Consider the following 57,219-nt stretch of genomic DNA (forward strand, 5'->3'; position numbering starts at 1 on the left):
TCGACACCTCCACCACCCGCTCCTACGGCGGCACCGGCCTGGGGCTGGCGATCAGTCAGCGCATCGCCCGCGCGATGGACGGGGACATCGACGTCACCAGCGAGCCCCGGCGCGGCTCCACGTTCACCGTGCGCGTCCGGCTGGGCGCCCTCGCGGACCAGCAACCGCCGTGCGCGGCGAACCTGGCCGGCCGCCGCGTGCTGGTCGTCGACGACAACCCCACCAACCTGCGGATCCTGGACCACCAGCTGGCCCAGTACGGGGCGCACTGCGTGCTGGCCGCAGGCGGTGCCGAGGCGCTCCGTGAGCTGGCCGACGGTGACCCGTTCGACCTCGCCGTGCTCGACCTGCACATGCCGGGGATGGACGGCATCGCGCTCGCCGCAGCCGTGCACGGGCGGGCGGAGACGGCGACGCTCCCGCTCGTCCTGCTCAGCAGCTCTGCCGGCGTCCACGCCGACGAGCTCGCCGAGTTCGCTGCCCGGCTGCACAAGCCGGTCCGCCCCGACCGCCTGCTGAACACCCTCTGCACGGCCCTGACGGCAGCGCCGACCGGCGCGGCCGACCCCGCGCGTGCGGCGTCCGTCCGGTCGGCCTCCTCCGGGACGACCGGCAGGCTGCGGGTGCTGGTGGCCGAGGACCACGCGGTCAACGCCCGGCTGATGAGCCTCTACCTGGACCAGCTCGGCCACGACTGCGACCACGTCGAGAACGGTGAGCAGGCGGTGGCGGCCGTGCTGGAGGGTGCCTACGACGTCGTGCTGATGGACGCTCAGATGCCGGTCATGGGCGGGGTGGACGCCACCGCGGCCATCCGCGCCCTGCCGGGGCCGCAGCCGGTGATCATGGCGGTCACCGCGAGCGTGCTGGCCAGCGACCGGGCGGCCTTCCTCGCGGCCGGCGCCGACCTGTTCCTCACCAAGCCGGTGCGGCTCGCCGTCCTCGAGCAGGCACTGACCCCCTACGCCACCGGCGGCAGCACGTCGGTGCGCGCCGTGCCGGTCGCGCAGCCGGCCGCTCCCGGCGAGCCGTCGCCGCTGGACGCGGAGACGGTCGAGGAGCTCCGCGACCTCGGCGACGACGGGTTCCGGCACCTCTACGGGCAGTACGTGGCGAGCCTGGAGTCCACGGTCGCCGCGCTCCTGGCCGCGGCCGGGGGTCCGGCGCAGATGGCGGACGACGAGGGGTCCATGGACCGGCTGGCCCACCGCCTGAAGGGCAGCAGCGCGGCGCTCGGCGCGCTCCGGCTCGCCGAGCTGTGCCAGCGCCTGGAGGACCTGGGCAGCGACCTGTCCCCGGCGCACGGGGACCTGCTGTCGACCCTGGAGGAGGAGAGCACCCGGGTGCGGTCGGCGGTGCGGACCCTCCTGGACGCCCCGCAGTGACCCCGAGCGCGCAAGGCACAGGAGGCTTTGCACCCGGTTTCACAGCCGAAACCGGGCGGAGAGCCTCCTGTGCCTGGAGGGGCGGGGTCGCGGCGGCCACGGCACCTACGATCAGGCGGTGATCGACCTGCGCCTCGTCCGCGAGAACCCCGACCTCGTCCGCGCCAGTCAGCGTGCCCGGGGTGCCGACGAGTCGCTGGTCGACGCGCTCCTGGCCGCCGACGCCGAGCGCCGGGCCGCGGTCAAGGCCGCCGACGACCTGCGCGGGGAGCAGAAGGCGGCCTCCCAGGCGGTCAGGAAGGCGAGCCCGGAGGAGCGTCCCGCCGTCCTGGAGCGGGCGAAGGCGCTGGCCGCGCAGGTGAAGCAGGCCGAGGAGGCCGAGCGCACCGCCGACGCGGCGCTGCACGCGCTGCACCTGCGGATCCCCAACGTCGTCCACCCCGACGTGCCCCCGGGCGGCGAGGACGACGCCGTGGAGATCCGGACCGTCGGCGAGCTGCCCGCCTACGACTTCGAGGTGCGCGACCACCTGCAGATCGGCGAGGCCCTCGGCGCCATCGACATGGAGCGGGGCGCGAAGGTCTCCGGCGCCCGCTTCTACTTCCTGACCGGCCCCGGCGCGCTGCTGGAGTTCGCCCTCGCCCAGCTGGCGATCACCCGGGCGGTGGCCGCCGGGTTCATCCCGGTGATCGCCCCGGCCCTGGTCAAGCCCGAGGCCATGGAGGGCACCGGCTTCACCGGCGAGCACGACGAGGAGATCTACCGGGTCGAGCGCGACGACCTGTACCTGGTCGGCACCTCGGAGGTCGCACTGGCCGGCATGCACGCGCGTGAGGTGCTCGACCTCTCCGCTGGGCCGCGCCGCTACGCCGGCTGGTCCTCCTGCTTCCGCCGCGAGGCTGGCTCCTACGGCAAGGACACCCGCGGCATCATCCGGGTGCACTGGTTCGACAAGGTCGAGATGTTCAGCTTCTGCGCCCCCGAGGAGGCCGAGGCCGAGCACCGCCGGCTGCTGCAGTGGGAGGAGGAGTTCCTCCAGCTCCTCGAGCTGCCCTACCGGGTGGTCGACATCGCCGCCGGCGACCTGGGCACCAGCGCCGCCCGCAAGTTCGACATCGAGGCGTGGTTCCCCAGCCAGGGCGCCTACCGCGAGCTGACCAGCACCTCGGACTGCACCACCTTCCAGTCCCGGCGGCTGGCCATCCGCAGCCGGGACGCCGACGGGAAGCCGCAGCCGGTGGCCACGCTGAACGGCACGCTCTGCGCGATCGCCCGCACCATCGCCTGCCTGCTCGAGGTGCACCAGCGGGCCGACGGCTCGGTGCACGTGCCCGCGGCGCTGCGCCCCTGGCTGGGCGGCCACGAGGTGCTCACCCCGGGCATGTCCCTGACCGCCGTCGCGGCGCCCGGCCTCCCCGCATGACCGTCCACCAGCCGGCCGGGGGCGGCCTGACCGCCCCGGCCGCGGCCGTCCACGCGGCCGAGGTCGTCGACCTGGGCGACCTGGGCGCCCGGCTCGGCGCCTGGCGGCCGAAACTGGTGGTCAGCGACCTGGACGGCACGCTGCTCGGCTCGGCCGGGGAGGTCAGCCCCCGCACCGCCGCGGCCATCGCCGCCTGCCGGGGCGCGGGCCTCCCGGTCGTCGGTGCCACCGGCCGCGGCCCGCGCCTGCTGGAGAGCGTCCGCGCCGCGCTGGGCGGCCAGGGCATCGCCGTCCTGGCGCAGGGTGGGTACGTCGTCCGGTTCGGCCGGGACGGCGCCGCGGACGAGGTGCTCCGCACCGTCGGCATGCCCCGCGACGTCGCCACCGAGGTCATCGCCGCGATCGAGGAGGTGGCCGGCGAGCTGATCGTGGCGGTGGAGGACGCGGCCGAGCAGGCCGAGGCGCTGCGCCCGCTGCGCGTCCAGCACGGCTTCGACTGGCCCTACCCCGAACCGGCGCACCTGCTGCCCCGGCACCAGGTGCTGCCGGTCGGTGCGGTGCTCAAGGTCTTCCTGCGCTCCTCCCGGCTGGGCGAGGACGAGCTGGTCGCGCTGGCCCGCTCGGTCGTCGACCCGGCGGTCGCCGAGCTCACCCACGCCGGCCTGGGGTTCATCGAGGTGCTGCCGCCGGGGGTCACCAAGGCCACCGGGCTGGCCGTCGTCCTGGACCAGGTGGGCGTCGGATTCGGCGACGTGCTGGTCTTCGGCGACATGCCCAACGACCTGCCGATGATCGAGGCGGTCAGCGCGGCCGGGGGCCGGGCGGTCGCCGTCGCGAACGCCCACCCCGCCGTCCGGGCCGCCGCCGGGGACCGCACCAGCGGACACGACGCCGACGGCGTCGCCCGCTACCTCGAGGCCGTGCTCGCACTGGGGGAGACAGATGTCTGACTGGCGCCCGAAGCTCATCGTGAGCGATCTCGACGGCACGCTGCTGCGCAGCGACGAGACGATCAGCGACGCGACCCTGGCCGAGCTGCGGCGCTGGGCCGACGAGGGCGTGCCGCTGGTGCTGGCCACCGGCCGCCCACCCCGCTGGATGCTCGGGGTGCGGGACCGCCTCGGCGGCGGCACCGCGATCTGCTGCAACGGTGCGGTGCTGCTGGACCTCGGGGAGTTCCGGGTGCTCGAGGAGCACCCGGTGCCGCCGGAGGTGCTCCGGCAGATCACCGGACGGCTCCGCGAACACCAGCCCGACACCTGGTTCGCGGTCGAGTACGGCGACCAGTTCCGGCACGAGCCCGTCTACCAGCCGCGCTGGGACCGGGACGCCCCCGGGGTCGCCGTGGCCACCCTGGCCGAGATGGTCGCCCAGCCGGTGGCCAAGCTGCTCGCCCGGCACGAGCGGATGGGCCGCGACGAGTTCGTCGCCCTGGTCGCCGAGATCGTGGGGGACACCGCCACGGTCACCAACTCCTCGTCGGATGCGATGGCCGAGATCTCCGCCGTCGGGATCACCAAGGCCACCGGCCTGGCCCGGCTCACCGCCGAACGCGGGCTGACGGCGGCCGACGTCGTCTACTTCGGCGACATGCCCAACGACCTGGCCGCCTTCGACTGGGTCCGGGAGGGCGGCGGCCGGGCCGTGGCGATGGCGCACGCCCACCCGGACGTGCTGGCGGCGGCCACCGACGTGACCGACTCGAACGACGCCGAGGGCGTGGCGATGCTGCTGGCCTCCCTGCGCGCCTGACCGGTCCATCAACGGACTGAGCCGTTCCGTTACCGGATCTCAGGTGGAGTCGTCCGTCCGTGGTGCCGATCCCATGGGCGAGGGGCGCGTCGGTGCGCCCGAGCGACGAGAGGCACTCCATGGACGCGATGAACGACCACGCCCCCGCCACACATGCTCCTGACCCGGCAGATGAGCCCGGGCGCAACCCGCTGGCCCGGCTCGGACTGCGCGGCAGGCTGCTCGCGGCCTTCCTCACCGTCACCCTGATGACCCTCGTCGTCGGCGGCCTCGGCATCTCGCGGATGGCAGCGCTCAGCCACCAGGCGGAGGTGGTCTACGAGGAGGGCGCCGTCCCGCTCCGGGACATCCTGCTGCTCCGGTCCACCTACTGGCAGTACCAGGCGACCATCTCCCGGTCCACGGGTGCGGGCCTCTCGCCGGAGATCGTGCAGGCGCTGCAGGAGCAGACGGTGACCATCCGGGAGACGCTGGACGGGCTGCGCGCCGACCTGGAGGAGGTGGCCCTCCGCCCGGCCACCGAGGCCGCGTTCCAGGACTTCCAGGCCGCGATCACGCTGTTCGACGACACCAGCGCGCAGATGGCCGAGATCGGGGCTGCCGGCGGCGACCCGATGTCCGTGCTGCCCACGCTGATCGAGGCCGAGACCAACGCCATCGATGCGCTCACGGCAGCCAGCGACGCGCAGATCACCGCCACCGAGGCCACCGTGCAGGAGGCCCGCGACGCCTACGCCGGCGCGCGCACCCTGACCGTCCTGGGGATCGCGGTCGGCCTGGCCGTCTCGCTCGCGCTCGCCGTCCTGATGGCCCGCAGCGTCACCCGCCCGGTCCAGCGGATCCGGGAGACCCTGGAGCAGGTCGCCGGCGGCGACCTGCGGGTGCGCGCCGGCCGGACCGGTGGTGCCGAGCTGGGTCAGGTCGCGGAGTCCCTCGACGAGACGCTCGACGCGCTCGGCGGCGTGCTCAGCCTGGTCAACGACTCGGCCGGGCGGCTGGCCGCGGCGTCGCTGCAGCTGAACGCCGGCGCGGAGGCGATGGCCAGCAACGCGCGCAACGCTGCGGGTCAGGCCGACGTGGTGGTGGCATCGGCCGGTGAGGTGGCCTCCAGCGTGGACACGGTGTCGACCGGGTCGCAGCAGATGGAGGCGGCGATCCGGGAGATCTCGCAGAACGCCAGCGAGGCCAGCCGGGTGGCCGGTCAGGCGGTGAACGTCGCGGAGAACACGACGCGGACGGTCGGGAAGCTGGGTGACTCCTCGCAGGAGATCGCCACGGTGGTGAAGCTCATCAACGGGATCGCCGAGCAGACCAACCTGCTGGCGCTCAACGCCACGATCGAGGCGGCGCGGGCCGGTGAGGCGGGCAAGGGCTTCGCGGTGGTCGCCAGTGAGGTCAAGGAGCTGGCGCAGGAGACCGCCCGGGCGACCGAGGACATCTCCCGTCGGGTGGAGGCGATCCAGGGTGACACCGCCGGTGCGGTGGAGGCGATCGGCGAGATCAGCAACGTGATCGGTCAGATCAACGACTTCCAGGCCACCATCGCCGCGGCGGTGGAGGAGCAGACCGCGACCACCAACGAGATGAACCGCAACGTCGCCGAGGCGGCGAGCAGCTCGCGGAGCATCGCCACCGCGATCTCCGGGCTGGCGGCCGGCACGGCGGAGACCAACCAGCGGGTCGCGGAGGCCCAGCAGTCGGCGGCCGAGCTGTCCCGGATGAGCGACGAGCTGCAGGACGCCGTCAGCCGGTTCACCGTCTGAGGCAGTCCCGACCCGGCGGCGCCGGTCACCGCAGTCGCGGTGGCCGGCGCCGTCGTCGTCCCACCCCGTGACGGCAGTCGCGCGGCACGCGGGTCAAGAACTCCCTACGGCTGCCGATCTCATCGCTGGTGGGCCGCACGGGCGCGCCCGTGGGCAGAAGAGGGACAGATGGACGTCAGCGCGCAGGGACCGGCAACCGCCACCGGATCGAGGACGGGCGTCTCCGGACTCGTCGGCCGGGTGGGGCTGCGCGGGCGCCTCCTGCTGGCGATCCTGCTGGTGGCACTGACCACCCTGACCGTCGGTCTGGTGGGGATCCAGCGGATGTCGGTGCTCAGCGACAAGGCCGAGCAGGTGTACTCCGAGGGCGCCGTGCCGCTGGACGCCCTGCGTCAGCTGCAAGCCGGGTGGTGGCAGTTCTCCGCGAGCAACGCCCGGGCCAGCATCGCGTCGCTCCCGGCGGAGACCCGGGCGGCCTTCGCCCAGGCCTCGACCGAGAACCTCGCGACGCTGACCGAGGACACCGCCGCCGCCGGTGAGCTGCCGCTGTCGGCCGCCGCCCGGGTCGGCTACGACCAGTTCGCCGCGGCGTCCCAGCAGTACCTCGAGCTGCTGCAGCAGCTGTCGGCCGGCCAGGGGGCCCGCACCCCGCAGGAGACCATGGCCCTGATCGCCCAGATGAACGACACCGAGGCGGCCATCTCCGCGGCGCTCGTGGAGGCCACGGACGCGGCCGCAGCCGACGCGGTGGACACCGCAGCGGAGGCGCGGGACGCCTACACCGGCGCGCGCACCCTCACGGTGGCGATCATCGTGATCGGGCTGTTCGTCTCCGTGGTGCTGGCCCTGCTCGTCGTCCGCTCGGTGATGGGCCCCGTGCAGCGTGTGCGGGAGGTCCTCGACCAGGTCGCCGACGGCGACCTGAGCGTCCGGGCCGGCGCCACCGGTGGCGCCGAGATCGGCGAGGTCGCCCGCTCGCTGGACTCGACCCTGGAGTCGCTCAGCGGCGTGCTCCGGCTGGTCGACGACTCCGCCGGCCGGCTGGCGGTGGCGTCGCAGGCGCTGAACACCGGCGCCGCCGGCATGGCCCGCAGCGCACAGGCGGCGACCGGCCAGGCCGACGTCGTCGTCAGCTCCGCCGGGGAGGTCGCCGCCAGCGTCGACACCGTGGCCACCGGCTCCCAGCAGATGGAGGCCGCGATCCGGGAGATCAGCCGGAACGCCAGCGAGGCGTCCCGGGTGGCCGGGCAGGCCGTCGCGGTCGCGGAGAACACCACCCGCACGGTCGGCAAGCTGGGTGACTCCTCGCAGGAGATCGCCACGGTGGTGAAGCTGATCAACGGGATCGCCGAGCAGACCAACCTGCTGGCGCTCAACGCCACGATCGAGGCCGCCCGCGCGGGTGAGGCGGGCAAGGGCTTCGCGGTGGTCGCCAGTGAGGTCAAGGAGCTGGCGCAGGAGACCGCGCGGGCGACCGAGGACATCTCGCAGCGCGTGGAGGCGATCCAGGCCGACACCGCCGGGGCGGTCTCGGCGATCGGCGAGATCAGCTCGGTGATCGGCGAGATCAACGACTACCAGGCCACCATCGCCGCGGCGGTGGAGGAGCAGACGGCCACCACCAACGAGATGAACCGCAACGTCGCCGAGGCGGCGGGCAGCTCGCGGAGCATCGCGACCGCGATCTCCGGTCTCGCCGCGGGCACCCAGCAGACCAACGAGGGCGTCGCGGAGGCGCAGCGCTCGGCGGCGGACCTGGCCCGGATGAGCGACGAGCTCCAGGACGCCGTCCGGCGGTTCACCGTCTGACCTGCGGTCCTCCGGACCACCCCGCGGTCAGTCGGCGAGCAGCCGGGCGCGGCGGACGGCCACCACGGCCGTTCGCGGGTCGTCCGGGCGGAGGAGCTCGGCCAGCCGGTCGTGGACGGCACCGTCGTGCTCGCCCAGGGGGTGGGTGCTGAAGGTGTACAGCAGCTCGGGGTCGTCGGTGGCCAGCACGGCGCGGCGCAGACCAGCCGTGAGCTCGTCGCTCAGCTGCCGGATCTCCGGCGCCTCCGACCGGGGCAGCACCGGTCCTCGGCAGGCGCTGAGCGCGGCGCGCACGTGCCGGGCCGCCAGCGCCCGGCCCGCGGTGTCGACGTCCGTACCGACCTCGGCCACCAGCCGGTAGGGCCGGGTCTGCAGCAGGTCCGCGCCGACCAGCGTGCGGAGCCGGCGGATCTCCCCGCGCACCGTCGTCTGGTTGCCGCGGTCGCCGTAGAGGAGCTGGGCCAGCTGCTCCCCGGTGAGCCCGTCGGGGTGCCGGGTGAGGGTGAGCAGCACCTCCGCCAGGCGCAGCGGCAGGGGGATCGCGCGGTCGTCCACCGTCACCGTGGGCGTCCCGGTCCCGGTGCACCGCAGCGACAGCACGTGCTCGACGGGGTGGGGTGCCGACCGGGTGCGGTGGACGGCGGTCCGGAGCAGGCAGCCGTCCTCGAACCGATCGACGTGTGCCTCCCGGCCGTCGGGCAGGGCGACCCGGTCGCCGTCGCCCAGCTCGACGTGCGCCGGCCACCGGTCGGCGGGCTCGGCGGCCAGCACCCGGCCGCTGGGGGTCACGAAGGCCGTCTCCTGCCCGGACCGGCTCAGCGGCAGCAGGTGCCGGAGCCGCCGGCGTTCGTCGGCGATCGCCAGCCGCACCCGCAGCTGGTCCTCCGCCAGTCGCGCGGTGGCCGCGACCAGCTGGGCCAGGGCGGGGTTCACCGCGTGCAGCGGACCGCTCACGTCGAGGACGCCGATGATCGCTCCGGTGTCCGGGTCGTGGACCGGAGCCGCGACGCAGGTCCAGGAGTGGTACGTGCGGACCAGGTGCTCCGCCGAGTGGATCTGCACCGGCGCCCCGACGGCGAGGGCGGTGCCCATCGCGTTGGTCCCGATCGCGGCCTCGCTCCAGTCGGTGCCGGGGAAGAGGCCGACCCGGTCGGCCTGGCCCAGGAGCTGCCGGTCGCCGTCGCGCCACAGGACGTGGCCGGCCGCGTCGGTCACCAGCACCAGGTGCATCGCGTCGTCGGCGATGCCCACCAGTGCGCTGCGCAGCAGCGGCATGACGGCGTTCATCGGGTGGGCGGCCCGCAGGTCGTCCAGCTCGTCGGCCGCGTGGACGACCGGCGGCGTCCGGCGCTCGGGGTCGACGTGCGCGGCGAGGCTCCGCGCCCAGGACGCCGAGACGACCGGCCGGGGGGCCCGGCGGGCGGTGCCCTGGGCGAGCACCGCGTCGAAGGTCTCAGCCAGCGCCCGCGCTCGGGCGCGCGGGTCCTCGCCGGCCAGGTGCTCTGCATCGCACGACATCGCACCCCCGGGCGGGCTCACTGCGCCGACGCCGGCACTGGCGCCGGTGCGGATCATCGCTCACCCCCGGACCCCCGGCAACCACCGGCGCAGGGTCGTCGGCGCGTCCGGGCCGCTGCCGCAGCTCAGCCCAGGGCTGCCGCGGCAGCTCAGCCCAGGGCCTCCGCCGCAGCGGTGGCCACGTCGACGTCCTGGGCCACCGAACCCGCGCTCACCCCGACCGCGCCCACCACCACGCCGTCGCGGCGCAGCGGGATCCCGCCGCCGAAGGTGACCAGCCCGCCGGAGGTCTGCTCCAGGCCGTAGAGCTCGGCCCCGGGCTGCACCAGGTCGGTCAGGGCCGCCGTGGGCGCGGCCATCAGCACCGAGGTCACGGCCTTGCGGGTGGAGATGTCGATGCTCGCCTTGATGGCGCCGTCCATCCGCCCGAACGCGAGCAGGTGGCCGCCGTCGTCGACGACGGCGACGTTCATCGGCTGGCCGATCTCCTCGGCCCGGGCGAGGCCCGCGTCCAGGACCCGGCGGGCATCGGCGTGCGAGAGCGATGTGGTCATCGTCACAGCCAAGCAGCCCAGCGGCCTCCCGGTACAGCCCCGCCGTGGAGGCAACGAACAGGCAACGTGTGCTGTGTCACAGTCCCGGTGCACGGACCGACTGGGAGGGAAGCCCCGATGAGCGCCTCGTTGGACACCGGACTGACCCGCGGGGACTACCCGCTGTCGGTCAACCGGCCTGAGCTGCTGCGGACCCCGACGGGGAAACCGATCACCGCGCTGACGATGGACGCGGTGGTGTCGGGTGAGCTGTCGGCCGAGGACCTGCGGATCGCCCCGGAGACCCTGGAGCTGCAGGCCCAGCTGGCCGACGCCAGCAACCGCCCGCAGCTGGCGATGAACTTCCGGCGGGCGGCGGAGATGTGCGCGATCCCGGACGCCGAGGTGCTCGGCATGTACAACGCGCTGCGGCCGCGGGCCTCCACCGCCGCCGGGCTCGCCGCGCTGGCCGACCGGCTGGAGACGACGTGGTCCGCGCCGGTGTGCGCGGGCCTGGTCCGCGAGGCGGCCGAGGTGTACGCGCGCCGGGACCTGCTGGCCCGGGCCGGCGCCGAAGACGGAGAGGACACCCCATGACCGCGACCCAGCCCCGGCCCTCGGACCAGCCCCGGCACTCACTGCGCACCGACGTCCTGGAAGCCCGCCCGGTCAACCTCGACGGGTTCGTCGAGGAGTGGCCCGAGAAGGGTCTCGTCGCGATGGAGAGCGCGTTCGACCCGGCTCCCAGCGTGCGGGTCGAGGACGGCCGCATCGTCGAGCTGGACGGCCGGCAGCGCGCCGACTTCGACTTCATGGACACCTTCATCGCCGACCACGCCATCGACGTGGCGTCGGCCGAGGAGTCCAACGCCCTCCCCTCGGCCGAGATCGCCCGGATGCTGATCGACCCCCGCGCCTCCCGGGACGACGTGCTCGCGGTCACCCGCGGGCTGACCCCGGCCAAGGTCCTCGACGTCCTCAAGCTGATGAACGTCGTCGAGATCATGCAGGGGATGCAGAAGATGCGGGCCCGGCGCACGCCGGCCAACCAGGCGCACTCCACCAGCGCCCGGGACAACCCGGTGCAGGTCGCCGCCGACGCCGCCGAGGGGGCGCTGCGCGGCTTCGCCGAGCTGGAGACGACCCTCGGCGTGCTGCGCTACGCGCCCCTGGTGGCCATCGCCCTGCAGGTGGGGGCCCAGGTCGGCCGCGGCGGCGTGCTCACCCAGTGCGCCCTGGAGGAGGCCACCGAGCTCGAGCTCGGGATGCGCGGCATCACCGCCTACGCCGAGACGATCTCCATCTACGGCACGGAGTCGGTGTTCATCGACGGGGACGACACCCCGTGGTCCAAGGCGTTCCTCGCCTCGGCCTACGCCTCCCGCGGGATCAAGATGCGCTTCACCTCCGGCACCGGCTCCGAGGTGCAGATGGGCAACGCCGAGGGCAAGTCGATGCTCTACCTGGAGATCCGCTGCATCCTGATGGCGAAGGGAGCCGGGGTGCAGGGGCTGCAGAACGGCTCGATCAGCTGCATCGGGGTGCCCGGCGCCGTCCCCGGCGGGCTGCGCGCGGTGGCCGCGGAGAACCTGGTGGCCAGCATGATGGACCTGGAGTGCGCCTCGGGGAACGACCAGTCCTTCTCCCACTCGGCGATGCGCCGGACCGCCCGGATGATGCCGCAGCTGCTGCCCGGCACCGACTTCGTCTGCTCGGGCTACTCGGCGGTGCCGAACGCGGACAACATGTTCGCCGGGTCGAACTTCGACACCGAGGACTACGACGACTGGAACACCATCCAGCGCGACTTCCAGGTCGACGGCGGGCTGCGGCACGTGCGGGAGGACGAGATCCTGCTGGCCCGGAGCAAGGCCGCGCGCGCCCTCCAGGCGCTGTTCGCCTACCTCGACCTGCCGGCGGTCACCGACGACGAGGTCGAGGCGGCCACCTACGCCAACTCCTCCGCCGACTACCCCTTCCGGGACGTGCTGGCCGACCTCAAGGGCGCCCAGGCGGTCATGGACCGGGGCATCACCGGGCTGGACATCGTCAAGGGCCTGGAGTCCGCCGGCTTCCACGACGTCGCCGAGAACCTGCTCACCGTGCTGCGCCAGCGCGTGTCTGGTGACCTGCTGCAGACCTCTGCGGTGCTCACCGCCGACTTCACCCCGCTGTCGGCCATCAACGACCCGAACGACTACGCCGGCCCCGGCACCGGCTACCGCCTGGAGGGCGAACGCTGGGCCGAGCTGAAGAAGCTCCGGCACGTCACGTCGGCGACCGACCCCGAGAGCGAGGTGCGCTGACCATGACCACCGCCACGCCCGACCGCACGGTCAGCCTCCGCGAGCTGTCCCCGGCGGTCCGCGGCACCCGGCCCGACGAGGTGGTGATCGCCGTGTCACCCGCCTTCGCCGGTCACTTCACCAAGACGATCGTGGAGGTCCCGCACGCCGAGGTGCTGCGCCAGCTGTTGGCCGGCATCGAGGAGCAGGGCGTGGGCGCCCGGCTGGTCCGGGTCCGGGACACCGCCGACCTGGCGGCCATCGCGCACATCGGGGCCAAGCTGTCCGGCTCCGGCATCTCCGTCGGGATCCTGTCCCGCGGGACGACGATGATCCACCAGAAGGACCTGGCCCGGCTGAGCAACCTCGAGCTGTTCCCGCAGTCCCCGCTGCTGGACCCGGCGGTCTTCCGCATGATCGGCTCGAACGCCGCGCAGTACGCGAAGGGCGAGTCGCCCCAGCCGGTGCCCACCCGCAACGACCAGATGGCGCGACCGCGCTGGCAGGCGAAGGCGGCCCTCCTGCACCTCAAGGAGTTCGAGTGCATCGAGGCCGGCCGTGGCCCGGTGGAGGTCGAGGCCGTCTTCGAGCTGACCGACGCGGGCTGAGGTGGGGGCGCCCGACCGCGACCCGTCGTCGGCCCGGCTGGTCGTCGGCGTCGACATCGGCAACTCGACGACCGAGGCGTGCCTGGCCGCCGTCGCCCCGGACGGGTCGGTGACGTACCTGGGCGCCGGCCTGACCCGGACCACCGGGGTCAAGGGCACCCCGGACAACACCGCCGGCGCGCTCCGGGTGGTCCGCGACGTCCTCGCCCGGGCCGGACGGCGGCCCGACGAGGTGCACACCGTGCTGCTCAACGAGGCGACGCCGGTGATCAGCGGCCTGGCGATGGAGACCATCACCGAGACGATCATCACCGAGTCCACGATGATCGGGCACAACCCGACGACGCCCGGCGGGCAGGGGCTCGCGGTGGGCACCACCGTGTCGATCGCCGACCTGGCAGGGCAGCCCCCGGGCGATCCGGTGGTCTGCGTGGTGCCGGCCGAGTGGGACTTCGACGACGTCGCGCGGGTGGTGAACGCCGCCGTCGCCCGCGGGGTGGCGGTGGTGGCCGCCGTCCTGGCCGGGGACGACGCCGTGCTGGTCACCAACCGGCTGGACCGCCCGGTGCCCGTCGTCGACGAGGTGCGCGCGGTCGAGAAGGTGCCGCTGGGCATGCTGGCCGCGGTCGAGGTGGCCGCACCGGGGCGGACGATCCGCACCCTGTCGGACTCCTACGGGCTGGCCTCGGTGTTCGGCCTGGACCCCGAGCAGACCCGGGCGGTCTCCCCGGTCGCCCGCGCGCTCACCGGGAACCGCTCGGCGGTGGTGGTGCGGACCCCGTCCGGGGACGTCACCGACCGGCGGATCCCGGTCGGTGAGCTGGTGCTGCGCGGAGCGGGGAAGGAACTCCGGATCGACGTCGACGCCGGGGCCGAGGCGATCATGGCCACCATCGCCCGGCTGCAGCCGCTCGACGACGTGCACGGGGAACCCGGCACCCACGTCGGCGGGATGCTCGCCCAGGTCCGCGACACCATGGCCGACGTGCTGCACGACGCCGACGGGTCGGCGCAACCGCCGGCGGAGATCGCCATCCGCGACGTCCTGGCGGTCGACACGTTCGTCCCGGCCGAGGTGCGCGGGGGACTGGCCGGTGAGATCGCGCTGGAGAACGCCGTCGCGCTCGCGGCGATGGTGCGGACCAGCCGCAGCCGCATGCAGCTGGTCGCCGACCAGGTGTCCGAGCAGCTCGGGGCCTGGGCGGAGATCGGTGGTGTCGAGGGGGAGATGGCCGTGGGCGGGGCGCTGACCACCCCGGGAGTCGACCGGCCGGTCGCCGTCCTGGACCTGGGCGGCGGCTCGACCGACGCGGCGCTGTTGACCCGGGACGGGGTGTGCACCGCCGTCCACGTGGCCGGCGCCGGGGAGCTGGTGACCAAGCTGATCGACTCCGAGCTGGCCCTGGGTGACCGGGAGGTCGCCGAGGGCGTGAAGTGGCACCCGCTGGCCAAGGTGGAGAGCTTCTTCCACCTGCGGCACGAGGACGGCACCGTGCAGTTCTTCGACCAGCCGTTCCCGCCGCAGGTGTTCGCCCGCGTCGTGGTGCTCACCCCCGACGGCCCGGTGCCCGTCGAGACCCGGCACGGCCTGGACCACGTCCGGCGGGTGCGGCGGGCGGCGAAGAGCCGGGTGTTCGTGGTGAACGCCGTCCGGGCGCTGCGGCAGGTCGCGCCGGGGGCGGACCTGCGGGCGCTGGACTTCGTCGTGCTGCTGGGCGGCTCGGCGCTGGACTTCGAGATCCCCGAGCTGATCGCCGACGAGCTCGCGCCCTACGGCATCGTCTGCGGGACGGGCAATGTGCTCGGCACCCAGGGCCCGCGCACCGCGGTCGCGACGGGGCTGGTCCGGGCGCACGCGGCCGCATCGTCGTGCCCGGCCGGGTGACCGACGCCGCGCAGCGGCCGGCCGTGCTCGTGCACCGTGCCCCCGCGGCGCCGGCGGCGGTGCTGCGCGAGGTCTGCGCCGGCGCGGAGGAGGAGGGCGTGCCGACCGACGTCGTCGACGTCCCGGCCCGGTCTGCGGACGCCGTCGGGCTGGCGCACGCGGCCGCCCGGGACTCCCCGCTGGAGGTCGGTGTCGGTGTCGACGCCGCAGGGGCGGTCGCGGTGCACCACGGCAAGCTGCCCGCCGACCGCCCGGCGACGACGGCGGGCCCGGACGCCGGCCCTCAGGACTGGCGCCGGACCGGCCGGACGGCGGCCCGGATCGTCAAGGGCCTGCCGCTGGGCTAGAGGTACTGGCCGCCGCCGGGCCGGTGCTCCTGGGCCGGTGCGCCGGGTGGGAGCGCCTTGCGGCGCATCTCCTCCAGCTGGGCCCGGGCGGCCATCTGCTGGGCGAACAGCGCGGTCTGGATGCCGTGGAAGACGCCCTCCAGCCAGCCGACCAGCTGCGCCTGGGCGATCCGCAGCTCGGCGTCCGAGGGGGTCTCGCCCTCGGTGAACGGCAGCGTGATCCGGTCCAGCTCCTCGCGCAGCTCCGGGGCCAGCCCCTGCTCCAGCTCGCGGATCGAGGAGGCGTGGATGTCGCGCAGCCGGTTGCGGCTGGCGTCGTCCAGGGGCGCCGCCCGGACCTCCTCGAGCAGCTGCTTGATCATCGTGCCGATCCGCATGACCTTCGCGGGCTGCTCGACCAGGTCGCCGACCCCGGTCATGCCCCCGTCCTCGCCCTCGGGCAGGTGCATGCCCCCGACCGGCTGCCCGTCCGGCCCCACGACGAGGACCTGCTGGGGGTGTGGTCCACCGGTGCCTGGTGCTGTCATGCCCCCATCTTCCCCCGGCGCCGCGAGGCACCGCCGGGGTGCCGGTCGCGGGCGGCACCGACCGGGCGACTGACTACGCTCCCCGCATGTCGTCGGGGGAGGGCCAGCTGGACGTGGCCCGCATCCGGGGACTGTTCCCCGGGTTGTCCGACGGCCTGGTGCACGCCGACGGGCCCGGGGGCGCGCTGGTGCCGGAGAGCGTGGTGCGCGCCGTCTCGCAGGCGATGCGGGTGCCGATCGCCGGCCGGGGCGCCGTCTTCGCCTCCTCCGCCCGGGCCGAGCAGCTGGTCGCCGGTGCCCGGTCCGCGGTGGCCGACCTGGTGGGCGGCGTGCCCACCGGGGTGGTCCTCGGGCCGAACATGACCACGCTGACCTACGCGGTGGCCCGGGCGCTGGCCAAGCACTGGCACCGCGGTGACGAGATCGTGGTCAGCCGGCTGGACCACGACGCCAACATCCGCCCGTGGCTGCAGGTCGCCGCCGAGATCGGCCTGGGCGTGCGGTGGGCGGAGGTGGACATCGAGACCGGGGAGCTGCCGGACTGGCAGTACGACGAGCTGCTCACCGACCGCACCCGGCTGGTCGCCGTCACCGCGGCCAGCAGCGCGATCGGCACCCGGCCGCACGTCGCCTCGATCGCCGAGCGGGCGCACCGGGTCGGGGCGCTGGTCTTCGTCGACGCCGCGCACGCCGCACCGCACGCCCCGCTGGACGTCGACGAGCTGGGTGCGGACTTCCTCGCGCTCTCGGCCTACAAGTGGTGCGGTCCGCACGTCGGCGCGGTGGTCGCCCACCCGGGGCTGCTCGAGGAGCTGTGGCCGGACAAGCTGCTGCCCGCGTCGGAGCGGGTGCCCGACCGGTTCGAGACGGGCGCCCCGCCGTTCGAGCTCTACGCCGGGGTGGCGGCCTCGGTGGACCACCTGGCGGCGCTCTGCCCCGAGGCCGCCGGCACCCGGCGGGAGCGGCTGCGCACCTCGATGGCCGCGGTCAGCCGCTACGAGGAGGAGCTCTTCACCCGGCTGGACGCGGCGCTGCGGGCGATGCCCCACCTGCAGGTGCTGGGCGACCCGGGGTGGACCACGCCGACCCTGTCGTTCAGCGTCGACCGGATGCGGCCCCGCCAGGCGGCCACCGAGCTCGCCCGGCGTGGCGTCTGCGCCTGGGACGGCGACTTCTACTCCCGGGAGCTGTTCGACGCGATCGGGGTCAACGAGACCGGCGGTGCGGTGCGGCTGGGGCTGATGCACTACAACACCGTCGAGGAGGTCGACCGCCTCATCGAGGCCGTCGCCGACCTGCGCTGACGGCCCCGGTGCAGGGGCCCGTCGCGAGCTTGCGAGTGTTGGGGGCAGCGGGCTCCTTCGTCAGCCGGGGAGCAGCAGGACCTTGCCGATGTGGGCGCTGGACTCCAGCAGGGCGTGCGCCTCGCCGGCCCGGGACATCGGCAGGCGCCGGTCCACGATCGGCCGGACGACGCCCCGTTCGACGTCGGGCCACACGTCGTGCCGCACCGCTGCCACGATCTCGGCCTTGCCGCCGGGCCCGGTCGCCGGCCGCGAGCGCAGTGTCGTGGCGTGCACCGAGCCGCGCTTGCGCATCAGCTTGCCGAGGTCGATCTCGGCCTTCGTGCCGCCCTGCATGCCGATGCCCACCAGCCGGCCGCCGGTGGCGAGCAGGTCGAGGTTCCGGGCCAGGTACTTGGCCCCGATGATGTCCAGGACGACGTCGGCCCCGTGTCCGTCGGTGGCCTCCCGCACCACCTCGACGAAGTCCTGCTCGCGGTGGTTCACCAGGATCTCGGCGCCCAGCTCGCGGCAGAAGGCCAGCTTCTCCGCGCTGCCGGCCGTCGCCGCCACCCGGGCACCGGCGCGCGCGGCCAGCTGGATCGCCATCGTGCCGATGCCGCTGGAGCCGCCGTGCACCAGGAAGACGTCGCCGGCCCGCAGCCCGGCGAGCATGAAGACGTTGGACCAGACGGTGCAGACCACCTCGGGCAGCGCCGCGGCGGTCGCCAGCTCGACGCCGGCCGGCCGGGGGAGCAGCTGCCCGGCGGGGACGGCGACCCGCTCGGCGTACCCGCCGCCGGAGAGCAGCGCGCACACCTCGTCGCCCACCGACCAGCCGGTCACCTCGGCGCCGACCTCGCTGATCACCCCGCTGCACTCCAGGCCCAGCACCTCGCTGGCGCCCGGCGGGGCCGGGTAGTGCCCCTGGCGTTGCAGCGTGTCGGCGCGGTTCACCGCGGTGGCGGCCACGTCGACCAGCACCTCACTGGGCCCGCAGACCGGGTCGGGCACCTCACCCCAGCCGAGCACCTCAGGGCCACCGGGCTGGCTCAACGTCACTGCGCGCATGCGACCGACCCTAGGCGCGCGGCAGGCCTGGGACCACGCGCGGCGTCAGGCGGCGGGGGTCTGCACCCCCGAGTCGGTGACCGTGCCGCGGGCGATCCGCAGTTGCCGTTGCGCGCGGCGCGCGACCCACGAGTCATGGGTGACCACGATCAGCGTCAGCCCCTGCTCCCGCCACAGCTGCTCCAGCAGCGCCACGATCTCGTCCCGGGTGGCTTCGTCCAGGTTGCCGGTGGGCTCGTCGGCCAGCAGCACCTTCGGCTGGCGGACCAGTGCCCGGGCGATCGCCACGCGCTGCTGCTGACCACCGGAGAGCTCCGCCGGCAGGTGGCCACTGCGCTCGGCCAGACCCACGGAGTCCAGCGCCGCGGCCGCCCGCTCGGCCCGCTCCCGCGCCTTCACGCCGAGCGGGACGAGCGCGGTCTCCACGTTCTGCTGAGCGGTCAGCGTCGGGATGAGGTTGAACCCCTGGAACACGATGCTGATCTCGCGGGCCCGGAGCTCGGTCAGCCGCCGGCTGGAGACCTCCGCCAGGTCCTCGGCGCCGAGCAGCACCGAGCCCGAGGTGGGCCGGTCGAGCGCCCCCAGCATCTGCAGCAGCGTCGACTTGCCGCCACCGGTCGGGCCCTGGATGGCGACCATCTGCCCGTCGGGGATGGTCAGCGAGACGTGCGAGAGCGCGGTGACCTCCTTCTTGCCGTTCCGGTAGGTCTTGCTGACGTCGGTGAGCGTGTACACGGCGGTGTCGTCCTGTCTGTCGGGGGAGGGGGCGTCAGTCGAGGCTGCGCAGGGCAGCGGCGGGGCGCAGCCGGGCAGCGCGCCAGCCGCCGATCACCCCGGCGAGCAGGCCGCCGATCAGGGCGATGCCGACCCCGGTGGCGATGAAGGCCACGTCGATCGGTGCGTGCAGGACCGTCTCGACGGTGCTGCTCGCCGCCTGGCCGACCCTGCCGGGCATGGTGCCGCCGAACGCGCCGGCTCCGGGGCCCTCGGCCCCTCCTCCGGCGGCTGCCGTCGCCGCCGCGGCGCCACCGGTCGTGCCGGACAGGCTGATCCCGGCCGCGTTGAGGGCGAGGATCCCGCCGAGGCCGATGACCAGGCCGGCGACGCCGCCGATGAGGCCCTGGACGAGGGACTCGGTGCCCACCTGCCGGACGATCCGGCCGTTGCTCCAGCCCAGGGCCTTGAGGGTGCCGAAGTCGCGGGTGCGGCGGGTGACGCCGGAGATGGTGAACAGCACCGCGAGGCCGAAGGCGGCGGCAAGCACCGCGATCGACAGCCACCTGCCCAGGTTCTGCACCAGCGAGGACGCAGAGGACAGCGAGCCGGTGACGCCGGAGGCCAGGTCGGACTGGGTGGTCACGGTGGCGTCGGGCAGCGCGGCGGTGATCGCGGCGGCGGCGGTGTCGACGGTGTCCGCGCTGGTCCCCTGCACGTACACGGTGGTGACCTGGTCGGTCAGCCCGGACAGCGCCTGCGCCACGTCGATCGGCAGGTACACGTCCGACAGCGTGGTGGCCGAGTCGTCGCTGGCCAGGATGCCCACCACGGTGACGGCGGTCCCGGTCAGGGTGATCGTGCTGCCGACGGACAGGTCCGCGCTGTCGGCGTGGCTCTGGGAGATGAGGGCGACGTCCGCGCCGGCGTCGGCGGTGGTGAAGCCGCGACCGTCGGCGACGGTGGCGCCCGCCAGCGGGCCGAGCGCCGTGGCGCCGGGGGTGATGCCCTCGACGCTGAAGCTGTTGACGTCGAAGTTGCCGCCGCCGAAGCCCCCGCCACCGCCACCGCCACCGCCGGCCGGCGGGCCCGTTGGGGCGGAGCCCGGGTCGGGGAGCTCACCGCTGAAGGTCTGGTCGGTCAGCATCAGGGTGGCGGTCACGTCGGAGACGCCGTCCGCGGCCGAGATGGTGCTCGCGACGTCGCTGCTCATGGCCATGGTGCCCCGGGCGATGCTCAGCTGATCGGTGGCGACGGTGGTCGACCCGTCGTCGCTGGTGGTGCCGTCCTCGGCACCGAAGGAGAACTGCCCGCGGCCGCCGCCGGCGCCGGGCTCGGCGGCCTGGGTGACCGTGATGTCGGTGCCGACGCCGTAGACGGACTCCAGGACGTCGTCCTGGGCGTTCCGGACACCCGCGGAGGCGGCGTTGACGACGAGCACGAGGGCGATGGCCAGGGCCAGGCCCACCGCCACGATGACGGTCTGCCGCAACCGCCCTCTCAGTTCGCGGCGCACGTAGGTCAGCAGCATGCAAGTCCTCCAGCTCCCGCCGGCTCGTGGGAGCTGGGGCGGGCAGGGTGATGCCCGCCGACCGGTGTGGTCGACGGGTGCGGGATGTGTTCCGCACGTCATCGTCCGGTCGGAGCTGAGGAAGGCCTGTGGACTGGCTCCGGGCTGCGCTGTGAGTGGCCGGGAGCAGGGATGAGCTCTGTCACCTCTGCCCCCACCCCGGCTGCTCGCCGGGGTGGGGGAGGCGCGTCAGCGCGCCTTGAGGTCCTTGCGGAGGATCTTTCCGGCCATCGACTTCGGGACCTGGTCGATGAACTCGACCAGCCGGATCTTCTTGTGCGGGGCGACGTGCTCGGCCATGTAGGCCTTGACGTCGTCCTCGCTGATCTCCGAGCCGGGGGCGCGGACGACGAAGGCCTTGGGCAGCTCCTCGCCGCTCTCCTTGTCCAGCACCCCGATGACCGCGGCGTCGGCGATCTGCGGGTTGTTGAGCAGCACGGCCTCCAGCTCGGCCGGCGCCACCTGGTAGCCCTTGTACTTGATCAGCTCCTTGACCCGGTCGACCACCGTGTAGCGGCCCTCGTCGTCGACGATCGCGACGTCACCGGTGTGCAGCCAGCCGTCGGAGTCGAGCGTCTCGGCGGTGGCCTGCGGGTTGTTCAGGTAGCCCTTCATCACCTGCGGCCCGCGGACCCACAGCTCGCCGCGCTCGCCGGGGCCGGCGTCCTCACCGGTGGCCGGGTCGATGAGCCGGCACTCGGTGTTGGGCAGCGCGTAGCCGACCGTGCCCTTCGGGGTCTCCCCGGCGCCGGCCGGCTCGAGCCCGGCCTCGGGCGTGGTGTGCGAGACGGGGGAGAGCTCGGTCATGCCGTAGCCCTGGCCCACCGCGGTGCCCTCGGCGGCGCCCTTGCGGAGCCGGTCCTGGGCGGCCTGGGCCAGCGACTCGTCCAGCGGGGCCGCGCCGGAGGTGACGCTGCGCAGCGAGGAGAGGTCGAACTGGTCGACCATCGGGTGCTTGGCCAGCGCCAGCACGATCGGCGGGGCGACAAAGGCCCGGGTGATCTTCTGGTCCTGGATGGTGCGGAGGAACTGCTCCAGGTCGAACCGCGGCAGGGTGACGACGGCGCCGCCCCACTGCAGGCCCTGGTTCATCAGCACCGTCAGGCCGTAGATGTGGAAGAACGGCAGGACGGCGATGATCCGCTCGTTGCCCTCCTCGACGCCGGCCAGCGGGCGGGACTGGCTGACGTTGGCCACCAGGTTGCGGTGGGTGAGCATGACGCCCTTGGGCAGCCCGGTGGTGCCGCTGGAGTACGGCAGCGTCACCAGGTCCTCGGCCGGGTCGATGCCCACCTGCACGGCCGGGGCGCCGCTGGTGAGCAGGTCGCGCAGCGAGGCGTGGCCCTCGGCGCCGTCCATCACGATGACCTCGTCGACCGGCGAGCGCTCGGCGGCGGCCAGTGCCCGGTCCAGGAACGGCGAGACGGTGACCAGCACCTTCGCCCCCGAGTCCTTCAGCTGGAAGGCGATCTCCTCGGGCGTGTAGAGCGCGTTGACCGGGCTGATGACGCAGCCGGCGGCGGCGATCCCGTGGAAGACCACCGGGTACCAGATGGTGTTCGGGCTGAAGACGGCGACGACGTCGCCCTTGCGCAGCCCGCGGGCGTGCAGCGCCGCGGCGAGCCGCTCGACGTAGAAGGCGAGCTCACCGTGGGTGATCGTCTCGCCGGAGAGGCCGTCGATCAGCGCCGGTCGGTCGGCGCGCTCGGCGGCTCCGGCCAGCACGAACTGCGGTACCGACAGCTCGGGGATCTCGACATCGGGATAGCGACTGGCGAACGCCACGGGGTCCTCCTCGACTCAGGTGCACGTGACGCCAGTCTCACACTCGGCGTGTCGCGCGCCACACCCGGGCTACCCGCCGGTAGCTCCGGGGGGTCATCAGCGCCGGAGGTGAGAGGTCATCGAGGCCAGAGCACCGATTGCGTGCAGCGGAACAGCGCCAGCGTCTTCCCGGTGGCCTCGGCGGTCACGACGGCGTCCCAGACCTGCGTCGTCCGGCCGGCGTGCACGTTGGTGGCGACGGCGGAGATGCGGCCCTCCCGGGCCGTGCTCAGGTGGTTGCTCTTCAGCTCGATGGTGGTGAAGCCGCTGGACCCCTCGGGCAGCAGCGCCCGGGTGGGCAGGCCGCAGCTGGTGTCGGCGAGGGTGACCACGGTGCCGGCGTGCAGGTAGCCGTTGGGCGCCAGCAGCTCGGGCCGGACGTCCAGGTGCGAGGTGAGCCGGCCGGGCTCGTGGGTGTCGACGACGATGCCGAGCAGTCCGGGGAAGGTGCCCGGCAGCAGGTCGTTGAGCTCGTCGGCGGTGTGGAACCCGGTGGCGGCCATGCCCGGCAACCTATCCGTGCAGTTCTCCGCGGTGTCGGCCTCCCTGCAGGGGCCCGCGCCGAGCCTGCGAGGAGCGGGGGGCAGGGAGGTCCTTCTTCAGGCCAGGCCGCGGGTGGTGCGGGCCGGCGGCCGGTCGCCGCGGATCGAGGCGACCATGTCCAGCGTCTGCCGGGTCGCCGCCACGTCGTGCACCCGGAACACCCGGGCGCCCAGCCAGGCGCTGACCGCGGTCGCCGCCAGGGTGCCGGTCAGCCGCTGGTCCACCGGCAGGTCGAGGGTCTCCCCGACGAAGTCCTTGTTCGACAGGGCCACCAGCACCGGCCAGCCGGTCGCGACCAGCTCGTCGAGCCGCCGGGTCGCCTCCAGCGAGTGCCGGGTGTTCTTGCCGAAGTCGTGCCCGGGGTCGATCAGCACCCGTTCGGCGTCCACGCCCGCGGCCACGGCGGCCTCGGCGAGCGCCGTCGTCCGCCGGACGACGTCGGCCACCACGTCGTCGTAGGTGACCCGGTGCGGCCGGGTGCGCGGCGGCAGCCCGCCGGCGTGGGTGCAGACGATCCCCGCACCGGCTCCGGCGGCGACCACCGCCAGCTCCGGGTCGACCCCGCCCCAGGCGTCGTTCACCACGTCGGCGCCGGCGGCGAGCGCCTCCCGGGCCACCTCGGCCCGCCAGGTGTCGATCGAGATCGGCAGCCGCGGGTGCGCGGCGCGGATCGCCGCGACCAGGTCCACGGTCCGGCGGATCTCCTCGGCCGGGTCCACCTCCGCGCCCGGCGCGGCCTTCACCCCGCCGACGTCGACCATGTCCGCGCCCTCGGCGACCACCTGGTCGACCCGGGCCAGTGCGGCGTCCAGCGCGAAGGTGGCACCGCCGTCGTAGAACGAGTCCGGGGTGCGGTTGACGATCGCCATGACGACCAGCCCGCCGTCGGGGACGTCGAGGGCACCGATGCGCAGCACCGAGACAGCCAACCACGCCATGATCTGCGGTCATGACCGACTTCGTGCACGCCCCCGAGCGCGTCGACCCGCCGTACCGGGACGCCGAGCGCCCCGCGGTGCGGGCCTGGCTGGAGTACCAGCGGGGCACGCTGCTGACCAAGTGCGCCGGCCTCACCCCCGAGCAGCTGGGGGTGCGGTCGGTCCCGCCGTCCTCGCTCAGCCTGCGCGGGCTGGTGCGGCACATGACCGAGGTGGAGCGGGGCTGGTTCCGCCGGGTGCTGGACGGCCAGGACGCCCCGGACCTGTACTGCTCGGCCGACGACCCGGACGGCGACTTCGACGGCGTGGGCCGGGACGCCGACGAACCGGACACGGTGGCTCGGGAGTTCGCCCGGTTCGCCGAGGAGTGCCAGGTCAGCCGGGAGATCGCCGACGGGTTCGGCTCGCTGGGCGACGTGGGCCGGGGCCGCACCAGCCGCAGCGGGGAGCAGGTGTCGGTGCGCTGGGTCTACCTGCACATGATCGAGGAGTACGCCCGGCACAACGGCCACGCCGACCTGCTCCGCGAGCGCATCGACGGCGCCACCGGCGACTGAGGACGACGGCAGACTGGCCGGGTGACCGTGTTCCCGCCTGCCCCCACCCGCGTCGTCCCGCCGTTCTCCGACGGTGAACGCGCCACGGTGGAGGCCTGGCTGGACTTCCACCGGGCGACCTTGCTGGCCAAGTGCGCCGGCCTCACGCCCGGACAGCTGGGCGAGCGCGCGCTGCCGGAGTCGGCCTTGAGCCTGCGCGGGCTGCTCCGGCACCTGACCGACGTCGAGCGGTACTGGTTCACCCGGGTCGTCGCCGGCCGCCAAGCGCCGACGGTCTACTGGACCGACGAGGAGGACGCGGAGTTCGCCGGGGTGGGGGCCGAGGGCGACGACCCGGCGAGCGCCGTCCCGGCGGAGCTGGCCGCCTTCACCGCCGAGGTCGAGGCCAGCCGGGCGGTCGCCGCCGGGCAGGGCTCGCTCGACGACCTCAGCGCCGGGCTGCGGTACGGCGAGCAGGTGACGCTGCGCTGGGTCTACCTGCACATGGTCGAGGAGTACGCCCGACACAACGGCCACGCCGACCTGTTGCGCGAGCGCATCGACGGCACCACCGGCCGGTAGCGCCGACCACCAAAATGGCCATTTCGGTGGTCGAGTAGGGGCCGAGATCGCGACTCGGGCCCCTTGGGGCTAGCGGACGGCGCCCCAGGGGAGGACGGCGTGTACCCCGACGACCTGGTTGACCACCTGGGTGACCCGCAGGTCGACCACCACGCTGGCCAGGGCGAGCGCGTCGGAGCGGCCGATGCCGTGCAGGGCGGCCATGACGTCGAGCATCGCGTCCAGCGCGATCGCCATCGCCTCGTCCAGGTCGTCGGCCACGCCCATCGTCACCCAGCCGGCGGGGGTCTTCGCGACCGGCGTCGTGACCGGGGAGCCGAAGAGGTCCGGCAGCACGTCCAGGGTCAGGTCGACGGCGTCCATCGGGCACTCGATCGCCGTCCCGGCCACCTCACCGTCGCCCTGCGCGGCGTGCCCGTCCCCGACCGACAGCAACCCGCCGGACACGGTCACCGGCAGGTAGAGCGTCGCCCCGGCGACCAGCTCGCGGCAGTCGATGTTCCCGCCGTGCCAGTACGGCGGGATCGTCGAGTGCTGGCCGGGCTCGGCCGGCGGCACGCCCATCACGCCGAGGAACGGCCGCAGGGCGACCGAGTGCCCGGCCTGGTTGCGGCCGGTCCCGGCGGTGCCGTCCAGCGTCCAGCGGTGGACGACGGGTGACGCCGTCACCCCGAGCCGCTCGTTCAGCGCGGTCGACCGCAGCCCGCAGTACGTCGTCCCGAACGCGCCCGGGACGACGTCGTCGATGCGGACGGCCAGCACCTGCCCCGGTTCGGCGCCCTCGATGCAGACCGGGCCGGTGAGCGCGTGCCCGGCGGCAGGGTCGTACGCCCCGTGCCGGGGCCGCACGGCCAGGTCGGCCGCGGTGTCCGCGCCGGTGTACGGCCCGGTCGACCAGCCGGAGTCCAGCGTGCCGATGCGCACCGTCGTCCCGGGCTCGACGGTCAGCGCCGGCGGGAGCGCGGGGTCCCAGTACCCGTGCAGCGTGCGCTCGTCGGGCAACAGGACGTGACGGGACTCCATGCGCTCATCCTCGTATCAGGCACAGGAGGCTCTTCACTCGGTATCGGCTCGTGAACCGGGTGAAAAGCCTCCTGTGCCTCGTCAGAGGAGGGCCTGCTGGACCAGGGGGCGGAGGTGGGCGCGCACCGGGAGGGTGCTCGAGGGCAGCAGCTGCGTGTAGAAGGTGACCGTCAGGTCCTCCACCGGGTCGACGTAGAACTCCGTGGAGGCCGCCCCGCCCCAGCTGTAGGTGCCCACGCTGGACACCCCGCCGTAGCGCACCGGGTCCAGCACCATGGAGAACCCCAGCCCGAAGCCGACTCCGCGCAACGGGGTCTCCGCGTAGAGGGGCCGGCCGGCGGACTCCAGGTCCAGCCCGCCGGGGAGGTGGTTGCGCACCATGTGCGCGACGGTGCGCGAGCCCAGCACCCGGCCGGCGTCCGGGTCGTCCCCGATCGACCCCCCGCGGCGCAGCATCTCGACGAACCTCAGGTAGTCACCGGCGGTGGAGACCAGCCCGGCGCCGCCGGCGAGGAAGGTGGGCTTGCGCAGCGCGGCCTGCGCGAACGGGGCCGGCAGCAGCGTCACCCCGGGGCCGTAGAGCTGGGCGAGGGAGTCGACGTCGTCCTCCGGACGCAGTCCGAAGGAGGTCTGGGTCATGCCCAGCGGCTCGAACACCCGCTCGGCGAACACCTCGTCCAGCGGCTTGCCGGCGATGACCTCGAGCAGCCGGCCCAGCACGTCGGTCGAGACGCCGTAGTTCCACTCGGTGCCCGGCTGGAACAGCAGCGGCATCTCCGCGAACTGGCGCACGACCTCGGCGGAGTCGGCCCCGGGCGGGGAGCCCCACTCGTGGCCGCGCAGTCGGTAGAGCCCGTCGACCGGGTGGGCGTGGTGGAAGCCGTAGGTCAGTCCGGAGGTGTGCGTCAGCAGGTGCCAGACCCGGATCGGCTCCATCAGCGGCACGGTCACCGGCTTCTGCGCCGGGCCGGCGGTCCAGACCCGCGTCTCGGCGAACTCGGGCAGCCAGCGGCTGATCGGGTCGGTGAGCTCGAAGGCCCCCTCCTCGTACAGCGACATCGCCGCGACCGAGGTGACCGGCTTGGTCATCGAGTAGATCCGCCAGCGGGTGTCGTCGGTGACCGGGCGCCCGGCCTCGACGTCGCGCTGCCCGTGCCGGCCGACGTGCACCAGCCGGCCGTGCCGGGCGACGGTGACGAGGAACCCGGGCAGCTGGCCCTCGTCGACGTAGCGGGCCAGCCGGCGGTCCAGCCGCTGCAGCCGGCCGGCGTCCAGCCCGACCTCGGCCGGGTCGGTGGTCACGGACAGGTCGGTCTGCACAGCCGTCACGCGGGCACTCCGCTCGTCGCGGGCCCGCTCCCCGATGAGCAACGCCCCCGCCGGGCATCCTGGCACGGGGTGCCAGGAGCGCGACGGGGGCGTCGGGGTCGTGCTCGGTGCGGCCCCGGGGCGGGGCCTCAGTTCACTGCACCGGGACGGCGGCAGCAGCCTTCTTCAGGTTGGAGCCGGCGGTCACCTTGGCGGTGTGCGCAGCGGCGATCTCGATCGACTCACCGGTCTGCGGGTTGCGGCCGGTGCGGGCCGAGCGCTGTGCGCGCTCGACGGTCAGCAGGCCGGGCACGGCGACCTTGTCGCCCCGGGTGATGGCCTCGACGAGCTCCTCCTGGAGCCCGTTGATCACCGAGTCGACGGTCGACGCGGGGACGTCGACGCGCTTGGAGATGGCAGAGACGAGTTCGGCCTTGTTCATGGTGTTCCTCTCGCGGTGGTGGAGCAGCCCATCCCGGTGCGGGATGGGCGCAGTCGTGGTGTCGTGCCTGGTCGGACCGGGGGCGTTCCCCCGTCGTCCAGGTGGACCTCCGGGTCTCCAGCGTGCCAACTCGCTGGACACCAGGTGCGCAGCGGGGGTCCGGTGGGCGGAGCTGGCCGACCCCGTCGTCGACCAGGAACGGCGGGCACGTTGCCATGCCGACCAGGGTGTTGGCGAGCTGTGACCCCGGATTTCCGGGGTTTTCCTGCTCGCTGGTCACAACCGTCACGTTCCCGGGACCGTTCGGTCCGGCGCGCGTCCTCCCCGCGGGCGTCCTAGCGTTGGGTTCATGCCTCAGCTCCCCGGGACCGATCTGACCGTCAGCGACCTCTGCCTGGGTGGCAACGTCTTCGGCTGGACGGCCGACGAGCCGACGTCCTTCGCCCTGCTCGACCGCTTCCACGACGCCGTCCCCAGCACCCAGTCGCCGTTCGTCGACACCGCCGAGATGTACGGCGACGGCGTCTCCGAGACGATCCTCGGCAACTGGATGGCCGAGCGCGGCGTGCGCGACCGGATGATCGTGGCCACCAAGGCGTCGCCGGGGGACAAGGAGCACCCGCTCTCCGCCCCGGAGATCCGGGCGGCGGCCGAGCGCTCGCTGCGCAACCTGCGCGTCGACACCATCGACCTGTACTACGCCCACTACGACGACGAGACGACCCCGCTGGAGGAGACGCTCACCGCCTTCGACGAGCTGGTGCAGGCCGGCAAGGTCCGGTACGCGGCGGCGTCGAACTACTCGGCGAAGCGACTGACCGAGGCGCTGGACACCGCCCGGCAGCTGGGCGTCACCGGCTACGTCGCACTGCAGCCGCACTACAACCTGATGGAGCGCGAGGCGTACGAGGCAGAGCTGGCCGGCGTGGTGACCGAGCGCGGCCTGGGGTCGATGCCCTACTTCGGGCTGGCCCGCGGCTTCCTGACCGGCAAGTACCGGGCGGGGGAGGCCATCGACTCGCCGCGGGCCAAGGGCGCCGCGCAGTACGTGGGGGAGAAGGGCGACCGGGTGCTGGCCGCGCTGGCCGAGGTCGCCGAGGCCCACACCGTCACCGGTGCCGCGGTCGCGCTGCGCTGGCTGGCCGACCAGCCGTCGGTCACCGCACCGATCGCCAGCGGCCGCTCGGTCGAGCAGCTGGCCGACCTGCTGCCGATGCTCGACCTGGTGCTCACCGACGAGCAGCGGCAGCGCCTCACCGACGCCAGCCGCTGACGACGGGACCCCGGCCCCGCGGGGGGCCGGGGTCGTCGTCAGACCGAGACGATGTGGGCGCGGACCTGGCCGACCAGTTCCGGCGGCACGCTGCCCAGCCCGTGGTCGGCGGTCGCGTGCGCGGCGACCTGACCGAGGACGGCGTCCTCGTCGGGGCCGGTGAACGTGACGGTGCAGCCGGGGACGACGTCCCCGCAGGCGAAGGCCTTCATGCGGGCTCCAGTGCGCGGGTGGTGCGGGACCCGTCCGCCGGGCGGCGGTACGGGGTGGTGCACCGGGGGCGGGGTCAGGGCCCCCGGTGGTTCAGGTGGCGGCGGCGGACGCCAGGTCCTCGATCCGCAGCAGGCCGAGGACGGCGCCGTTGCGGTCGGTGCACAGCACCGGGTCGAACCGGTGCACGGGCGGGCGGGTGAGCGCGCGCTGCAGGGTCTCGGTGACCCCGGCCGACGGGTGCACGCGCAGCGACACCGGCGCCCGGTACGGCGCACCGGTCCGCGGGTCGGCGAGCACCAGCTCGGTGGGCACCTCGGCGCGGTCCAGCACGACGTAGGGCGGCGGGCCGTCGTCGCCGTCGAAGGCCTCCCGCTGGCGGAGGGGGCGCAGCAGGCTGGCCACGCTCTCGGTCAGCTGGGCGCGGGCCACCTGCGTGCGCACCAGCTGGGTGACCTCGGGGGAGAGCGGGGCGAAGTGCGCTGCGGGGCGGCCGAACAGCCAGCCCTGGGCCAGTGGGACGCCGAGCCGGGCGAAGACGGCGAGCTCACCCACGGTCTCCACGCCCTCGGCGAGCAGCCAGGCGTCGATCCGGCTGGTGAAGGTGCCCACCATCTCCGCCAGCGCGGCCTTCACCGGGTCGGTGTCCGCGCCGGCGACCAGGGCCCGGTCCAGCTTGACCAGCTGCGGGCGCACCTCGGCGAGCTGCTGCAGGCCGGCGTAGCCGGAGCCGGCGTCGTCGATGGCGATCAGCGCACCGCGGCCGCGCAGCGCGGCGGTCTGCTCCCGCAGCGCCGCGAGGTCCGGGGTGGGCATGTGCTCGGTCAGCTCGACGACCACCCGGCGCAGCGTGGCCGGCTGGGCGAGGGCGGCGGCGACCGGCGCGCTGCCCAGCACGTGCGGGCTGACGTTGACGGTCAGGAAGGTGTTGGGCGGCAGGTCCGGCAGGGCGGCCAGTGCCTTCCGCAAGGCGAGCGCCTCCAGCTCGGCGCCCAGGCCGGCCTCCGCGGCGGCGGTGAACCACACGTCCGGGGAGGCGGTGCCCGGGAACCGCGCGAGCGCCTCGTACCCGGCGACCGTGGCCGAGGCCAGGTCGACGATCGGCTGGAAGACGATGGTCAGGTCCTCCTCGCCCGCGAGGAGCGGGCGGCAGTCCCAGCGGTCCGGGAGGGTCGACGTCACCTCCCCTGCATCGGCCGCGCCGCCGACCTGCTTGAGGCCGCCCCCACCCCAGGGGGGACACCGCTCCGGCCGCCGGTGCCGGGCCTGGTGCGCCGGACGTGCCAGCATGGGGCAGCCCGCGACGAGCAGGGCCTGCCGGCGGCCGCCGGCACCCGTGTCCGGCCTGTCCGGCGCCAGCAGGGAGGCTGCCAGCCGTGCCCGCACCGAGCACGCCTGTCGAACCCGACCCGCTGGCCGACCCGGCCCGCGTCGCGGTGGCCCGACGACTGCTCGTCGAACTCCCCGGGAGTGCCCCGTTCGACCGGCTGGCCCGCCTGGCCAGCCGGCTGCTGGCCGTCCCGACGGCGCAGGTCGTGCTGCTCACCGACGTCGCGGTGCGGGTCGGGGGCTGCGGCCGGCCGACGGCGCTGGGCTCGGCCACCCCGCTGGACCAGGTGCCCGGCAGCGTTGCCGCACGCCTGCGGGCACCACTGGTGGTGCCCGACGCCGCCGCCGACCCGCGGGTCGCCGGACAGCCGGCGGTGGCCTCCGGCGAGGTCCGCAGCTGCCTGTCCGTGCCGCTGGTGCTCGCCGCCGGTGACGTGGTGGGCGCGCTGACCCTGATCTCCCCTGAGCCCCGGTCCTGGAGCGAGGACGACGTCGTCCTCGCCGGGGAGGTGGCCGCCACCGTCGTCACCGAGCTGGAGCTGGTCGCCGCCTCGATCGCGGTGCGCTCCTCGCTGAGCCGGCTGGAGCTGACGCTGGAGGCCAGCGAGGTCGGCAGCTGGGAGCGCGACCTGCGCACCGGGGTGACCACCTGGGACGAGCGGAATGCCGCGATCTTCGGGCTCCCGGGCCCGGTCACGGTCTCCGGCGACGAGGTGATGGCTCAGTACATCCACCCCGGCGACCACGCCGCGGTGCAGCAGGCGATGGACGTGGCCCTGGCCGGCACGGGTGAGTTCGTCGTCGAGATGCGGGTGCTGCGGACCGACGGCGAGGTGCGCTGGACGGTCTCCCGGGGCCGGGTGGGCCGCGACCAGTCGGGTGAGCCGGTGCGCCTGCTCGGTACCACCGTCGACGTCACCGAGGCGCGGCAGCAGGCGCGGCTGCGGCTGGCTGCGGTCCAGCGGGCCGCGGTGATCGCCGAGGTCGCTGCCGACCTGGCCAACGCCGACCGGATGTCGGAGCTGGCCGAGGCGGCCCTGCGCGGCGCGGCCGTGCTCGGCGCCGACGCCAGCGCGCTGGCCGTCTTCGCCGCCGGCCGCGGCCCGCTCCGGCTGCACATGACCCGCCGCCTCGTCGACGCCGTCGAGTCGGGCACCGACGCCGTCCTGTCCGAGGCGGGCGTGGAGCTCCCGCTCGACGACGAGCTCCCCACCCAGTACGTGGCCCGGCACGGTGAGCCGGTGCTGCTGGGCGACCGGGCGGCGGCGGTGGCCCGTTTCCCGCGGATGGCCGAGGTCGGTGACCTGGTCGGGGTCCGGGCGCTCGCCGCGCTGCCGCTGCGGCTGGAGGGCCGGCTGCTGGGCAGCTTCACCGCGGTGTGGTCCGAGGACCACGTCTTCACCCCCGAGGACCTCGAACTGCTCCAGGCGCTCACCGCCCAGATCGGGCTGAGCATCTCCCGGCTGCACGCGGACGCCCAGCGGGACGCAGCCCTGGCGGAGATGGCCGCGGCCAACGTCCGGCTGGAGCTGCTGGCCGAGACCGGCCGGGTGCTCTCGGGGACCCTCGAGATCACCGAGCAGCTGGGCCGGCTGGCCGAGCTCGTGGTGCCTGCGCTCGGCGACTGGTGCTGGGTCGTCGTCACCGACGAGCACGGCCGGATGCGCCAGTTGGCCTCGGCCCACCGCGACCGGGCCAGGTCGGCGGAGCTGGCCGACTACGTGCGCGCGATGGTCGGCGGGATGACCGAGCACGCCGCCGCCCGGGTGGTCACCCGCACCGGACGGCCGCTGCGGGTGCCCGGCCTGGACGCCGCCTACGTCGCCCGCGCGCTGCCGGACCCGGCCTCCCGCGAGCGGCTGGCCCGGTTGCAGCCCGACTCCGGCATCGTCGTCCCGCTGGTCAGCCGCGGTCGCACCCTCGGGGCGCTGGGCCTGTATTTGAGCGCCGAACGGGGCCAGCACACCGACGTCGAGCTGGACACCGCCCTGGAGCTCGGGCGGCGGGCCGGGGTGGCGCTCCAGCAGGCCCGGCTCTTCGGTCAGCAGCGGCAGCTCGCCGAGACCCTGCAGCGCAGCATGCTGACTGCGCCGCCGGCACCGGACCACTGCGAGATCGCCGTCCGGTACGTGCCGGCCGCGGCCGGGGCCGAGGTCGGCGGCGACTGGTACGACGCCTTTGTCCAGCCCGACGGGGCGACCATGCTGGTGATCGGGGACGTCGTCGGGCACGACAGCCGGGCGGCGGCGGCGATGGGCCAGCTGCGCGGGCTGCTGCGCGGCATCGGGCACCACACCGGCGGCACCCCGGCGGAGGTGCTCACCGGCCTCGACCGGGCCAGCTCCGGGCTGGACCTCGACGTGATGGCCACCGCGCTGATCGCCCGGCTGGAGCAGGACCCCCCGGAGCTGGCGGCAGCCGAGACCCGCATCCGCTGGGCGACCGCCGGGCACCCGCCGCCCGTGCTGCTGAGCGCGGACGGCGAGGTGGCCGTGCTGGACGGCGGCGACCCGGACCTGCTGCTCGGGGTCGACCCGGACACCGTGCGCAGCGATCGGGTCGCGGTCATCGGCCGCGGCGGCACCCTGCTGCTCTACACCGACGGTCTGGTGGAGCGGCGCGACCGGGACCTGGACGCCGGGATCGCGGAGCTGTGCCGGGTGCTGGCCGGGCTCACCGAGCTGCCGCTGCAGCAGCTGTGCGACCGGCTGCTGCAGCGGATGTACCTGCCCGACACCGAGGACGACGTCGCGCTGCTGGCGGTCCGGCTGCACCCGCAGGGCGTGCCGAGGCCGGCCGAGGCCGGCCCGCAGCACGTGCCGCCCGGGATCGAGCCGGCCCCGGCGGTGCACCCGGAGGCCGGCCCGAGCTGACGGAACGGCCCTGCTGCAGGGGCCCATCGCGAGCTTGCGAGCGGTGGGGGGCAGCAGGGTCCTCTCACTGGGCGGGGGCCATCTCCAGGTCGGTCGCGGTGGCGGCCTGCTGGGGCTGGGCCCCGCCGGCGCGCAGCGCGGCGTCGTGCGCGGCCATCGCCTCCTGCCGGCCGGGCTCCTCGGCCACGATCGCGCAGTTGAGCCAGGCCTCCGGGATAGCAAAGGCGTCGACCAGGGTGCGCATGTGCGGCCGCAGCTCCTTGAGCAGGTCGTTCACCACCCCGGTCAGCGCCTTGGCCCGGGTGGGGGTGAGCCGGCCGTGCTCGAGGAACCAGCCCTTGTCGGCCTCGATGGTGCTCAGTGCGTAGAGGTCGCAGACCCGGGCCAGCAGCGCCTTCGCGGCCGGGTCGGGAGTGCGCTCGATGCCGGCGACGAAGGCCTCCAGCACCACCCGGTCGATGTGCGCCTGGGCCGCGGCGAGCACGTGGTCCTGCACGTCGTTGAAGATCTCGAACGGCCGGTCCTTCTTGGCCGCGGCGCCGCCGCGCAGCCGCCGGATCGCGCTCTCCAGGACGTGCTTCTCGCGGTCCTCGAACGCGGCCAGCTGCCAGCCCCGGTCCAGCATCGAGACGTCCTCGTCCCGGCCGGGCACGGCGTCGACCAGTCGCTGGATCAGCCCGCGGGCCGCCGTCCGCTCCAGCACCGTCTCGCGCACCTGCTCGGCGACGAACGCGGCCCGGCCCCAGCCGTCCAGTGAGCCGAACGCGTCCCGGTAGCCGGTGAGCAGGCCCTTGGCGACCAGCTGCATCAGCACGGTGTTGTCGCCCTCGAAGGTGGTGAAGACGTCGGTGTCGGCCTTGAGCGTGGGCAGCCGGTTCTCCGCCAGGTAGCCCGCCCCGCCGCACGCCTCCCGGCAGAGCTGGATGGTCCGGGTCGCGTGCCAGGTGGTCACCGCCTTCAGCCCGGCCGCCCGGGACTCCAGCTCACGCTGCGCGGCCTCGTCGACGTCGGCGCTCCCGAGCACGTCGTGCATGGTGGAGGTCAGCTCCTCCTGCGCGAAGCTCAACGCGTAGGTCGTCGCCAGCGCGGGCAGCAGCTTGCGCTGGTGCACCAGGTAGTCGTTGATCACGACCTCCCGGTCCTCGCCGGGGGCGGAGAACTGGCGGCGGGTGTCGCCGTACCGGACGGCGATCTCCAGGGCCACCTTCGTCGCCGACCCGGCCGAGCCGCCGACGCTGACCCGCCCGCGCACCAGGGTGCCGAGCATGGTGAAGAAGCGCCGGGTCTCGTTCTCGATCGAGCTGGTGTAGGTCCCGTCGGCGGCCACCTGGCCGTAGCGGTCGAGCAGCATGTCGCGCGGCACGGTGACGTGGTCGAAGGTCAGCCGCCCGTTGTCCACCCCGAGCAGCCCGGCCTTGGGGCCGTCGTCGCCGATCGTCACGCCGGGCACCGGGGCACCGTCGGCGTCCCGGATCGGGACGAGGAACGCGTGCACACCCCGTCCCTCGCCCTGGGTGACCAGCTGGGCGAAGACGACGGCCATCCGGCCGTCCTTCGCGGCATTGCCGATGTAGTCCTTGCGCGCGGCCTCGTGCGGGGTGTGCAGGTCGAAGGTCTGCGTGGCCGGGTCGTAGGTGCAGGTGGTGCGCAGCTGCTGGACGTCGGAGCCGTGGCCGGTCTCGGTCATCGCGAAGCAGCCGGGGAGCGCGAAGCTCATGATGTCGGGCAGGTACCGGTCGTGCTGGCGCTTGGTGCCCAGCGCCTGCACCGCCCCGCCGAACAGCCCCCACTGCACGCCGGCCTTGACCATCAGCGACAGGTCGGCCTGGGCGAGCATCTCGATGGCGGTGACCGAGCCGCCGGCGTCGTCCGCGCCGCCGTACTCGACGGGGAAGCCGAGGGAGACCCGGCCGGTGGTGGCCAGCTCCGCCGCCAGCGCGGTGATCCGCTCCCGCGCCTCGGTCATCGACTCGCCGTACACCGGGGCGTACCGGGCATCGCCGAGCTGCTCGCGGCTGTCGCGGCGCACCTGCGCCCAGCGACCGTCGAGGACCTCGGTGAGCCGGGCGGGGTCGACCGGCGTCAGGGGGGTGGGGGTGCTGGTCATGATTCCTCCATCGGACTCGCGAGGGTCTGGGTTGAGGGGTCCGGGGTGACGACGCCGCGCAGGCCCAGCCAGGCCAGGTCGGTGAGGTGGGTCGCCAGCTCGGCGCGGGGCATGGGGCGGTCGGCGCGCAACCACCAGTCGGCGGCGGCCCGGACCAACCCGATCAGGCCGTGCCCCCAGGGGGCGGCCGCGGCGGTGTCCTGCCCGGCGCTGGTCAGCGCCGCGCCGACCAGCGCGCCGACCTCGTCACCGACCAGGTCGGACAGGCTGCTGATCGGGTCGGCATCGACCGGGCGGTCGACCAGCGCCTGCCCGACGACGAAGCGGTAGACCTCGGGGTCGGCCTCGATGAAGGCCAGGTAGGTCTCCACGGCGGCGGTCACCATCTGCCGGGGGTGGTCGCTGCTGCCCATCGCCTCGCGCAGCTTGCGGGTGAGCTGCTCGGCGACCCGCGCGCAGACGGCGACGTAGAGCTCGCTGCGGTCGGCGAAGTGCCGGTAGACCACGGTCTTGCTGGTGCCGGCCTCGGCCGCGATCTCCTCCATGCCCACGCCGGCGCCGTGCTTGCCGACCGCGGCGAGGGTGGCGTCGACCAGCTGCTCGCGGCGTGCCCGGCGGTGCTCGTCCCAGCGCGAGTCCCGTCGATCGCGCCGGCCGGCCGCCGTCTCCGTGTTCACGCAACCGACGGTACCTGATACTCTCGGTACCGTTCAGTCCGTCCCGCATCGACTGCCCCCGAGGGGCCGAAGTCGCGACTTTGGCCCCTCCGGGTGTTCCTGGAGGTCCCCATGGCACCGCAGACCCGGAAGGCCGCGATCGTCGGCGGCAACCGCATCCCGTTCGCCCGCTCCAACGGCGCCTACGCCCGGGCGAGCAACCAGGACATGCTCACCGCCACCCTCGACGGGCTCGTCGCCCGCTTCGGGCTGCAGGGTCAGCAGGTGGGCGAGGTCGTCGCCGGCGCCGTCCTCAAGCACGCCCGCGACTTCAACCTCACCCGGGAGAGCGTGCTGGGCTCCCGGCTGTCGGCCGCGACGCCGGCCTACGACGTCCAGCAGGCCTGCGGCACCGGCCTGGAGGCGGCCGTCCTGGTCGCCAACAAGATCGCCCTGGGGCAGCTGGAGTCCGGCATCGCCGGGGGCGTCGACACCACCTCCGACGCGCCGATGGCGCTGAACGAGGACATGCGGCGGGTGCTGCTGGCGGTCAACAACGCCAAGACGCTGCAGCAGCGGCTCTCCGCGCTGGCGGGGATCCGGCCCGGGCAGCTGATCCCCGAGGTCCCCCGCAACGCCGAGCCGCGCACCGGCCTGGCGATGGGCGACCACGCAGCCATCACCGCCGCGGAGTGGGAGATCGGCCGGGAGGAGCAGGACGAGCTCACCGTCCGCTCGCACCACAACCTCGCCGCGGCCTACGACCGTGGCTTCTTCGACGACCTGGTGACGCCGTTCCTCGGCCTCACCCGCGACCAGAACCTGCGCCCGGACACCTCGGTGGAGAAGCTGGCGAAGCTGAAGCCGGTGTTCGGGCAGGGCGAGGGCGCCACGATGACGGCGGGCAACTCGACCCCGCTGACCGACGGTGCCTCCGCCGTCCTGCTCGCCTCCGACGAGTGGGCCGCCGAGCACGACCTGCCGGTGTTGGCCCACCTGGTCGACGCGCAGACCGCCGCGGTCGACTACGTGCACGGCGGCGAGGGGCTGCTGATGGCCCCGGCCTACGCGGTGCCGGTGCTGCTGGCCCGCAACGGGCTGACCCTGCAGGACTTCGACTTCTACGAGGTCCACGAGGCGTTCGCCTCCACGGTGCTCGCGACGCTGAAGGCCTGGGAGAGCCCCGAGTACTGCAAGGAGAAGCTCGGGCTGGACGCGCCGCTGGGCTCGATCGACCGGGCCAAGCTCAACGTGCACGGCTCCTCGCTGGCCGCCGGGCACCCGTTCGCCGCGACCGGCGGCCGGATCGTCGCGACGCTGGCCAAGACGCTGCACGAGGCGGGCCCGGGCAAGCGCGGCCTGATCTCCATCTGCGCCGCCGGTGGCCAGGGCGTCGTCGCGATCCTCGAGTCCTGACCCCGCCGTCCGGCCCGTCGGCCGTCCGGGTCAACCCGGTCCACCTGAGGTTGAGCCGTGCCACGTCGCGGCTCAACCTCAGATGAGGCGGCTCGACCCGGGCGAGCGATCCCATCTCCCGCACCACGGAAGGACCCTCACGTGAGCGACTGGTACCGCGACTTCGCCAACTCCGGCGTCGGCACGACCATCACCAAGCAGCTGGGCCTGCCCCGGCCGGCGGAGCTGCGCCGGTACGAGCCCGGGCAGCCGCTGCTGCCCGGCGCCGCGGTGGTCGGCTCGGCGGGGGAGGGCCGGCTCCGCGATGAGCTGACCCGGCTGCTGAAGGACGACGGCGTCACCGTCGTCTCCCCGGTCACCGTCGACGGCGGCACCGACGGTGAGCGACTGGCCGCCGTCCTGCTCGACGCCACCGGGCTGACCGGGCCGACCGACCTGGCCGCCGCGCACGACTTCCTGGCGCCCGCGGTGAAGCGGCTGGCCCCCAGTGGCCGGGTGCTGGTGCTGGCCGACCCGCCGGCGGGGACGTCCTCCCCGGCCCAGGCCGCCGCCCGGCAGGCGCTGGAGGGGCTGGTCCGGTCGCTGGCCAAGGAGCTGCGCAGCGGGTCGACGGCGAACCTGGTGCACGTGCCCCTGGGCGCGGAGGCCTCGCTGGCCAGTCCGCTGCGGTTCTTCCTCTCCGGCCGTTCGGCCTACGTCGACGGCCAGGTGCTCGCCGTCACGACCGCCGAGCTGCCCGACGCCGCGGACGCCGAGCAGCCGCTGGCCGGCAAGGTCGCCGTGGTGACCGGTGCGGCGCGCGGCATCGGTGCGGCCATCGCCCGGGTGCTGGCCCGGGACGGCGCCCACGTCGTCGCCGTGGACGTGCCGGCGGCCGGCGAGCAGCTGGCCCAGGTGGCCAACGAGGTCGGCGGGACGGCGGTCGCGCTGGACATCACCGGAGACGACGCCGGCCCGCGGCTCGCTGCCCAGCTGGTGGCCCGGCACGGCGGGGTGGACGTCGTCGTGCACAACGCCGGCATCACCCGGGACAAGCTGCTGGTCAACATGGACGCCGCCCGCTGGAACTCGGTGATGGCGGTGAACCTGCAGGCGCAGCTGGACATCACCCAGGCGCTGCTGGACACCGAGGGAGCGCTCAAGCCCGACGCCCGGGTGGTCAGCGTGAGCTCGCAGTCCGGGATCGCCGGCAACCGTGGGCAGACCAACTACGCGGCGTCCAAGGCCGGGGTCATCGGCATGGTGCGCAGCTGGGCGCCGGAGTTCGCCGAGCGCGGGGCCACGATCAACGCCGTCGCACCGGGCTTCATCGTCACCGAGATGACCGCGAAGATGCCGCTGGGCACCCGCGAGGTCGGCTCCCGGCTCAACTCGCTGCAGCAGGGCGGGCTGCCGGTCGACGTCGCCGAGACGATCGCCTGGCTGGCCCAGCCGGGCAGCGCCGGGGTCAACGGCCAGGTCGTCCGGGTCTGCGGCCAGTCGCTGCTGGGGGCCTGACGTGACGCGCACCGTGCTCGACGCCCCGCCGGCGCTGCCGGCCCTGTTCGCCCGGGCCGCGCTGACCGCGCGTGGCCGGGGCGGCGACCTGCCCGACACCCGGCTGGCCCGGCTCGGCGTCGAGGTCGACCCGGCGCACCTGGCGGACTACGCCCGGGTCTGCCGGTTCCCGCTCGCCGACAGCCTGCCGGTGACCTACCCGCACCTGCTCGCCTTCCCGTTGCAGGTGGCGCTGATGACCGACCGGGCGTTCCCGCTCGCGCTGCCCGGTCTCGTGCACGTGCGCAACCAGATCGACCAGCTGGCGCCGATCGGCATCGGCGCGGCGCTGGACGTCGAGGTGTGGGCCGAGCGGTTCGCCGGGCACGTGCGCGGAGCGACCGTCGACCTCTGCGCCACCGTCTCCGCCGGGGGTGCGGAGGTCTGGCGCAGCCGGTCCACGTACCTGGCCCGCGGGGCGACGGCGCCCGACGGCGCACCGGACGCCGACGTCTCGGTGTCGGTGGGGGAGCTGAAGCGCGTCAACGCCCAGTGGCAGGTGCCCGCCGACACCGGTCGCCGCTATGCGGCGGTCTCCGGCGACGTGAACCCGATCCACCTCTCCGGGGTCACCGCCAAGGCATTCGGCTTCAAGCGGGCGATCGCGCACGGCATGTGGGTCACGAGCCGCACGCTGGCGGCGCTGGCCGGCCGGCTGCCCGAGGCGCTGTCGGTGGACGTGGCGTTCCGCAAGCCGCTGCTGCTCCCGGCGACGGTCACGCTGTCGACCGAGCAGGCCGGGGGCGGCTGGGACGTCGCCGTCCGCAACGCGACGGCGGGCACCGAGCACCTGCTGGGGACGATCCGTCCGTCCTGAGCTCCCGCGCGGCGCACGGTGACGGGGCGTTGCTCACCTAGCATCGCACCGTCATGGACACGCAGCCGATGCAGCAGGTGAGCCCCGGCCGCGCGATGCCCCTCCTGTCGGAGGAGCCCGACCGGGACCCGGGCTTCCTGTCGGATCAGCTCACCCGGGAGCCGGACCCCCCGCCGGTGGAGCGCACGCGGGAGCCCGTCTGGCGGCTGCTGACCCGTGGCGCCGGCGAGCTGATGGTGACGGCGGGGCTGGTCCTGCTGCTGTTCGTCGTCTACGAGGTCTACGTCACCGACCTGCTCAACGACCGCCGGCAGGAGCAGCTGACCGAGGAGATCCGCGACGTCTGGGCGGACGCCCCGGAGCCCACGGCCGTGCTCCCGGTGCTGGTCGAGCCGGCGGCCGGCGAGCCGCTCGCGGTGCTGCGCATCCCGCGGCTGGGCGAGGACTACCAGCAGGTCGTCCTGCAGGGCACCGACGAGGCGCAGCTGTCCCAGGGGCCGGGCCACTACGCCGGGACGGCGATGCCCGGGCAGCCCGGCAACCTGGCCATGGCCGGGCACCGGGTGGGCAAGGGCTCGCCGTTCATGGACCTCGACCAGCTCCGGCCGGGCGACCCGATCGTGGTGGAGACCGCGGACGCGTGGTTCGTGTACCGGGTGCTCGGCGACCCGGCCACCGGCGACTTCGCCACCGATCCCAGCGGGATCCCCGGCCAGCAGATCGTCCGGCCGTCCGACGTCGACGTCATCGCCCCCACGCCGGGCACGGCCGGTGCGGCGCCGTCGGGCACGTACCTGACGCTGACCACCTGCCACCCGAAGTACTCCGCGCGGCAGCGCCTGATCGTGCACGCCGGCCTGGACGGCGCCCCGGTCGCCAAGGTGGATGCGCCCGACGGCCCGCCGGCCCTGCTCGAGGGCGGAGAGGACTCCTGATGTACGGCTGGATCTGGCGGACCCTCCCGGGCGGCCGGACGAGCAAGGCGCTGCTCTCCCTGCTGCTGGCGCTCGCCGTCTGCGCGCTGCTGCTGCTCGTCGTCTTCCCGTGGGTCGAGCCGATGCTCCCGTTCAACGACGTGACCATCGACCGGTGAGCCACCCGGCGGGGTGACGCCCCCCGCGCCGTCCCGGGTCAGGCCAGCGCGGCCAGCACCGCGTCCAGCACCCGGTCGGGGCCGAAGCGGACCACGTCGTCGGCGACCAGGCCGGTCTCCGCCTCGGCGGCCGCGACGGCGCCCCGCGCGTCCTCGTCGGAGAGCCCGGCGGTGTTCAGCGCGACCGCGACGACCGGTGACGGCCGCACCCAGCCGGCCGCCTGCTCGTAGCCGCGGACGATCCCGGCCAGCGGCGGCAAGGCCGTCTGCGGGTAGTCGGCGATCTCGGTGCGCCCGGCCCGGTGGCAGAGCACCAGCGCGTCGGCCGACGCGCCGTGCAGCAGGCCGAGGGTGACCCCGGAGTAGGCCGGGTGGTAGATCGAGCCCTGCCCCTCCAGCCAGAGCAGGTCCCCGCGGGTGGCGCCCTCGCGGACCAGCCGGTCGGCGGCGCCGGCGACGTAGTCCGACACCACCGAGTCCACCGCGATGCCCCAACCGGAGATGGCCACCCCGGTCTGGCCGGTGGCCACGAAGACCGAGGCCAGCGCCCGGGCCCGGGCGGCGCGGTCCAGCTCCAGGACGACGCTCATCTTGCCGATCGCGCAGTCCGAGCCCACGGTGTGCACCACCCGGGCGGGCACCGGCTCGCCGGCGGGCACGTCCAGGTCGTCCGGGGCCGCCCGCAGGTCGCGGATCTGCGCCCCGTGCTCGGCGGCGAGGGCGGCGAGCGTGGGATCGGTGCGCAGGTCGGTGTGCAGCCCGGCCTCGACGTCCATGCCCAGCCGCAGGGCCTCGGCCAGCAAGGCGTGCCACGCCGGGGTCAGCCGGCCGCCCAGCGGGGCGACCCCCAGCAGCACGGTGGTGGCCCCGAGCGCGGCTGCCGCCGCCAGGTCGGGGACGACGGGGGCCGGGTGGTCGCAGAACGGGACGACGTCGACCGCCCGGCGTCCGGCGTGCACCTCGTCGACGACGCAGACCACCTCGCGCGGGCCGTAGCGGAGCACCCCGTGGGCGGTCTTGGCGTAGGACTCGGCGAGCTGGCCGGCGCTGAGCACGGCCAGCCGCTCGGTGCTCATCGGGCCTCCGCTGGTGCTCATCGGGCCTCCGCCGGGGTGAGGCCGAACCCGGGTGCGTCGGGCAGCACGACCCGGCCGGCCGAGAACCCGAGCCCGGTGAACGGCTCGTCGGCGATCAGCAGGTGCCCGTCCAGGTCCACGAGGTCGGCCAGCGGGCCGAGCTGGGCGGCCTGGGCGATGCCGAGCTGGGACTCGATCATGCAGCCGAGCATGACCCGCAACCCCAGCGCCGCGGCGGCGTGCACCATCCGGTGGGCCTCCCGGATCCCGCCGCACTTCGCCAGCTTCACCACGATCCCGTCCGCGAGGCCCGCGGCCGGGGCGACCGAGCCGAGGTCGGTGCAGCTCTCGTCGAGGAAGACCGGCAGCCGGTCGGGGAGCTCCCGGTAGCGGGCGTAGGCGTCCAGGTCGGCGCGCGGGAAGGGCTGCTCGATCATCTCCACGCCCAGCTGCCGCAGCTGCGGCAGCAGCTCACGGACGCCGTCCAGCGTCCAGCCCTCGTTGCCGTCGACCCGCAGCCGCGCCGGGGAGACCTCCCGGATCGCGGCCAGCCGCGCCAGGTCGTCCGGACCGCCGACCTTGACCTTGTAGACCTCGAAGCCCGGCGCCCGGCGCACCCGGTCGACGGTCTCCTCGACCGTGGAGATGCCGATCGTGAAGCTGGTCGGGGGCTGGACGCCGTCCAGGCCGAGCATCCGCCACACCGGCAGCCCGGCGTGCCGGCCGGCCCAGTCGTGCGCCGCGCCGTCCAGCGCCATCTTCGCGCCCTGCGGGCCGTCCCAGGCGCGGAGCCGGCGGGCGATCCCCTCCAGGTCCCGTAGGTCGTGCCCGAGCAGCTCCGCGCCGTGGTCCTGCACCGCCGTCGCCATGCCGGCCACCGACTCGCCCGCGTAGGCGACCGGGGCACCCTCGCCGTGGCCGGTCACGCCGCCGGCCTCGACCCGGACGACGAGTACCTCCTCGGTGTCGGTCGAGGAGCGGGCGATGGTGAAGGTGTCCCGCAGGCGCAGCTCCTGGGGCCAGCAGGTCACGGCCACGGTGTCGCGGACCATCGGCATCGCTCCTCGTCGGCGGACTGCTCCGGGCGGCGGACCCCCACCCTGGCCGTGCGATCGGGGCTTGGCAAACCTGGTCTCGGACGGGCCGGCGTGGCAGGGTCGTCCCCCCACCGGAACGAGACAGGTCCCGAACTGCGTCGAGTCGAGCAGGTGAGCCGCATGGCCGGTACGCCCCACCAGACGTCATCCGGGCCTGGGCTGATGGGCGGGCGGTACGGCCGCTACGTGCTGCCGGCCGTGGTCTTCCAGTCCGTGCTGATCGGCGGCGGCTACGCCACCGGCCGGGAGGTCGTGCAGTACGGCGCCCGCTTCGGCGTGCTCGGGCTGTGGAGCATCGCCGCCGTCCTGCTGGGCTTCGCGCTGATGTCCGGGCTGGCCTACGAGTTCGCCCGGACCTTCCACGTCTACAACTACCGCTCGTTCATGAAGGCGCTGATCGGGCCGTTCTGGCTGGCCTTCGACGTGCTCTTCCTCATCATGGTCGTCATCGTGATCGCGGTGATGGCCGCGGCCGCCGGCACGATCGGCGAGCAGACCATCGGGCTGCCCGGGTGGGTCGGCGTGGTCCTGGTCATCGGCGCCGTGGCGCTGTTCAACTTCTACGGCGGTGCCTTCATCGAGAAGGCCAAGTCGGTCGGCACGGTCGTGCTCTACGTCGCCTACCTCGCGTTCGCCGTCACCGTGCTGACCCAGCGCTGGGGCGACACCACCGACACCCTGATGAGCGGGACCTCCGCCTACAGCGAGGGAGCGACGGCGCTGGCCGCCGTCGGGGTCGGGCTGCTGTACGTCGGCTACAACCTGACCGTCATGCCCGCCGTGCTGTTCACGCTGCACCGCCAGCGGCGCCGCCGGGACGCGGTCCTCGGCGGCCTGGTCACCGGGGTGCTGTCGATCATCCCGTTCGTGCTCACCTACCTGTGCCTGCTGGCCTTCTACCCGGACGACGACGTGCTCGGCGCCGAGGTGCCCTGGCTGGTCATGCTGCAGTCGGTCGGCGGGCCGGCCCTGGTCGCGGTGTTCGCCGCGGTGGTCATCTTCACCCTGATCGAGACGGCGACCGGCTCGACCCACGCCATCGTGGACCGGGTCGACGACACCCTCGCCGAACTGGGCCGGCGCCGGCTCACCCGGCTGCAGTCGGCGCTGTTCACCGGAGGGGTCGTGCTCGCCGGGGCGCTGCTGTCCCAGGTCGGCATCATCGCCCTGGTCGCCCAGGGGTACACCCTGATGGCCTACGGCTTCATCGCCGTCTTCGCGGTGCCGCTGCTGACCATCGGCGTCTGGCGCATCGTGCGGGCGCACCGGTCGGGCTCGCCTCCGCGCCAGGAGACCCCAGCGCAGACCTGAGGACGCCTCACATGCTGCGGCGGGCCTTGAGGAGCGGCGGGCGGCCGTCGGGGTCGATGACGTAGCGGTAGAGGGGCGCGGCCAGCAGCCGCTCCCGCAGCGGCGGACGCTCGACGTGGTGGGCCCGCAGCCGGCCGGGGGGGCGGGGTCCGTGACGCCCGCCGGCGTGCCAGGCGTCCAGGGCGGCGGCGCACTCCCGGAACACCGCCACCGCTCGCTCCGGGTCCAGCAGCTCACCGTCGGCGTCGGCCCGGCCCAGGTGTTCGCGCATCAGCTCCAGCCGCAGCTCCCGGGCGAAGCGGCGGGCCCTGTCCCCGTGCCCGCCCGGGTCGGTCGGTTCCCGCGGGTCCCGCTCGCTGTCGAGCACGGCCGCGGTCAGCTCCGAGTCGTGCGTCCAGGACCGGCGGTTGAAGTTGTCGCTGCCGACCGTGGCCCACACGTCGTCGACCACGCAGACCTTGGCGTGCACGTAGACCGGGTTGCCGCGCGCGTTCTCCACGTCGAAGACCTGCACCCGGTCCCCACCGGCGGCCCGCACCATGTCCAGGGCCCGGTCCTGCCCGACGGCCGCCGGCAGGATGCTGACCGGGCTGCTCTTGTCCGGGTGCCGGGGCACGACGACCACCAGGTGCAGCCGGGGCCGGGCACGCAGCGCCTCGGCGAACACCCGGGCGACGTCGGTGGACCACATGTACTGGTCCTCCACGTAGACCAGGCGCTCGGCCCGGGCCAGCGCCTTGGCGTACCCCCGGGCCACGCTCCGCTCGCCGTCCGGGGCGAACGGGTACCCGGGCCAGCGGTTGGGGTAGGTGCGCAGCAACTGGACCGCGCACGACCCCTCACCCGGTGGTGCCGGCAGCGCCTCGGGCAGGGACGACGGCGTCCGGTCCTGCCCGCGGAGCAGGTCGGGCAGCACGTGCCACGGCATCCGGGACAGCGCCGCGGGGTCCTCCCACCGCTCCCGGAACACCGTCTCGACCTCGCGGACGACCGGCCCGCGCAGCTCCACCTGCACGTCGTGCCACGCCGGAGTGTCGCCGTAGGCGTCGGAGAACGGCCGGGGCTGCGGGTCGCCCCCGTGGGCGGCGTCGTCCCGGCGGCTGTGCGCCACGTCGATCCCGCCGACGAACGCGACGTCGTCGGCCGGGCGGTCGCGGTGCCGGACGACGACGAACTTCTGGTGGTGGCTGCCCATCGGCCGGACCCGCTGGTCCAGCAACACCTCCCCGCCGGTCTCGTTGACGTCCCGGGACAGGCCCCGGTTCTCCTCCGCGGAGTAGCTCAGCGCCTCCACGTGCGACCGCCAGATCAGCCCCTTGACCAGGGCGCCGCGGCGGACGGCGTCGGACAGCGCCGTCCCCACCGTCAGCCCGTCCTCGGTGAGCAGCTCGTCGGTGTCGCCCCGCCAGCCGGCGAGGAACACCACGTCGCCGCGCCCGGCGCCGGCGAGCGCCTCGGCCAGGGCGGGGAAGTAGGCGCGGCCGTGCACGATCGGCCGCGCCAGGTTGCCCTCGGTCCACGGCCGCAGCCGGGTGGCGGCGTTGCCGCGCTCGGCGGCGGTGAGGAACCACGCCTCCGGGCCGGCCGGGGTCGCAGGGGGCAGGTCGAGCGTGGTGTCCAGGCGGGCGGCCAGCTCGGCGCCGTCCGGAGCCCGGACGACCGGGACCTCGCCGACGGCACCGCTCGGCTCACCACCGTCGTGCCCACCGCCGACCGGCAGGACCTGTCGCAGCGCGATCGCCTCCACCCGGTCCGGGTGCTGCCGGGCGAAGTCCTGGTAGATCTCCGGGTCGTGCTCGCCGTCGTCCCCCACGAGCACCCAGCGGATCCCGGGCAGATCGGTGGACAGCCGCTCCAGCGAGCTCCGCTTGTGGGCCCGGCCGTCCCGGAACCAGGCGCGTGGCGTGATGCCCCAGTCGGTCATCAGCAGGGCGCCGGCCGGGAACCGGTTCCGGTCCAGGAAGCGGGCCACCGGTCCGGCCAGGTTCCACGGGCCGTTGCTGAGGTAGACCACGGGGGCGTGCGGGTGCTCCTGGACCAGCCGGGTGAGCAACAGGGCCATGCCCGGCACCACGGTGCGCCCGCTGCTGGACCGGGCGAAGGTGCGCCAGGCGGCCCGGAGCGGGTGCCGCAGCCCGGTCACCCAGATGGTGTCGTCGACGTCGCAGACCACGCCGCGGCGGACGTCCGGCGCGGCGACGTGCACGGTCGCCCGGGCGGGCTCGCGCCCGGGCACGCGCAGCTCGACCTGCGCCGGCCCGGGCGGGAGGGCCACGTCCAGGGTGACGTCGACGAGCCCGGCTGCATCGGACCGGGCGGTTCGCCGCACGTCGCCCAGCGCGATCTCCACCTCACCGCCGGGCTCCTCGAGGGTGAGGAACCGCCGCCAGCCGGGGATGTCCCGCCGGGCCCCCGGGTCGGTGCCGACCGGCGCCAGCAGCACCCGGCCCAGCACCCGGGCGCGGCCGCTGGCGCCGTAGCCGGGGAAGGTCAGCGCCGCAGGGTGCCAGCCCCGGCGCCGGGCCACCCGGGCCAGCTGGTCCCGCAGGCCGTTCTCCAGCCGATAGGCGATCCCGATCAGCCGGCTGGGGGCGTCGGCGGGGGGATCGGCCGGGTCTGCTGCCGGACTGCTCCGCCGACGGTGGGTCTGTGCGGTCATCCTGGCGGCTCCGTGGGTGGTGGCGTCCGGGGGTGGTGGCGCGGCCCGCGGCACCGTGCAACGCAGCACCGCGCGGGCCGGGGGCGAGTCCTCAGTCATATCGTGGAACCACCCGGTCCGCTCGGGCGTTGCGCCCGGCAGCGGTGCAGCCGGGTGCGGACGCCGGATCGACGACGACGAACAGGGGACCACGGTGAGCACGCGCTGCCCAGGGCCGCGCCATGACCGGACACGGCGGGGACGCCGGTGACCGAGTGGTTGCTGCTCCTGACGGCCGTCCTCCTCGTCGCCGCCAACGCGGTCTTCGTCGCGGCCGAGTTCTCCCTGATCGCCGCCGACCGGGTCACCCTGGAACGTGAGGCGGCGGCGGGCGACCGTCGGGCGGCCGGTGTGGTCACGGCGATGCGCTCGCTGTCCACCCAGCTCTCCGGCGCGCAGCTGGGCATCACCGTGACCAGTCTGGTCGTCGGGTTCATCGCCGAGCCGTCGCTGGCCACGCTGCTGCGTGGGCCGCTGGGGCTGACCGGGCTGGGCGACGGGGCGGTGACCGCGATCTCCGTCGGGGTGGCGCTCGCCGTCGCCACCGGGGTGCAGATGGTCTTCGGCGAACTCGTCCCCAAGAACTGGGCGATCGCCGAGCCGACCCGGGTGGGGAAGTTCGTGGCCGGGCCACAGCGGGCCTTCACCACCGCGACCCGGCCGCTGATCACCTTCCTCAACGGGTCGGCGAACCGGTTGCTGCGCCTGATGGGCATCACCCCGACCGAGGAGCTCGCCTCGGCGCGGGCCCCGCAGGAGCTGGCGTCGCTGGTCAACCGGTCGGGGCAGGCGGGGACGCTGGACGTGGGCACGGCCGATCTCGTCGCCCGGTCCATCCAGTTCGGCGACCGGACGGCGGCCGACGTGATGACCCCCCGACCGCGGGTCCGGTTCCTCCGCGCGGACCAGCCGGTCGCCGACCTGCTGGAGCTCGCCGCGTCGAGCGGGCACGCGCGTTTCCCGGTCGAGGGGGAGAGCGTCGACGACGTCGTCGGGGTCGTGCACTTCAAGCACGCGATGGCGGTGCCGGCCGCACAGCGGGCGACCCGCACGGTGGGCGAGGTGATGGTGCCGGTGCGCGCGGTGCCGGAGACCGTCGAGCTCGACCCGCTGCTGGAGACGCTCCGCGAGCCGGGGTTGCAGGTGGCCGTGGTGGTCGACGAGTACGGCGGCACCGCCGGCATCGTCACCCTGGAGGACCTCATCGAGGAGATCGTCGGCGAGATCGACGACGAACAGGACGCCCCCGTCCACCGGCAGCGCCAGGCACCGGACGGGTCCTGGGTGCTCTCCGGCCTGCTGCGGCCCGACGAGGCCGGCGAGGCCGTCGGTCTGGAACTGCCCGAGGGGGAGGGGACGGACACGCTCGGCGGCCTGCTGACCGAGCGGCTGGGCCGGCTGCCGCGGGTCGGCGACCGCGTCGTCCTGCCGGCCCGCGACGTCGCCCACCCGGACCCCGACGGCGTCCCCGTGCCGACCGAGGTGGCGGTGACGGTGACCCGGCTGGACGGCCACCGGGTCGACCGGGTGCGGATGCGGCGCACCGGGGGCGCGACCGCGGCCTCGGCACGACGGACCGAGACGGAGACCGCCCGATGAGCGACACCGTGGCCATCCTGCTCGCGGTGCTGCTGCTGGCCGGCAACGCCTTCTTCGTGGGGGCCGAGTTCGCCCTGGTCTCCGCCCGGCGGACCCAGATCGAGCCGCGCGCGGCCGAGGGCGTGCGCGGCGCCCGGACGACGTTGAAGGCCATCGAGAACGTCTCGCTGATGATGGCCGGCGCCCAGCTCGGCATCACGGTCTGCTCACTGGGCCTGGGTGCGGTGGGTGAGCCGGCCGTGGCGCACCTGCTCGAGGGGCCCTTCGCCGCGGCGGGCCTGCCGGAGGCCCTGGTGCACCCGATCGCGTTCGCCATCGCGCTCGCCGTCGTGGTCTTCCTGCACATGGTGCTGGGGGAGATGGTGCCCAAGAACATCTCCCTCGCCGGCCCGGAGCGGGCAGCGCTGCTCCTCGGGCCGCCGCTGTACTGGGTCGTCCGGGGTCTGCACCCGCTGATCTGGCTGCTCAACCAGGTGGCCAACCTGGTGCTGCGGGCACTGCGGGTCACGCCGCAGGACGAGGTCAGCTCGACGTTCACCCGCGACCAGGTGACCGGTCTGATCGGGGAGTCGCACCGCGAGGGCCTGATCGACGAGCGGGAGCACCAGCTGCTCACCGGTGCGCTGCAGTTCGACGAGCAGCGCACCGCCGACGTGGCGATCCCGACAGCGGACCTGGTCACCGTGCCGTCCGGGATCACCGTCGGGGAGCTGGAGGAGGTGTGCGCGGCCACCGGCTACTCCCGATTCCCGGTGGTGGACGGCGACGGCGACCTCGAGGGCTACGTCCACCTCAAGGACTTCCTCGCCGTCCCGCTGGCGGAGCGGGACTCCCCGGTCGACCCGGCGCTGATCCGGCCCCTGGCCGGGGCCACGACCGAGCAGGGGCTCCGCGACGTGCTGGCCACCATGCAGCGGGAGGGCGCCCACCTGGCCGTCGTCCGCGACAAGGGCGGTCGGACCGTGGGTGTGGTCGCGCTCGAGGACGTGCTCGAGGAGCTGGTCGGCGAGGTGCGTGACGCCGCGCAGACGGTGGCGGCCAGCCGCCGGTGACGGCGGCCGGACCGCTCAGCTCCGGCGCGACCCCCGGGAGGAGCGGTTGCGCCGGCCGGCGCCCCCGCCGGTGTTCGCGCTCGGCGCCGGGCGATCGCCCGACCTGGCGCCGGCCCGGCCGCGACCGCCGCCGGCGGGACGGGAGCGCTCGGCGGCGCCGCGCCCGGCCCGCGGGCCGCTGCACGGGCGGCAGGTGGTGAACCACGGGGCGATCGAGGTGCCGCACTCGGTGCACGTGCCCGAGCGGCCGATGGCGATCGCGTCGGGCAGCAGCTCGGTGATCGTCTCGGCGCACGCCTCCTCGAGCTCGGCGGCGTCGTCGCTGTCCAGCCCGGCCACGCCGGGGAACTGGCGGAGCAGGGTCTGGGCGTCCCGCGCGGCGGCAGCGGCCTGCTCGTACTCCTCGACCGAGCCCTTGACGGGGTACTCGGGGAGCACGGTCTCGACCGGCACGGGGAGGCCGATCGCGTGCTGCAGGGCGGCCCGGGCCAGCACCAGCCAGCGGGTGCGCCGCGGCGGGTTGTAGTCGATGGCGAGGTTGATCAGCCGCCACACCGTCTGCAGGTCGCCGGCCTCGCCGAGCGGCCCGCGCAGCATCGGCAGCAGGGCGTGCACCCGCAGCACCAGGCCGGTGACGTCGTCGGCGGTCATGCCCTCGTCCTGGGTCGCGACCCGCGCCCAGGCCATCCAGCGGGTCAGCGCCTCGGGCAGGTCGACCGCCTCGAACGCACCGAGGTCCTCCAGCTCCGGGCGGAGGCGGGGCCGGCGCTTGGGCAGGTCGCTCATCTCGTCGCCACGGGCGACCGCGGCACCGGCACCGACCAGCGCGCCGACCGGCTTGAGCCCGGCGACGCCGATCAGGATGCCGGTCTGGCCGTGCCCGGTGAGCCCGTACCGGCCGGCGCGCCCGGCGATCTGGGCGACCTCCCAGGTGCGCAGCGGGCGCAGCTCCTGGCCGTCGAACTTGGTGGTCTCGGCGAACAGCACCGTGGTGGCCGGCACGTTGATGCCGTGGCCGATGACGTCGGTGGTCACCAGCACGTCGAACTCGCCGCGGGTGAACCGGTCGATGACCTGGCGGCGGGTGGCCGGCGGCAGCGCGCCGTAGAGCACGCCGACCTTGCCGGGCCGGTGCTGGTCCAGCTCGGCGGCGACGGCGTAGACGGCCTTGCGGGAGAAGGCCACGACCAGGGTCTGCGGGCGGACGGCGTCGGTGCGCACCGGTGCCTTGAGGACGTCGAGGCGCGAGAGCCGCTTGTGGTTGACGACCTGCACCTGCTGGGCGTCGGTGACCAGCGGCTTGAGCACCAGGTAGGCCTCGGCGGCGGAGATGAGGTGCATCTCGCGGTACTCGCCGGTCAGCAGCAGCCGCGCCCAGTGGTGGCCGCGGTCGGGGTCGGTGACCCAGTGCGACTCGTCAAGGACGAGCAGCTCGCCGCGGTCGGGGGCCTTCTCCACGGTGCAGCAGACGATCGCCGCGTTCGGGTCGATCTCCTCCTCGCCGGTGGACAGGCCCACGGTGCCGGCTGGGAGCTGGGCGGAGAGCTTGGCGTAGGCCTCGTGGGCCAGCTGGCGCAGCGGGGCGGCGTAGACGCCCGAGCCGGTGGCGGCCAGCGCCTGCAGCGACTCGTAGGTCTTGCCGGAGTTGGTCGGGCCGAGGTGGAAGACCACCTTCTCCGGGCGGGTGGCCCGGGAGGGGAGTTCGGGAGCAGCGCCGTCCACCCAGATCTGCTGGGCACGCTTCTCGTCGCGCGCGGCGATCCGGTCGGCGTCACGGGCGGCGTTCTCGCGGGAGGCGCTGCGCTCACGGCGACGGGTGGGGGACTGCGGGGGGACGGTCACAGACAGGGAGTGTCCTTCGCTGAGGGATCAGGCGGTGGGAGGTCGACGCGCGCGTGCGCGGACCATCAGTGGGTGGAACACCGCCAGCGGTCCCATCATGCCCCATCGGGCGTTCCACGACGATCCATCGATTGATCGTGCGGTTCTGCCAAGGCCGCGCCGATGAGTGCACGGGCTTCTCGCCAGGTGGTTGTAAGTAGCTGCCCAACAAGTCGTCCGTCCACAACAGGTCACGGTTTGATAACGGCACGTACCACCGGCTCGGCGGCGCACGGTCGGCACCCAGGTCGGTGCCAGGTTCCGTGCAGCACCCGGACCTCCGGGTAGACGCGCCCGGCGTTCCGGGCACCCTTCCCCTGGGAGATCGACGTGCGTCTCACGTCCCCGTCCCGTCGTGCAGCCGGCCTGCTGGCCGTCACGGCGATCGGCCTGTCCACCGCAGTCCTCAGCGTCACCGGCATCGCCTCGGCCGCGACGACGACCCAGACCTTCTCCACCGACCCGGCGGCGAACGTCGACCACGCCGGCGCCAGCCAGATCACCATGGCGGGCTCCTGCACCGTCGACTGGGTGCTCGATGGCGCGGCCGGTGGCAGCAGCGACACCAGTGGGACCCCCGGCGCGGGCGTCTCCGGCAGCCGCGTCGCCACCTCGACGACGGCGGCGGACGGCGATGTCTTCCAGCTCTACGCCGGCAACCAGGGCGGGGACGCCGACGGGACCGTCCCGCAGGTGGGCACCGGTGGCACGAACGCCTCCGGCGTCGCGAACACCGCAGGGCTGGACGGCGTCGAGACCCTCGACCCGAACAATTCGGCGGTCGTCCTGACCTATGGCGGCGGCGGTGGCTCGGCGTCCGTGGTCACCGGTGCCAACGGCTTCGTGGTGAGCGCGAAGGGTGGCGACGGTGCCGACTCTCCGAGCACTGGCGGAGGGACCGACTCCGCGGCCGCCACCGCATCGCCGGTGACCGGCGCGGGCGTCATCAGCGGCTCGTACACCTGCACCACTGTCGACCCGGTCGTGACCGCACCGAGCGCACCGGTGATCTCCAGCTACGTGGAGACCGGTGACACCACCGCCAAGCTGCGCTTCACCCCGGGCGCCCAGGGCACTGCCGTGCCGTCGAGCTGGCAGTACCAGCTGGACGGCGGTTCGTGGACGACCTTCACCCCGGGCTTCACCAACAACGACGACCTGACCGCGACGCTCACCGGCCTCACCAACCTCCAGACGTACTCGGTCGCCCTGCGTGCGGTCAGCGCTGACGGCAACGGCGCCGCCAGCGCCCCCGTGAAGGTCACGCCGTACCGCATGGTGGCTGCTCCGGCCGGCGTCACCGCATCGGTCGGCCTCACTGCGCTCCGGATCTCCTGGACCCCGCCGGCCGACGCCAGCGGCATCGTCGGGTACGAGGCCTTCGCCATCCCGGCCGGTGCCCAGAGCAGTGCCGACGTCGTGCTGTGCACCACCGCGTCCGCGACCGCGACGTCCTGCACGGTGGCCGTCAAGGCCGGCGTGAGCTACGAGTTCGGGGTCCGCGGCATCGACGCCGGCGGCAACCTCGGTGCGGGCGTCTTCGGTGAGAAGGCGACCGTCGTCGTCCCGGCCTCGGCCATCCCGGCTGCCCTGCCCAAGGCCGACGGTGTGCTGGTCAGCGACGACGCCGACGCCAAGATCGTCGCCGGCGAGAAGATCACCCTCTCCGGCACGGGCTACCTGCCCGGCTCCACCGTCGAGCTGATCATCTACTCCGACCCGGTCAAGCTCGGTGAGGTCACCGTCCTCGCCGACGGGACCTTCACTGCCACGGTGACCGTGCCGAAGGACCTGACCGACGGCGTCCACCACCTGGTCGCCTCGGGTGTCGACGCGAACGGCAACGTCCGCAACCTGGTCGTCGAGGTGACCGTCTCCGGAGGCACCGCCGTCCTGGCCTTCACCGGCTTCTCGCCGCTGCCGTTCATCGGTGCCGGTGTGCTGGCCCTCGGGGCCGGTGGCGGCCTGCTCGTCGCCTCGCGTCGCCGCGCGCAGTAATCCCGCTCGCTGCACCACTCCGGCCCCGTCCCGCTTCTGCGGGGCGGGGCCGGACCCGTTCCAGGCCGGGGCGCTAGCCTCGGACCGCCGGGAGGGCTCGCCTAGTGGCCGATGGCGGCGGTCTTGAAAACCGCTAAGAGTTCACAGCTCTTCGTGGGTTCGAATCCCACGCCCTCCGCCATGTGATGTCTCAGGACATCCCGGACGCCTGGACCCACGGATCGTGGGTCCAGGAGTCTCTCATGTGCGGCTCGGTCCGCCCCTGCGCACGGGGGTGGCTCAACCCAGGTCACCGGGGCGTTGCGTTCTGCTCACGGGCGCGCCACCCCCTTGACAGTTGTTTGTAAGGACGGTTGCCTAACAAATGTGACCGCCGTCGCAGACCCCCCGCAGCCCAGGCGAGCGCTGCGCTCCACCGCCAAGGTGCTGCCCGAGCACGCCCGGGCGAGCAACCGCTCGATGGTGCTCCAGCTGCTCTTCCACGCCGGGCCGCGGTCGAGGGCCGAGCTGGCCCGCGCGACCGGGCTGACCCGGGTGACGATCTCCGACCTCGTCGCCTCCCTGCTCGCCCAGGGCCTGGTGACCGAGCTGGGCCAGCAGGCCGACGGCAAGGTCGGCAAGCCCGGCACGCTGGTCGGCCTGGACGCCGAGGCCTTCCAGATCGTCGCCGTCGACCTGGCCGACGACGAGCGGGTGCACGGTGCGGTGCTCGACCTCTCCGGCGCCGTCCGGGAGCGCCGGACGGCGCCGGTCGGCGGCTGCACCGGCGCCGCGGCCGTCGAGGTGCTGCTGGGGCTCTGCCGGGAGCTCGTGGCGGCGACCACCCGCCCGGTGCTCGGGGTGGGCGTGGGCTCCCCGGGCGTCATCGACCTCTCCGGCCGGGTGCTGCAGGCCCCGAACCGCGGCTGGTACGACCTGCCGCTGGCCGAGCAGCTGAGCGCGGCGCTGGAGCTGCCGGTGCACGTGGCCAACGACGCGGACACCGCCGCGCTGGGGGAGTTCACCTGGGGTGGCGCCTCCGGCAACGGCCTGCTCGTGCTCACCGTCGGCGGTGGCGTGGGCGCCGGCATCGTGCTGGACGGCGCCCTCGTCCAGGGCAACGAGCACGCCGCCGGTGAGCTCGGGCACGTCACCGCCCTCGACGAGCGCGACGAGCACGACCGGGCCCCGCTCGGCCGCCCCGAGCTCTGCGCCTGCGGGCGCCGCGGCTGCCTGGAGACGGTGCTGTCCGTGCCGGCGATGCGCCGGCGGATCGCCGGGCTCGACGCAGCCGGCCGGAACGACGCGCTGGCCTCGGTCGGCCGCCGGCTGGGCATCGTGCTGGCCCCGGTGGTCAGCGCCCTGAACCTCTCCGAGGTCGTGCTCTGCGGCCCGGAGGAACTGCTGGGTGGACCCCTGCGCGACGCAGCGCTGGCCACCCTGCGCGAACGCACCATCCCGGTCGTCAGCAGCCACGTCCAGCTGCGGATGACCTCGCTCGGCGAGCACGGTGCCCTGTCCGGGGCCGCCGTGCTCGTGCTGTCCGGTCAGCTCGGGGTCACGTGACCTCGCGAACGCGGTCACGCGACCTGGGTGGTGGTGCACCCAGGCGACGACCCCGAGCCGACCTCCTGCACGTCGGGAGAGCACGCCCCCTGGAACGGCGCTGTCCGGCACCGTCCCCGCATCGGGAAGGAACCCCAACATGAAGAGCGTACGCACGAGCGGCCTGGCCGCTCTGGCTGTCGGGATGCTGGCGCTGACCGCCTGCGGCGGCGGGGACGCCGCAGGTGACGAGGGTGGTGGCGGCGGGGGAGAGGTGCGGCTGTGGCTCGCCGGCTCCGACACCCCGCAGGAGCTGCGGGACCACCTGGTCGAGACCTTCGAGGCCCAGCACCCCGACTCGACCCTGGTGATCGAGGAGCAGGACTGGAACGGGCTCGTCCCTCGGCTGCAGACGGCACTGACGTCGGAGAGCCAGACGCCGGACCTGGTGGAGATCGGCAACACGCAGAGCCCGACGTTCACCTACGCCGGTGCCTTCAGCGACATCAGCGACATGTACGACGAGCTCGGCGGTGACGACCTGCTGCAGGGCTTCGTCGACGCCGGCACGGTCGACGACACGCTCTACGCGGTGCCCTACTACTCCGGCGCCCGCGCGGTCTTCTACAACAAGGAGCTCTTCGCCGCCGCTGGGGTCGAGGTGCCCACCACCTTGGCCGAGTTCACCGAGGTCGCCCAGACCCTCCAGCAGGCCAACCCGACCGGGGCGCCCAGCTTCTCCGGGTTCTGGCTGCCCGGCCAGGACTGGTACAACGGCGTCGCCTGGCTGAACAGCCACGGCGGCGAGCTGGCCGTCGAGGAGGACGGCGAGTGGACCGGGGCGCTGTCCAGCCCCGAGTCGCAGGAGGGGCTGGCCGCGGTCCAGGAGCTGTTCGCCACCGCCACCAGCGCACCGCGGGACGCCGACTCCAACGAGCCGTGGATCGCCTTCAACAACGGAGAAGCGGCCATGTTCTCCGCTCCGACGTGGGCCCGCTGGAGCATCGACCTGCCCGAGTGCAACAAGGGCGTGGCCGCCGACGACGAGTCCGAGGCGGCGAAGGCGCTGCTGGCCGAGCAGCAGGCCTGCAACGAGGAGAAGACCGGCATCTTCGCCCTCCCCGGTCTGGAGGAGGGCTCGGTCGCGCCGGTGTTCGCCGGTGGCTCGAACATCGGCATCCCGGCGAAGTCGGGCAACCAGGAGCTGGCCCGGGACCTGCTGCGGATCATCTTCAGCCCCGAGTACCAGACGATGCTGGCCGAGAACGGGCTGATCCCGGGCAACACCGAGTACGCCGACGCGCTCGGCGACGACGTCTACGCCCAGGCGGCGCTGGCCGCGGCGGTCGACGCCGAGCTGACGCCGCCGGCCGAGAAGTGGGCCGACGTCGAAGGCGCCCGGATCCTGGAGGACCTCTTCCAGGAGATCGCCAGCGGCACCGACCCGGCCACGGCCGCGGCCGAGGCGGACGAGCTGATCACCGACACGCTCAACTGACCGCCTGACCTCGTCCGCCGGGGGCGCGATCGCGCCCGCCCGCCGTCCGGTGCCCACGCGCCGCGATCGCGTCCCCCGGCCCGGTCCTGCCCGGATCCAGGAGCCCCCATGTCCGCGCCACCCGCACCTGCGACGACCGCGCCCGCCGCGCCCCGCACACCGCACCCGGCGACCGGGAGCAGCCCCGCGACCCCCCGGCGTCGGCGGAGACCGCTCCGCTCCCGCCTGGGGCCCTACCTCCTGCTCGTCCCGGCCCTGGTCCCGCTCGCGGTGGGCCTGGGCTACCCGCTGGTCCGGCAGTTCGTGTTCTCGTTCCAGGAGTACGGCCTGGCCCAGCAGTTCGGCCGCCCGGCCGAGTGGGTGGGCCTGGACAACTACGCCACCCTGCTCTCCGACCCCTACGTCTGGGGGGTGATCGCCCGGTCGATCGCCTTCTGCCTGGTCAACGCGGCGCTGACCATGGCGCTGGGCATCGCCCTGGCGGTGCTGATGACCAAGGTCGGCCG

At 74.3% G+C, this 57,219-nt stretch carries 48 protein-coding genes and 1 tRNA gene (2 of these 49 only partly in view); 29 read left to right on the forward strand and 20 right to left on the reverse strand.

Features of this window, described 5'->3' with window-relative positions:
* The 6 genes from O2W20_RS11270 to O2W20_RS11295 all read left to right on the forward strand — a co-directional run.
* Positions 1-1,385 carry the 3' portion of a hybrid sensor histidine kinase/response regulator gene (locus O2W20_RS11270; RefSeq protein ID WP_269172531.1) on the forward strand. Its footprint begins 1,363 nt before the window's first position, so only the last 1,385 of its 2,748 coding nucleotides appear in the window; its start codon lies off the left edge, out of view; its stop codon occupies positions 1,383-1,385.
* A gap of 118 nt (positions 1,386-1,503) precedes the next feature.
* Positions 1,504-2,808 carry a serine--tRNA ligase gene (gene serS, locus O2W20_RS11275; protein WP_269172530.1) on the forward strand — a complete coding sequence of 435 codons (1,305 nt, stop codon included), beginning with the start codon at positions 1,504-1,506 and terminating at the stop codon, positions 2,806-2,808.
* A complete protein-coding gene (locus tag O2W20_RS11280; RefSeq protein ID WP_269172529.1) occupies positions 2,805-3,758 on the forward strand; it encodes an HAD family hydrolase in 954 nt (317 codons plus the stop codon). The genes serS and O2W20_RS11280 overlap by 4 nt, the downstream gene beginning before the upstream one ends.
* Positions 3,751-4,560, forward strand: a complete 810-nt coding sequence (locus O2W20_RS11285; RefSeq protein WP_269172528.1) for an HAD family hydrolase — start codon at positions 3,751-3,753, stop codon at positions 4,558-4,560. The genes O2W20_RS11280 and O2W20_RS11285 overlap by 8 nt, the downstream gene beginning before the upstream one ends.
* Positions 4,561-4,679: 119 nt before the next feature.
* Positions 4,680-6,323: a methyl-accepting chemotaxis protein gene (locus O2W20_RS11290; RefSeq protein ID WP_269172527.1), complete on the forward strand. Its 1,644-nt coding sequence runs from the start codon at positions 4,680-4,682 to the stop codon at positions 6,321-6,323.
* 168 nt (positions 6,324-6,491) lie between these two features.
* On the forward strand, positions 6,492-8,132 hold the full coding sequence (locus O2W20_RS11295) for a methyl-accepting chemotaxis protein (protein ID WP_269172526.1): 1,641 nt from the start codon (positions 6,492-6,494) through the stop codon (positions 8,130-8,132).
* Between the two features lie 27 nt (positions 8,133-8,159).
* On the opposite strand, the gene O2W20_RS11300 is transcribed toward O2W20_RS11295, so the two are convergent.
* Together O2W20_RS11300 and O2W20_RS11305 are read right to left on the reverse strand one after the other, a co-directional pair.
* The gene (locus tag O2W20_RS11300) at positions 8,160-9,707 is read right to left on the reverse strand and encodes a helix-turn-helix domain-containing protein (protein WP_269172525.1); all 1,548 of its coding nucleotides are present in this window, start codon (positions 9,705-9,707) and stop codon (positions 8,160-8,162) included.
* Positions 9,708-9,799: 92 nt separating this feature from the next.
* Positions 9,800-10,204, reverse strand: coding sequence for a GlcG/HbpS family heme-binding protein (locus tag O2W20_RS11305; RefSeq protein ID WP_269172524.1), 405 nt, complete (start codon positions 10,202-10,204; stop codon positions 9,800-9,802).
* Between the two features lie 117 nt (positions 10,205-10,321).
* On the opposite strand from O2W20_RS11305, the gene O2W20_RS11310 reads away from it, so the two are divergent.
* The 5 genes from O2W20_RS11310 to O2W20_RS11330 are packed head-to-tail and all read left to right on the forward strand — an operon-like array spanning position 10,322 to position 15,308.
* The gene (locus tag O2W20_RS11310; RefSeq protein ID WP_269159401.1) at positions 10,322-10,780 is read left to right on the forward strand and encodes a diol dehydratase small subunit; all 459 of its coding nucleotides are present in this window, start codon (positions 10,322-10,324) and stop codon (positions 10,778-10,780) included.
* Positions 10,777-12,489, forward strand: coding sequence for a propanediol/glycerol family dehydratase large subunit (locus O2W20_RS11315; protein ID WP_269172523.1), 1,713 nt, complete (start codon positions 10,777-10,779; stop codon positions 12,487-12,489). The genes O2W20_RS11310 and O2W20_RS11315 overlap by 4 nt, the downstream gene beginning before the upstream one ends.
* A 2-nt stretch (positions 12,490-12,491) precedes the next feature.
* The gene (locus O2W20_RS11320) at positions 12,492-13,076 is read left to right on the forward strand and encodes a propanediol/glycerol family dehydratase medium subunit (RefSeq protein WP_269172522.1); all 585 of its coding nucleotides are present in this window, start codon (positions 12,492-12,494) and stop codon (positions 13,074-13,076) included.
* A 1-nt stretch (position 13,077) separates the two neighbouring features.
* Complete coding sequence (locus O2W20_RS11325; RefSeq protein WP_269172521.1) at positions 13,078-14,961, forward strand: diol dehydratase reactivase subunit alpha; 1,884 nt, start codon at positions 13,078-13,080, stop codon at positions 14,959-14,961.
* Positions 14,958-15,308 (forward strand): glycerol dehydratase reactivase beta/small subunit family protein, encoded by a 351-nt coding sequence (locus O2W20_RS11330; RefSeq protein ID WP_269172520.1) that lies wholly within the window; start codon positions 14,958-14,960, stop codon positions 15,306-15,308. Before O2W20_RS11325 ends, O2W20_RS11330 begins: the two co-directional genes overlap by 4 nt.
* On the opposite strand, the gene O2W20_RS11335 is transcribed toward O2W20_RS11330, so the two are convergent.
* The gene (locus O2W20_RS11335; protein WP_269172519.1) at positions 15,305-15,835 is read right to left on the reverse strand and encodes a bacterial proteasome activator family protein; all 531 of its coding nucleotides are present in this window, start codon (positions 15,833-15,835) and stop codon (positions 15,305-15,307) included. The two genes, O2W20_RS11330 and O2W20_RS11335, sit on opposite strands and share 4 nt — an antisense overlap.
* An 86-nt stretch (positions 15,836-15,921) precedes the next feature.
* Between O2W20_RS11335 and O2W20_RS11340 the strand changes: the two genes are divergently transcribed.
* Entirely contained in the window at positions 15,922-17,139 is a 1,218-nt protein-coding gene (locus O2W20_RS11340; RefSeq protein WP_269172518.1) for a cysteine desulfurase-like protein, read from the forward strand.
* Between the two features lie 60 nt (positions 17,140-17,199).
* Here the strand turns inward: O2W20_RS11340 and O2W20_RS11345 are convergent, their stop codons facing one another.
* The 6 genes from O2W20_RS11345 to folP form a co-directional block, all read right to left on the reverse strand.
* On the reverse strand, positions 17,200-18,189 hold the full coding sequence (locus O2W20_RS11345) for an NAD(P)H-quinone oxidoreductase (protein WP_269172517.1): 990 nt from the start codon (positions 18,187-18,189) through the stop codon (positions 17,200-17,202).
* A 45-nt stretch (positions 18,190-18,234) separates the two neighbouring features.
* Positions 18,235-18,924 carry an ABC transporter ATP-binding protein gene (locus O2W20_RS11350; RefSeq protein WP_269172516.1) on the reverse strand — a complete coding sequence of 230 codons (690 nt, stop codon included), beginning with the start codon at positions 18,922-18,924 and terminating at the stop codon, positions 18,235-18,237.
* A gap of 34 nt (positions 18,925-18,958) precedes the next feature.
* Positions 18,959-20,434, reverse strand: coding sequence for an ABC transporter permease (locus O2W20_RS11355; RefSeq protein WP_269172515.1), 1,476 nt, complete (start codon positions 20,432-20,434; stop codon positions 18,959-18,961).
* A 228-nt stretch (positions 20,435-20,662) separates the two neighbouring features.
* Positions 20,663-22,258, reverse strand: a complete 1,596-nt coding sequence (locus O2W20_RS11360) for a 4-coumarate--CoA ligase family protein (protein WP_269172514.1) — start codon at positions 22,256-22,258, stop codon at positions 20,663-20,665.
* Between the two features lie 116 nt (positions 22,259-22,374).
* Complete coding sequence (locus O2W20_RS11365) at positions 22,375-22,800, reverse strand: PaaI family thioesterase (protein ID WP_036339350.1); 426 nt, start codon at positions 22,798-22,800, stop codon at positions 22,375-22,377.
* A gap of 96 nt (positions 22,801-22,896) precedes the next feature.
* Positions 22,897-23,778 (reverse strand): dihydropteroate synthase, encoded by an 882-nt coding sequence (gene folP / locus O2W20_RS11370; protein ID WP_269172513.1) that lies wholly within the window; start codon positions 23,776-23,778, stop codon positions 22,897-22,899.
* Positions 23,779-23,789: 11 nt separating this feature from the next.
* On the opposite strand from folP, the gene O2W20_RS11375 reads away from it, so the two are divergent.
* Positions 23,790-24,335: a DinB family protein gene (locus O2W20_RS11375; protein WP_269172512.1), complete on the forward strand. Its 546-nt coding sequence runs from the start codon at positions 23,790-23,792 to the stop codon at positions 24,333-24,335.
* Between the two features lie 21 nt (positions 24,336-24,356).
* Positions 24,357-24,896 (forward strand): DinB family protein, encoded by a 540-nt coding sequence (locus O2W20_RS11380; RefSeq protein ID WP_269172511.1) that lies wholly within the window; start codon positions 24,357-24,359, stop codon positions 24,894-24,896.
* Between the two features lie 69 nt (positions 24,897-24,965).
* Here O2W20_RS11380 and O2W20_RS11385 read toward each other — a convergent pair whose 3' ends face one another.
* The 3 genes from O2W20_RS11385 to O2W20_RS11395 all read right to left on the reverse strand — a co-directional run bounded on the left by O2W20_RS11385 (position 24,966) and on the right by O2W20_RS11395 (position 27,669).
* The gene (locus tag O2W20_RS11385; protein ID WP_269172510.1) at positions 24,966-25,919 is read right to left on the reverse strand and encodes an acetamidase/formamidase family protein; all 954 of its coding nucleotides are present in this window, start codon (positions 25,917-25,919) and stop codon (positions 24,966-24,968) included.
* A gap of 81 nt (positions 25,920-26,000) precedes the next feature.
* Positions 26,001-27,248, reverse strand: a complete 1,248-nt coding sequence (locus tag O2W20_RS11390) for a serine hydrolase domain-containing protein (protein WP_269172509.1) — start codon at positions 27,246-27,248, stop codon at positions 26,001-26,003.
* A 133-nt stretch (positions 27,249-27,381) separates the two neighbouring features.
* Positions 27,382-27,669, reverse strand: coding sequence for an HU family DNA-binding protein (locus tag O2W20_RS11395; RefSeq protein ID WP_269172508.1), 288 nt, complete (start codon positions 27,667-27,669; stop codon positions 27,382-27,384).
* A 349-nt stretch (positions 27,670-28,018) separates the two neighbouring features.
* Here O2W20_RS11395 and O2W20_RS11400 point away from each other — a divergent pair, with 349 nt between their 5' ends.
* Positions 28,019-28,942: an aldo/keto reductase gene (locus tag O2W20_RS11400; RefSeq protein WP_269172507.1), complete on the forward strand. Its 924-nt coding sequence runs from the start codon at positions 28,019-28,021 to the stop codon at positions 28,940-28,942.
* Positions 28,943-28,980: 38 nt separating this feature from the next.
* Here the strand turns inward: O2W20_RS11400 and O2W20_RS11405 are convergent, their stop codons facing one another.
* Positions 28,981-29,154, reverse strand: a complete 174-nt coding sequence (locus O2W20_RS11405; protein WP_269172506.1) for a DUF1059 domain-containing protein — start codon at positions 29,152-29,154, stop codon at positions 28,981-28,983.
* 91 nt (positions 29,155-29,245) lie between these two features.
* Positions 29,246-30,334 carry an EAL domain-containing protein gene (locus O2W20_RS11410; protein WP_269172505.1) on the reverse strand — a complete coding sequence of 363 codons (1,089 nt, stop codon included), beginning with the start codon at positions 30,332-30,334 and terminating at the stop codon, positions 29,246-29,248.
* 194 nt (positions 30,335-30,528) lie between these two features.
* On the opposite strand from O2W20_RS11410, the gene O2W20_RS11415 reads away from it, so the two are divergent.
* Positions 30,529-33,354 (forward strand): SpoIIE family protein phosphatase, encoded by a 2,826-nt coding sequence (locus tag O2W20_RS11415; RefSeq protein WP_269172504.1) that lies wholly within the window; start codon positions 30,529-30,531, stop codon positions 33,352-33,354.
* Between the two features lie 64 nt (positions 33,355-33,418).
* Here the strand turns inward: O2W20_RS11415 and O2W20_RS11420 are convergent, their stop codons facing one another.
* Both O2W20_RS11420 and O2W20_RS11425 read right to left on the reverse strand, forming a co-directional pair.
* Complete coding sequence (locus O2W20_RS11420; protein WP_269172503.1) at positions 33,419-35,461, reverse strand: acyl-CoA dehydrogenase family protein; 2,043 nt, start codon at positions 35,459-35,461, stop codon at positions 33,419-33,421.
* Positions 35,458-36,138, reverse strand: a complete 681-nt coding sequence (locus O2W20_RS11425) for a TetR family transcriptional regulator (protein WP_269172502.1) — start codon at positions 36,136-36,138, stop codon at positions 35,458-35,460. The genes O2W20_RS11420 and O2W20_RS11425 overlap by 4 nt, the downstream gene beginning before the upstream one ends.
* Positions 36,139-36,249: 111 nt before the next feature.
* Here O2W20_RS11425 and O2W20_RS11430 point away from each other — a divergent pair, with 111 nt between their 5' ends.
* From O2W20_RS11430 to O2W20_RS11450, 5 genes are all read left to right on the forward strand, one after another.
* Positions 36,250-37,533, forward strand: a complete 1,284-nt coding sequence (locus O2W20_RS11430) for an acetyl-CoA C-acetyltransferase (protein ID WP_269172501.1) — start codon at positions 36,250-36,252, stop codon at positions 37,531-37,533.
* 141 nt (positions 37,534-37,674) lie between these two features.
* On the forward strand, positions 37,675-39,030 hold the full coding sequence (locus O2W20_RS11435; RefSeq protein WP_269172500.1) for a 3-oxoacyl-ACP reductase: 1,356 nt from the start codon (positions 37,675-37,677) through the stop codon (positions 39,028-39,030).
* 1 nt (position 39,031) lies between these two features.
* Entirely contained in the window at positions 39,032-39,886 is an 855-nt protein-coding gene (locus O2W20_RS11440; protein WP_269172499.1) for a MaoC family dehydratase, read from the forward strand.
* 53 nt (positions 39,887-39,939) lie between these two features.
* Positions 39,940-40,821, forward strand: a complete 882-nt coding sequence (locus O2W20_RS11445) for a class E sortase (protein ID WP_269172498.1) — start codon at positions 39,940-39,942, stop codon at positions 40,819-40,821.
* A complete protein-coding gene (locus O2W20_RS11450; protein WP_269172497.1) occupies positions 40,821-40,979 on the forward strand; it encodes a hypothetical protein in 159 nt (52 codons plus the stop codon). Before O2W20_RS11445 ends, O2W20_RS11450 begins: the two co-directional genes overlap by 1 nt.
* A 38-nt stretch (positions 40,980-41,017) precedes the next feature.
* Here the strand turns inward: O2W20_RS11450 and O2W20_RS11455 are convergent, their stop codons facing one another.
* Positions 41,018-42,076 carry a DUF1611 domain-containing protein gene (locus O2W20_RS11455; protein ID WP_269172496.1) on the reverse strand — a complete coding sequence of 353 codons (1,059 nt, stop codon included), beginning with the start codon at positions 42,074-42,076 and terminating at the stop codon, positions 41,018-41,020.
* On the reverse strand, positions 42,073-43,107 hold the full coding sequence (locus O2W20_RS11460) for a dipeptide epimerase (RefSeq protein WP_269172495.1): 1,035 nt from the start codon (positions 43,105-43,107) through the stop codon (positions 42,073-42,075). The genes O2W20_RS11455 and O2W20_RS11460 overlap by 4 nt, the downstream gene beginning before the upstream one ends.
* Positions 43,108-43,272: 165 nt before the next feature.
* Between O2W20_RS11460 and O2W20_RS11465 the strand changes: the two genes are divergently transcribed.
* Positions 43,273-44,463 carry a YkvI family membrane protein gene (locus O2W20_RS11465; RefSeq protein ID WP_269172494.1) on the forward strand — a complete coding sequence of 397 codons (1,191 nt, stop codon included), beginning with the start codon at positions 43,273-43,275 and terminating at the stop codon, positions 44,461-44,463.
* Between the two features lie 7 nt (positions 44,464-44,470).
* On the opposite strand, the gene O2W20_RS11470 is transcribed toward O2W20_RS11465, so the two are convergent.
* Positions 44,471-47,122, reverse strand: a complete 2,652-nt coding sequence (locus tag O2W20_RS11470; RefSeq protein WP_269172493.1) for a phosphatase domain-containing protein — start codon at positions 47,120-47,122, stop codon at positions 44,471-44,473.
* Positions 47,123-47,368: 246 nt separating this feature from the next.
* On the opposite strand from O2W20_RS11470, the gene O2W20_RS11475 reads away from it, so the two are divergent.
* Together O2W20_RS11475 and O2W20_RS11480 are read left to right on the forward strand one after the other, a co-directional pair.
* Positions 47,369-48,760 (forward strand): hemolysin family protein, encoded by a 1,392-nt coding sequence (locus tag O2W20_RS11475; RefSeq protein ID WP_269172492.1) that lies wholly within the window; start codon positions 47,369-47,371, stop codon positions 48,758-48,760.
* The gene (locus O2W20_RS11480; protein ID WP_269172491.1) at positions 48,757-49,812 is read left to right on the forward strand and encodes a hemolysin family protein; all 1,056 of its coding nucleotides are present in this window, start codon (positions 48,757-48,759) and stop codon (positions 49,810-49,812) included. The genes O2W20_RS11475 and O2W20_RS11480 overlap by 4 nt, the downstream gene beginning before the upstream one ends.
* A 15-nt stretch (positions 49,813-49,827) precedes the next feature.
* Here the strand turns inward: O2W20_RS11480 and O2W20_RS11485 are convergent, their stop codons facing one another.
* Positions 49,828-51,654 (reverse strand): helicase-related protein, encoded by a 1,827-nt coding sequence (locus O2W20_RS11485; protein ID WP_269172490.1) that lies wholly within the window; start codon positions 51,652-51,654, stop codon positions 49,828-49,830.
* Between the two features lie 369 nt (positions 51,655-52,023).
* Between O2W20_RS11485 and O2W20_RS11490 the strand changes: the two genes are divergently transcribed.
* The 5 genes from O2W20_RS11490 to O2W20_RS11510 all read left to right on the forward strand — a co-directional run.
* Positions 52,024-53,691: an Ig-like domain-containing protein gene (locus O2W20_RS11490; RefSeq protein ID WP_269172489.1), complete on the forward strand. Its 1,668-nt coding sequence runs from the start codon at positions 52,024-52,026 to the stop codon at positions 53,689-53,691.
* A 90-nt stretch (positions 53,692-53,781) separates the two neighbouring features.
* Positions 53,782-53,872, forward strand: a tRNA-Ser gene (locus tag O2W20_RS11495).
* 185 nt (positions 53,873-54,057) lie between these two features.
* On the forward strand, positions 54,058-55,236 hold the full coding sequence (locus tag O2W20_RS11500) for an ROK family transcriptional regulator (protein ID WP_269172488.1): 1,179 nt from the start codon (positions 54,058-54,060) through the stop codon (positions 55,234-55,236).
* Positions 55,237-55,375: 139 nt separating this feature from the next.
* Positions 55,376-56,713, forward strand: a complete 1,338-nt coding sequence (locus O2W20_RS11505; RefSeq protein WP_269172487.1) for an extracellular solute-binding protein — start codon at positions 55,376-55,378, stop codon at positions 56,711-56,713.
* Positions 56,714-56,821: 108 nt separating this feature from the next.
* Positions 56,822-57,219, forward strand: the beginning of a protein-coding gene (locus O2W20_RS11510; RefSeq protein ID WP_269172486.1) for a carbohydrate ABC transporter permease. The gene runs 589 nt beyond the window's last position; the window shows 398 of its 987 coding nt (coding positions 1-398); it begins with the start codon at positions 56,822-56,824; its stop codon lies off the right edge, out of view.

The organism is Modestobacter sp. VKM Ac-2982 (assembly GCF_026967935.1).
In the GTDB taxonomy this organism is placed as follows: domain Bacteria; phylum Actinomycetota; class Actinomycetes; order Mycobacteriales; family Geodermatophilaceae; genus Modestobacter.

Bases quoted from the DNA above. Each gene is read 5' to 3' on its own strand.
- O2W20_RS11355 (WP_269172515.1), bottom strand. From the start codon at position 20,434: ATGCTGCTGACCTACGTGCGCCGCGAACTGAGAGGGCGGTTGCGGCAG.
- O2W20_RS11335 (WP_269172519.1), bottom strand. From the start codon at position 15,835: ATGACAGCACCAGGCACCGGTGGACCACACCCCCAGCAGGTCCTCGTC.
- O2W20_RS11375 (WP_269172512.1), top strand. From the start codon at position 23,790: ATGACCGACTTCGTGCACGCCCCCGAGCGCGTCGACCCGCCGTACCGG.
- folP (WP_269172513.1), bottom strand. From the start codon at position 23,778: ATGGCGTGGTTGGCTGTCTCGGTGCTGCGCATCGGTGCCCTCGACGTC.
- O2W20_RS11395 (WP_269172508.1), bottom strand. From the start codon at position 27,669: ATGAACAAGGCCGAACTCGTCTCTGCCATCTCCAAGCGCGTCGACGTC.
- O2W20_RS11295 (WP_269172526.1), top strand. From the start codon at position 6,492: ATGGACGTCAGCGCGCAGGGACCGGCAACCGCCACCGGATCGAGGACG.
- O2W20_RS11445 (WP_269172498.1), top strand. From the start codon at position 39,940: ATGGACACGCAGCCGATGCAGCAGGTGAGCCCCGGCCGCGCGATGCCC.
- O2W20_RS11385 (WP_269172510.1), bottom strand. From the start codon at position 25,919: ATGGAGTCCCGTCACGTCCTGTTGCCCGACGAGCGCACGCTGCACGGG.
- O2W20_RS11400 (WP_269172507.1), top strand. From the start codon at position 28,019: ATGCCTCAGCTCCCCGGGACCGATCTGACCGTCAGCGACCTCTGCCTG.
- O2W20_RS11305 (WP_269172524.1), bottom strand. From the start codon at position 10,204: ATGACCACATCGCTCTCGCACGCCGATGCCCGCCGGGTCCTGGACGCG.
- O2W20_RS11285 (WP_269172528.1), top strand. From the start codon at position 3,751: ATGTCTGACTGGCGCCCGAAGCTCATCGTGAGCGATCTCGACGGCACG.
- O2W20_RS11300 (WP_269172525.1), bottom strand. From the start codon at position 9,707: ATGATCCGCACCGGCGCCAGTGCCGGCGTCGGCGCAGTGAGCCCGCCC.
- O2W20_RS11365 (WP_036339350.1), bottom strand. From the start codon at position 22,800: ATGGCCGCCACCGGGTTCCACACCGCCGACGAGCTCAACGACCTGCTG.
- O2W20_RS11310 (WP_269159401.1), top strand. From the start codon at position 10,322: ATGAGCGCCTCGTTGGACACCGGACTGACCCGCGGGGACTACCCGCTG.
- O2W20_RS11345 (WP_269172517.1), bottom strand. From the start codon at position 18,189: ATGCGCGCAGTGACGTTGAGCCAGCCCGGTGGCCCTGAGGTGCTCGGC.
- O2W20_RS11340 (WP_269172518.1), top strand. From the start codon at position 15,922: ATGTCGTCGGGGGAGGGCCAGCTGGACGTGGCCCGCATCCGGGGACTG.
- O2W20_RS11450 (WP_269172497.1), top strand. From the start codon at position 40,821: ATGTACGGCTGGATCTGGCGGACCCTCCCGGGCGGCCGGACGAGCAAG.
- O2W20_RS11465 (WP_269172494.1), top strand. From the start codon at position 43,273: ATGGCCGGTACGCCCCACCAGACGTCATCCGGGCCTGGGCTGATGGGC.
- O2W20_RS11430 (WP_269172501.1), top strand. From the start codon at position 36,250: ATGGCACCGCAGACCCGGAAGGCCGCGATCGTCGGCGGCAACCGCATC.
- O2W20_RS11460 (WP_269172495.1), bottom strand. From the start codon at position 43,107: ATGGTCCGCGACACCGTGGCCGTGACCTGCTGGCCCCAGGAGCTGCGC.
- O2W20_RS11420 (WP_269172503.1), bottom strand. From the start codon at position 35,461: ATGACCAGCACCCCCACCCCCCTGACGCCGGTCGACCCCGCCCGGCTC.
- O2W20_RS11280 (WP_269172529.1), top strand. From the start codon at position 2,805: ATGACCGTCCACCAGCCGGCCGGGGGCGGCCTGACCGCCCCGGCCGCG.
- O2W20_RS11320 (WP_269172522.1), top strand. From the start codon at position 12,492: ATGACCACCGCCACGCCCGACCGCACGGTCAGCCTCCGCGAGCTGTCC.
- O2W20_RS11290 (WP_269172527.1), top strand. From the start codon at position 4,680: ATGGACGCGATGAACGACCACGCCCCCGCCACACATGCTCCTGACCCG.
- O2W20_RS11315 (WP_269172523.1), top strand. From the start codon at position 10,777: ATGACCGCGACCCAGCCCCGGCCCTCGGACCAGCCCCGGCACTCACTG.
- O2W20_RS11480 (WP_269172491.1), top strand. From the start codon at position 48,757: ATGAGCGACACCGTGGCCATCCTGCTCGCGGTGCTGCTGCTGGCCGGC.
- O2W20_RS11470 (WP_269172493.1), bottom strand. From the start codon at position 47,122: ATGACCGCACAGACCCACCGTCGGCGGAGCAGTCCGGCAGCAGACCCG.
- O2W20_RS11505 (WP_269172487.1), top strand. From the start codon at position 55,376: ATGAAGAGCGTACGCACGAGCGGCCTGGCCGCTCTGGCTGTCGGGATG.
- O2W20_RS11405 (WP_269172506.1), bottom strand. From the start codon at position 29,154: ATGAAGGCCTTCGCCTGCGGGGACGTCGTCCCCGGCTGCACCGTCACG.
- O2W20_RS11455 (WP_269172496.1), bottom strand. From the start codon at position 42,076: ATGAGCACCAGCGGAGGCCCGATGAGCACCGAGCGGCTGGCCGTGCTC.